The 57,671-nt window shown below is 32.6% G+C and carries 48 protein-coding genes (2 of these 48 only partly in view); 2 read left to right on the plus strand and 46 right to left on the minus strand.

The window, feature by feature from the left end; all coding sequences use genetic code 11:
- The 33 genes from C8E03_RS09445 to C8E03_RS09600 all read right to left on the minus strand — a co-directional run.
- Positions 1 to 592, minus strand: the start of a protein-coding gene (locus C8E03_RS09445; RefSeq protein ID WP_110290906.1) for a flagellin N-terminal helical domain-containing protein. It extends 932 nt beyond the left edge of the window; 592 of the gene's 1,524 nt are visible here — the first part of the coding sequence; its start codon is at positions 590 to 592; its stop codon lies beyond the left edge, outside the window.
- Between the two features lie 93 nt (positions 593 to 685).
- Positions 686 to 3,859: a DUF6240 domain-containing protein gene (locus C8E03_RS09450; RefSeq protein ID WP_110290907.1), complete on the minus strand. Its 3,174-nt coding sequence runs from the start codon at positions 3,857 to 3,859 to the stop codon at positions 686 to 688.
- 57 nt (positions 3,860 to 3,916) lie between these two features.
- Positions 3,917 to 5,596: a motility associated factor glycosyltransferase family protein gene (locus C8E03_RS09455; RefSeq protein ID WP_110290908.1), complete on the minus strand. Its 1,680-nt coding sequence runs from the start codon at positions 5,594 to 5,596 to the stop codon at positions 3,917 to 3,919.
- 62 nt (positions 5,597 to 5,658) lie between these two features.
- Entirely contained in the window at positions 5,659 to 6,546 is an 888-nt protein-coding gene (locus C8E03_RS09460) for a M15 family metallopeptidase (RefSeq protein WP_207657798.1), read from the minus strand.
- Between the two features lie 30 nt (positions 6,547 to 6,576).
- The gene (locus tag C8E03_RS09465; protein ID WP_110290909.1) at positions 6,577 to 9,789 is read right to left on the minus strand and encodes an SNF2 helicase associated domain-containing protein; all 3,213 of its coding nucleotides are present in this window, start codon (positions 9,787 to 9,789) and stop codon (positions 6,577 to 6,579) included.
- Positions 9,790 to 9,936: 147 nt separating this feature from the next.
- Positions 9,937 to 11,013, minus strand: coding sequence for a UDP-2,4-diacetamido-2,4,6-trideoxy-beta-L-altropyranose hydrolase (pseG, locus tag C8E03_RS09470; protein ID WP_170122958.1), 1,077 nt, complete (start codon positions 11,011 to 11,013; stop codon positions 9,937 to 9,939).
- A 67-nt stretch (positions 11,014 to 11,080) separates the two neighbouring features.
- Positions 11,081 to 12,205 (minus strand): UDP-4-amino-4,6-dideoxy-N-acetyl-beta-L-altrosamine transaminase, encoded by a 1,125-nt coding sequence (pseC, locus tag C8E03_RS09475; RefSeq protein WP_110290911.1) that lies wholly within the window; start codon positions 12,203 to 12,205, stop codon positions 11,081 to 11,083.
- A gap of 45 nt (positions 12,206 to 12,250) precedes the next feature.
- Positions 12,251 to 12,712 (minus strand): GNAT family N-acetyltransferase, encoded by a 462-nt coding sequence (locus C8E03_RS09480; RefSeq protein ID WP_110290912.1) that lies wholly within the window; start codon positions 12,710 to 12,712, stop codon positions 12,251 to 12,253.
- A complete protein-coding gene (pseI, locus tag C8E03_RS09485) occupies positions 12,702 to 13,742 on the minus strand; it encodes a pseudaminic acid synthase (protein ID WP_242993468.1) in 1,041 nt (346 codons plus the stop codon). The genes C8E03_RS09480 and pseI overlap by 11 nt, the downstream gene beginning before the upstream one ends.
- Before the next feature lie 17 nt (positions 13,743 to 13,759).
- A complete protein-coding gene (locus tag C8E03_RS09490; RefSeq protein ID WP_170122959.1) occupies positions 13,760 to 14,659 on the minus strand; it encodes an aldo/keto reductase in 900 nt (299 codons plus the stop codon).
- A gap of 19 nt (positions 14,660 to 14,678) precedes the next feature.
- On the minus strand, positions 14,679 to 15,449 hold the full coding sequence (locus tag C8E03_RS09495; protein ID WP_110290915.1) for an SDR family oxidoreductase: 771 nt from the start codon (positions 15,447 to 15,449) through the stop codon (positions 14,679 to 14,681).
- Between the two features lie 3 nt (positions 15,450 to 15,452).
- A complete protein-coding gene (locus C8E03_RS09500; protein WP_094378332.1) occupies positions 15,453 to 16,142 on the minus strand; it encodes an acylneuraminate cytidylyltransferase family protein in 690 nt (229 codons plus the stop codon).
- A complete protein-coding gene (locus C8E03_RS09505) occupies positions 16,135 to 16,851 on the minus strand; it encodes an acylneuraminate cytidylyltransferase family protein (RefSeq protein ID WP_094378331.1) in 717 nt (238 codons plus the stop codon). The genes C8E03_RS09500 and C8E03_RS09505 overlap by 8 nt, the downstream gene beginning before the upstream one ends.
- 92 nt (positions 16,852 to 16,943) lie before the next feature.
- On the minus strand, positions 16,944 to 17,804 hold the full coding sequence (locus tag C8E03_RS09510; RefSeq protein WP_094378330.1) for a class I SAM-dependent methyltransferase: 861 nt from the start codon (positions 17,802 to 17,804) through the stop codon (positions 16,944 to 16,946).
- Positions 17,805 to 17,848: 44 nt separating this feature from the next.
- On the minus strand, positions 17,849 to 19,132 hold the full coding sequence (locus C8E03_RS09515; RefSeq protein WP_201798240.1) for a DUF4910 domain-containing protein: 1,284 nt from the start codon (positions 19,130 to 19,132) through the stop codon (positions 17,849 to 17,851).
- A gap of 18 nt (positions 19,133 to 19,150) precedes the next feature.
- Entirely contained in the window at positions 19,151 to 20,011 is an 861-nt protein-coding gene (locus tag C8E03_RS09520) for a class I SAM-dependent methyltransferase (RefSeq protein WP_094378329.1), read from the minus strand.
- Between the two features lie 42 nt (positions 20,012 to 20,053).
- Positions 20,054 to 21,040 (minus strand): UDP-N-acetylglucosamine 4,6-dehydratase (inverting), encoded by a 987-nt coding sequence (gene pseB / locus C8E03_RS09525; RefSeq protein WP_094378328.1) that lies wholly within the window; start codon positions 21,038 to 21,040, stop codon positions 20,054 to 20,056.
- Positions 21,034 to 22,935: a capsular polysaccharide export protein, LipB/KpsS family gene (locus C8E03_RS09530; protein ID WP_110290916.1), complete on the minus strand. Its 1,902-nt coding sequence runs from the start codon at positions 22,933 to 22,935 to the stop codon at positions 21,034 to 21,036. The genes pseB and C8E03_RS09530 overlap by 7 nt, the downstream gene beginning before the upstream one ends.
- A gap of 149 nt (positions 22,936 to 23,084) precedes the next feature.
- A complete protein-coding gene (locus C8E03_RS09535) occupies positions 23,085 to 24,407 on the minus strand; it encodes a glycosyltransferase family 2 protein (protein ID WP_110290917.1) in 1,323 nt (440 codons plus the stop codon).
- 40 nt (positions 24,408 to 24,447) lie between these two features.
- Positions 24,448 to 25,578: a phosphonoacetaldehyde reductase gene (locus tag C8E03_RS09540; protein ID WP_110290918.1), complete on the minus strand. Its 1,131-nt coding sequence runs from the start codon at positions 25,576 to 25,578 to the stop codon at positions 24,448 to 24,450.
- A 12-nt stretch (positions 25,579 to 25,590) separates the two neighbouring features.
- Positions 25,591 to 26,721 (minus strand): phosphonopyruvate decarboxylase, encoded by a 1,131-nt coding sequence (aepY, locus tag C8E03_RS09545; RefSeq protein WP_110290919.1) that lies wholly within the window; start codon positions 26,719 to 26,721, stop codon positions 25,591 to 25,593.
- Positions 26,722 to 26,741: 20 nt separating this feature from the next.
- Positions 26,742 to 28,043 carry a phosphoenolpyruvate mutase gene (gene aepX / locus C8E03_RS22440; RefSeq protein ID WP_094378334.1) on the minus strand — a complete coding sequence of 434 codons (1,302 nt, stop codon included), beginning with the start codon at positions 28,041 to 28,043 and terminating at the stop codon, positions 26,742 to 26,744.
- 18 nt (positions 28,044 to 28,061) lie between these two features.
- On the minus strand, positions 28,062 to 28,772 hold the full coding sequence (locus C8E03_RS22445; protein ID WP_242993470.1) for a phosphocholine cytidylyltransferase family protein: 711 nt from the start codon (positions 28,770 to 28,772) through the stop codon (positions 28,062 to 28,064).
- Between the two features lie 34 nt (positions 28,773 to 28,806).
- On the minus strand, positions 28,807 to 30,606 hold the full coding sequence (locus C8E03_RS09555; RefSeq protein WP_110290920.1) for a hypothetical protein: 1,800 nt from the start codon (positions 30,604 to 30,606) through the stop codon (positions 28,807 to 28,809).
- Between the two features lie 28 nt (positions 30,607 to 30,634).
- Positions 30,635 to 31,864: a CDP-glycerol glycerophosphotransferase family protein gene (locus tag C8E03_RS09560; protein WP_110290921.1), complete on the minus strand. Its 1,230-nt coding sequence runs from the start codon at positions 31,862 to 31,864 to the stop codon at positions 30,635 to 30,637.
- A 25-nt stretch (positions 31,865 to 31,889) separates the two neighbouring features.
- Positions 31,890 to 32,798 carry a class I SAM-dependent methyltransferase gene (locus C8E03_RS09565; protein WP_110290922.1) on the minus strand — a complete coding sequence of 303 codons (909 nt, stop codon included), beginning with the start codon at positions 32,796 to 32,798 and terminating at the stop codon, positions 31,890 to 31,892.
- Between the two features lie 94 nt (positions 32,799 to 32,892).
- A complete protein-coding gene (locus C8E03_RS09570; protein ID WP_110290923.1) occupies positions 32,893 to 34,383 on the minus strand; it encodes an N-acetylneuraminate synthase family protein in 1,491 nt (496 codons plus the stop codon).
- A 45-nt stretch (positions 34,384 to 34,428) separates the two neighbouring features.
- Positions 34,429 to 35,442 carry an acylneuraminate cytidylyltransferase family protein gene (locus C8E03_RS09575; RefSeq protein ID WP_110290924.1) on the minus strand — a complete coding sequence of 338 codons (1,014 nt, stop codon included), beginning with the start codon at positions 35,440 to 35,442 and terminating at the stop codon, positions 34,429 to 34,431.
- A 290-nt stretch (positions 35,443 to 35,732) separates the two neighbouring features.
- Positions 35,733 to 37,643, minus strand: a complete 1,911-nt coding sequence (gene glgB / locus C8E03_RS09580; protein WP_094378317.1) for a 1,4-alpha-glucan branching protein GlgB — start codon at positions 37,641 to 37,643, stop codon at positions 35,733 to 35,735.
- Between the two features lie 17 nt (positions 37,644 to 37,660).
- Positions 37,661 to 39,019 carry an alpha-amylase family glycosyl hydrolase gene (locus C8E03_RS09585; protein WP_110290925.1) on the minus strand — a complete coding sequence of 453 codons (1,359 nt, stop codon included), beginning with the start codon at positions 39,017 to 39,019 and terminating at the stop codon, positions 37,661 to 37,663.
- A gap of 54 nt (positions 39,020 to 39,073) precedes the next feature.
- Entirely contained in the window at positions 39,074 to 39,652 is a 579-nt protein-coding gene (locus C8E03_RS09590) for a TetR/AcrR family transcriptional regulator (RefSeq protein ID WP_170122960.1), read from the minus strand.
- Positions 39,653 to 39,872: 220 nt separating this feature from the next.
- Complete coding sequence (locus C8E03_RS09595; RefSeq protein ID WP_110290927.1) at positions 39,873 to 42,425, minus strand: hypothetical protein; 2,553 nt, start codon at positions 42,423 to 42,425, stop codon at positions 39,873 to 39,875.
- A 1,084-nt stretch (positions 42,426 to 43,509) separates the two neighbouring features.
- Positions 43,510 to 45,798 (minus strand): hydratase, encoded by a 2,289-nt coding sequence (locus C8E03_RS09600; RefSeq protein ID WP_110290928.1) that lies wholly within the window; start codon positions 45,796 to 45,798, stop codon positions 43,510 to 43,512.
- A gap of 296 nt (positions 45,799 to 46,094) precedes the next feature.
- On the opposite strand from C8E03_RS09600, the gene C8E03_RS09605 reads away from it, so the two are divergent.
- Positions 46,095 to 47,489 (plus strand): hypothetical protein, encoded by a 1,395-nt coding sequence (locus C8E03_RS09605; protein WP_110290929.1) that lies wholly within the window; start codon positions 46,095 to 46,097, stop codon positions 47,487 to 47,489.
- 73 nt (positions 47,490 to 47,562) lie between these two features.
- Here C8E03_RS09605 and C8E03_RS09610 read toward each other — a convergent pair whose 3' ends face one another.
- Positions 47,563 to 48,654: a linear amide C-N hydrolase gene (locus C8E03_RS09610; protein ID WP_110290930.1), complete on the minus strand. Its 1,092-nt coding sequence runs from the start codon at positions 48,652 to 48,654 to the stop codon at positions 47,563 to 47,565.
- Between the two features lie 149 nt (positions 48,655 to 48,803).
- Here C8E03_RS09610 and C8E03_RS09615 point away from each other — a divergent pair, with 149 nt between their 5' ends.
- Positions 48,804 to 49,616 carry a MerR family transcriptional regulator gene (locus C8E03_RS09615; protein ID WP_110290931.1) on the plus strand — a complete coding sequence of 271 codons (813 nt, stop codon included), beginning with the start codon at positions 48,804 to 48,806 and terminating at the stop codon, positions 49,614 to 49,616.
- Between the two features lie 308 nt (positions 49,617 to 49,924).
- Here C8E03_RS09615 and C8E03_RS09620 read toward each other — a convergent pair whose 3' ends face one another.
- The 12 genes from C8E03_RS09620 to C8E03_RS09680 all read right to left on the minus strand — a co-directional run.
- Positions 49,925 to 51,097: an ABC transporter permease gene (locus tag C8E03_RS09620; RefSeq protein ID WP_110290932.1), complete on the minus strand. Its 1,173-nt coding sequence runs from the start codon at positions 51,095 to 51,097 to the stop codon at positions 49,925 to 49,927.
- Positions 51,084 to 51,860, minus strand: a complete 777-nt coding sequence (locus C8E03_RS09625) for an ABC transporter ATP-binding protein (RefSeq protein WP_110290933.1) — start codon at positions 51,858 to 51,860, stop codon at positions 51,084 to 51,086. Before C8E03_RS09625 ends, C8E03_RS09620 begins: the two co-directional genes overlap by 14 nt.
- Before the next feature lie 271 nt (positions 51,861 to 52,131).
- A complete protein-coding gene (locus C8E03_RS22940) occupies positions 52,132 to 52,320 on the minus strand; it encodes an HD domain-containing protein (protein ID WP_110290935.1) in 189 nt (62 codons plus the stop codon).
- 20 nt (positions 52,321 to 52,340) lie between these two features.
- Positions 52,341 to 52,796 carry a hypothetical protein gene (locus tag C8E03_RS09640; RefSeq protein ID WP_110290936.1) on the minus strand — a complete coding sequence of 152 codons (456 nt, stop codon included), beginning with the start codon at positions 52,794 to 52,796 and terminating at the stop codon, positions 52,341 to 52,343.
- Positions 52,797 to 52,959: 163 nt separating this feature from the next.
- Positions 52,960 to 53,616 carry a S8 family serine peptidase gene (locus tag C8E03_RS09645; protein ID WP_110290937.1) on the minus strand — a complete coding sequence of 219 codons (657 nt, stop codon included), beginning with the start codon at positions 53,614 to 53,616 and terminating at the stop codon, positions 52,960 to 52,962.
- Between the two features lie 16 nt (positions 53,617 to 53,632).
- Positions 53,633 to 54,514 carry a hypothetical protein gene (locus C8E03_RS09650; RefSeq protein ID WP_110290938.1) on the minus strand — a complete coding sequence of 294 codons (882 nt, stop codon included), beginning with the start codon at positions 54,512 to 54,514 and terminating at the stop codon, positions 53,633 to 53,635.
- A 591-nt stretch (positions 54,515 to 55,105) separates the two neighbouring features.
- A complete protein-coding gene (gene rpsR / locus C8E03_RS09655; RefSeq protein ID WP_094376175.1) occupies positions 55,106 to 55,366 on the minus strand; it encodes a 30S ribosomal protein S18 in 261 nt (86 codons plus the stop codon).
- A gap of 34 nt (positions 55,367 to 55,400) precedes the next feature.
- The gene (locus tag C8E03_RS09660) at positions 55,401 to 55,835 is read right to left on the minus strand and encodes a single-stranded DNA-binding protein (RefSeq protein ID WP_094376176.1); all 435 of its coding nucleotides are present in this window, start codon (positions 55,833 to 55,835) and stop codon (positions 55,401 to 55,403) included.
- A gap of 85 nt (positions 55,836 to 55,920) precedes the next feature.
- Positions 55,921 to 56,211, minus strand: coding sequence for a 30S ribosomal protein S6 (gene rpsF / locus C8E03_RS09665; RefSeq protein WP_094376177.1), 291 nt, complete (start codon positions 56,209 to 56,211; stop codon positions 55,921 to 55,923).
- Positions 56,212 to 56,314: 103 nt separating this feature from the next.
- Complete coding sequence (locus tag C8E03_RS09670) at positions 56,315 to 56,509, minus strand: DUF951 domain-containing protein (protein WP_094376178.1); 195 nt, start codon at positions 56,507 to 56,509, stop codon at positions 56,315 to 56,317.
- 44 nt (positions 56,510 to 56,553) lie between these two features.
- Positions 56,554 to 57,276, minus strand: a complete 723-nt coding sequence (locus tag C8E03_RS09675) for an NAD-dependent protein deacylase (protein WP_094376179.1) — start codon at positions 57,274 to 57,276, stop codon at positions 56,554 to 56,556.
- A 56-nt stretch (positions 57,277 to 57,332) separates the two neighbouring features.
- Positions 57,333 to 57,671, minus strand: partial view of a hypothetical protein gene (locus tag C8E03_RS09680; protein ID WP_110290939.1) — the 3' end only. Its footprint extends 1,011 nt past the window's final position; the window shows 339 of its 1,350 coding nt (coding positions 1,012-1,350); the start codon falls outside the window, past its right edge; it ends in the stop codon at positions 57,333 to 57,335.

Here is a 57,671-nt window from a genome sequence, read left to right on the forward strand (position 1 = left end):
CTGCCGCTGTGACAGGACTTGTGAGATTAACCTTACCAGTCGTTGAAGACGTATTCATCACAATTGCCTTTTCTGGCGCTTTCGTCACCGTCAGCTTGTAATCCTGAGCTATCACACTCGAAGAATAAGCATCCACTTTAACAGATGGTGAGTCTGTAAATGCCCGGTAAGACAAATTTCCATTTAATAATGTCTGCTCATTAAATTCAGTATCGGACACCAGTCGGTCTATTTCTTTTGTTAAGGAATCTACTTCAACCTGAATATTCTCTCTGTCCTCTTGTGTATAAGTCTCATTTTGAGCTTGAATTGTAAGCTCTCGCATTCTTTGAAGAATTGTATTTATCTCCTCTAATGCTCCATCTGCCGATTCTAAAACAGATACTCCATCTAATGAATTTTGTGAAGCATTGTCCAGTCCTCTGATTTGATCTCTTAGCTTTTGAGATATAGCAAGACCTGCAGGTGCATCAGATGCATTATTAATTTTGTAACCGGATGATAATCTTTCCGTTGATTTTGTTAATTGATTTTCTGTACTTTTTAATTGATTATTTGCAATGATTGCAGATATATTATAAGTTAGCTTCATTTTCCCTCCATCTGTACTAATGTACTCTCCTGTATTTTATCATCTGATAAAGTTATCGGTTAATCTTTTCTAAAACTTTAGGAGCTTTTCCATCTAATTGCTTTGCACCTTCTGCATACTAACCACAAATGCTCTGGCAGTACTATATAAATCCTTTGTACTTGTCTCATTTGTTTGTGCCATTTCACTGTTTTCCTCATTGAACTTGTTAATGTCTATGCCTTTACTCATAATGTAATCCACCTTATTTAGGGTAAGACCTGCCATTTCAAGCTGTGTTTGAAGCTCACTTTGATTTTCTTTTAATACATCCAATCCACTTTTGCTATCTGCTGCAATGTATCCTGATGCAGAATTATCCTTTAGGGTAAACTCAGCCGCTGCCTTTCCCACCAAAGAATTGTCCATTGTTATCGATACCTTGCTTGTGTCTGTTCCACGAATCACAGTCAGATTGATTGACGTTAACTCATCTCCAATTTTTATCGGAATTTCATACTTTTCTTCTTTGCTCAAATTTGTTGTAAGCCTAATTTCATTCCTTAAAAGCTTTAATTGTTTTAAATCGATTGATGTTATATCCTCTTGCTCTGCCTGCTCGTTAATTGCTGCAATTGCAGTGTCTTCAAACTCCTGATAAGCCATATCCATATCCTCTTTCGAGGTAATGGATTTGCTGATATCTTCTATTGCTTTTGTCAAACTGCTGCTTTCATCTTCCTTTGACAATAGCTTTTTAAACATACTTCCGCGATTGGTAAGCAAGGAGTCCGCTGCTAAAATATTCTGTATCGTAACCGGCTGATCAAAGTCAGACAACATTTTAATTACATTGTTTTCTACCTGTGCAGCCTCATTCAAAGTAGATAACTGTTCTGTATAATATTCTTTTGTAAGGCTTGAGTCTTCCTCTGTATTCACAAGCTCATCCACAAACGCCTCCAAAGACATATCTTTAATATTACCATTTTCAAATATTTGTGAAAGCTTATCCGGCGATATTTCTCTTAATGCCTTGTCAACAAGATTATTATAATATGCTGTCGTTTCTGATTCCTGATTGCTATTTTGACTTTGTCCTGAATCATTACTGCCATGAAAAGCCGTTGCCAACTGATCGCTGATAGATGTCGTCTTAAAGGTCAACGCTTCCAACTCTCCAAAGTTATCATCTACTGCCACATTGATACCCTTGTTTTTAATATTCCTGACTCCCGTAAGTAGATTATTTAGTGTAATATCAGCATTTTGATTGACTAATGAGCCAATTACCTGTCCATCTGTTTTTTCTACATTATTAATCAGTCGATACATACCGATGAATGCATCTCGCTCTTCCGAGGTAATCGCATCATTTTTTTCCATTCTCCACAGAAATTCACTATATTTTTCCTGCGTCTTATCCTCGCTAAGCTCAGATTTTATTTCGTTAATTTGACTATTTAGCTCATCGATATTTGTGTCTAAAGGATTCATACCGTCTCGAATCATTTTCAGTACTACATTCGGTGTCAGATTGGAAATTGTATTATTAACAGCTGCATCTGCCGCCTTTACGGCATTGATATTGTCCTCTGTTATTTCCATACTGTTATAGCCTAAAATTCTGACTGCTCTTTGATTTGACTCGGTTGTTTCAAGTCCCATGTCGTTTAATATATCTTCTACATTCTGAAATGCCTTAGAAATGTTATCTCCCATATCACTTCTAGGTTTGGTCATTAATGCCTCATAGCTTTGATTTGCAGAATCATAAGTGTTCTTAAGTGCTGTACCGCTTGCATGTATTGCATTAATGGTATTCGATACTTCTCCCGATGCCACCTTACCTAATACGGTATTTGGCACATACTTAATATCTGTAAGCTTGGTTGTAATTTCTTTAAAGGCACTCAAATTGTCATCTGTATCTTCTACGTTACCGTTTTCCAATAATTGTTTATAATAAGAATCCTCTGCATTTTTTAAATCATCAATCAATGCTTGTAAATCACTTGTTTCAATTGATATTCCCTGCTTAAGAAGCTTATAATTCGCTTCTGTAGTCATCTTGAGTCTGATTTCCTCTAATTGTCTTCTAGCTGTTATTAAGGAAATATTATCCTCAGTTACCTGAATACTTGACGTACCTGTTTGTGTTTGTGCATTGGACTGGTCAACTTGACCTTTTCCTTCTTCTTGTGCTGCTGCACTTTCCTGTATCTTTTTCAAATTATTAATGTTGATTGGCAATTCACTTTCTATCACGCTCTTTATATTTTCATCTGTTGTGTTTTGTACCACCTGATAAGCATCTTCTGCTCTTTGAGTAAGAGAAACATCATCAGAAAGTAGTGCCTGGGCAGGTCTTTTTCCCTCTTGAAGTGCCTGTATAATATTGTCCAGGACTTCCTCCTGACTGGCCGGCAATGAGATATCCTTTAAGTCTTCATATTGCTGCAAAGAATTCTGTGTTAACGGAAGATGGTTTTCAATCAGCCACTTTGCATCCGATAACGTATCGTCATTTACTTCTAAGCCCGCACTTTCAATTACCTTACCCATCTGTTCCTTCAAGCTGTCCCAGTTAAATTCATCTGTCGTCTTACCTACATAACCGCTGCCTTCACTAAAATAACCTGCTCCATATGTACCGCCGCTCACACTGGTTCCACTAAATTCTGCTTTGTAAATATTCTCTATCGTCGGCGTCAGGTCATTATTAATCATATATTTGGCAGCTCCATCCGAAATCGGATTTAACTGACTGGCTAAATCAAGTGCATCTACTGACTCTTCAACATTGTCCTGTGTAATTGGAAGATTACTCTCTTTAAGCTTCTTGGCAACCTCATAGGCAGCCGGAGAGTCTCCCGCCACTTTTTTAATCTCTTCTATACTGATGTCGCCTGTCATTTCATAATCGTCACAATGCGTGGCAAGATAAATTTGAATTTTATCTGTAACAGTAACGATTGTATCTACATCTGTATCCTCCAAATCGTATCCTTCTTCATCAAGCTCTGATAAGTCCTTAGACGTGGTTGTGTTGCCAAGAGCAACCAATGCACCCTTTACGAATTCAGATGGCTCTGCCGCTGCCGCCTCTTGTATGTCCTCTTGGGTATTATCACCCAGATTAAACAATTGATTTTTACTATTTCCTGAATTAACTTGAAAAGCATCCTGCCCAAACATTTTCTGTGTTATATTATCAATTGATTTCTGAGTATTCTTAAACTCCAATTTATTACTGATATTATTTAATTCTACATTATTTACGTTCATATCTGCCTCCCACACACAACACATATTGTGTTCGTCTATGCGGTATATTTCGGCAAGTTAATCTTTATTCTTAATAGAAACTTCACTAATTATTTCGTCAAGCTTACACACTCTTGTTCCTTTCATCCAAGCACCTCCCTCAGTCGCATCGATTATCTCAACCTGACTGACATTCTCTATTCTCTTTTCTATCCACTCCCGATACATTACAAAAAGCTTGCTTGCATAGACTTGTCCTCCATCAATTGCTTTCACAGGTATCAGTCCCTCGGTGCCCTTGTGCTCACGTCTTGAGGTTCCCGCAGCATGTGCTAGATTGTCTGTATAAGCTAAATCAGCCCCTAAAAAAATGACTCTCGAAGCTTTTAACTGTATACTAATATCCAACGCTGTTGTAGTAACAGAACCTCCGGTTTTATATAAATTCCAGTGATTTTTCATTGCATATTCTTGCGCTTCTTTAAAATCCTGTTGACAAATCAAATAATGCTCACCTTCATTACGAAGTGCAAATTCACGATACGCTGTTGATAAAATAAGCATTGGAACCTGATTATTCTTGACATTGCTAATTTGTCCAATCACTCTTCGATTTGCATCTGAAACAATAATAAAATCTGTCTTGATTCCCATATTCTCTAACTTTTTATAAACTGTACCTACTGCCAAAATAATACTGTTAGCAGGCTTTTTTTTAAGTAATTCAATATTTTTATCAAGGGACGGACCCGCTGCAATGATATAAATATCTTTTCCTTCAAATAAAGGCTCTAACTCATCTATATAGCGCTTACAATACTTTACATTGCTTTTGAAATTAGATAGCATTAATTCACCTTGGTTTCGAATTGAACTGTCTACCATAAAGAGCTGCTCAAAACGCCCCCGTATCTTACTGCATCGTATATTCCTGATAGAAGCATGATGCATAATCACCATTTTATTATCCATATCCACCTGGCTGGCTTCTGCAAATTGTGTATACTCAGGATCATAAAAAATATTAAGGTGCCTGGTTGATAAATGATTTAAGTTACCGTATCTACAGGCAAGCTTAATGATATTTAAATCACTTTCATATACATCCACATATTCTGCATCCTTATAGTCTAATAAGGCATTGCTGTTATAAAGTAATTCCATCCCATACAATACATAGTGAGAAATTTGAGGTGTATAATAGGTATCTGCAAAAATTTCTGCGGCATTTTGCGGGTCATGATTACTGACAAGATAAAATTCTTGATCGTTATGTATTACCTTTATCGTTATCGCTCCGCTTGTAGTCGGTTCTGCTTCATATCCGTCTTGCGGTTGAGGATTATCTTGTATCAGTCTTGCAAGTTCACTGTTATATTCCTTAAGAAAATCGATATTTTCCTCGAACCTGTCCTCATAGAAAATAACATCCTCTTTTGATTGTATTACCTCCTGCCACGAAATAATGAGAGGCATAAGTTGAAGTTCTAATAAATCCGGTATCAAAATAAACTCTCTGTTGTCCTGGGCATTAGTCAAGTTACAAAGTACATTCATAATATCTTTCTCATCTACCGTGAAAATATTTTCATTAAAATATGCCTTGCAACTTATTACTTGTGCAATTGTTTCTGTAAATACTTGTATAATATTGGATAATTGCCTAAGACCCATATCAAAGTTTTGCCTACGAAAACCATACACACTTTTCTTGATTGTTGATATCATATATTTATTGTTATTATATATTTCTTTCATTATTAATGCCTCCAATTCAAGCAGTGTTTTTAACGTAAAATCATATCCTTTTATGTTTATTCTTATTCAATATCAAAATCAAAGTAGGTATCTGGATATGGTTCATTTCTTAACTGGAAATGCCACCATTCTGTTCGAATGGAATCAAAACCTGCTTCATCCATAATATTTCTTAAATATTGCCGATTGTTATGCTGACTCTCTGTTATTTGATTTGTATCGTAATTAGATATGGTATCAAGCAAGTCAAAATATCCTCCCATATCAATTTCATTATCATTTTCATCCAAAATTGTCAAATCTATTGTACTGCCTCTGGAATGCCTTGATTTTTTAGAGATATATCCATCCTGAAACAAGATCGATTTTTCCATGGCTGGATAAAATGTCTCCTTTGTACTTGCATCATCTGTCTGCGCCCATCTCACAAAACAATCGACTGCCTTTTGAGGTCGATAAGCATCATAGATTTTGATATGATACCCATCCTCTGCTAAACGATTTGCGGCTGCCTTGAGTGCATTTGCCGCCTCACTGGTCAATATTGCAAGTGGTGCAATATAGCCATCAATTTTTTCTCCTACGAAATTATAGTCCGTATAGTATCGAATCTCTAATTCTGCCGATGGTATCACATCATCCACATATACAAAACCTTCCGGTAGATTATATTTCTTAGCGACCGTTTCTTTTTCACTTTCTTGCGTTTCCTGCTTTATTTGGCTGTCATCGTTTGTTTGATTTTCTAAGCTTGTTGTGTTTTCATGTAAATCATTCGTTTCTTCACTCACTGCCTGTGTCACATCTTCTTGTGTTAAATCTGTTTCTTCACTACCGCTGTCGATTTGAACTTCACTTGAACTGGTTTGCTTTTCATTACTTAAATCTACCTTTCCACAACCGGTCAGCAAAAGCGCACAAAGCATTAAATACGTATATCGCCGAAACATCTTATATCACTCCCTATCTTCATAAACAATCTAACCTAAAAGCTCCAACAAATCTTTCTTATCCAGAGAAGCACTAGATACACCTTCTTCCGATATTACCTTATCGGCTAAGTCCCTTTTTAGTTCTTGCAGGTTTAATATTTTTTCCTCAATGGTATTTTTCGTGATTAATTTAAAAACTGATACCACATTTTTTTGTCCGATTCTATGCGCCCTATCTGTAGCCTGATTTTGCGCAGATATGTTCCACCAAGGATCATAATGAATGACTATATCTGCTCCGGTCAGATTTAATCCTGTTCCCCCGGCTTTTAATGAAATCAGAAATATCTTTGTGTCATCCTGATTAAATTCCTCTACCATTTTATAGCGCTTCGCCTTTGGTGTCTGCCCTGTCAGTTTAAAGTAGGATATTTTTAAATTATCTAGTCTTTTGACAATAATTTCAAACATGGTTGTAAACTGGGAAAACAATAATATCTTATGCCCTCCATTCACACCATTTTCAATTAAATCCATACAAGTTTCTAATTTTGCGGAACCGCCCACATAAGAATCATAATACAAGGCTGGGTCACAGCAAAGTTGGCGTAGTTTTGTCAGCTCAGACAATATCTGCAATTTATTTTTATTGAAATCATCCTCCGACTGCTTACCAATACTTTCTTTTAACAAAGCTACATTGGCTTGGTAAAGCTCTAGCTGTTTGCCTTCCATTTTAGAATAAATTACATTTTCGAGCTTATTTGGTAAGTCTTTCAGCACATCTTTTTTTAGTCTTCTTAAAATAAACGGACTAATTAATCTATGCAAACGCTTTAAGGATACCTCATCGTTTTGCTGAACAATTGGAATTTCAATTTCTTCCCTAAAATGATTATAACTATATAATAAGCCGGGCATTAAATAATCAAAAATACTCCATAACTCACTTAATCGATTCTCAATTGGAGTACCTGTAAGTGCAAATTTTACCTTTGCTGTTATAATTTTAACTGCTTTTGAGGCTTGAGTGGATTGATTTTTAATATATTGCGCTTCATCTATAATCTCTGTTTCAAATAAAATATTATTATACTCATTTACATCTCTTTTTAATAAATCGTAAGAGGTTACCAGGACATCATATTGGTCATATTCTTGAATCAGTTTCTTTCTTTCTCTTGCAGTTCCGGCAACTATACACTTTTTAAGCTCAGGAGAAAACTTTTCTAATTCGCTTTCCCAATTATAAATTAATGAAGCCGGACATACAATCAAGCTTGGCGTCTTTGCTTCCTCCTTTTGCGAAAGTAATAATGCAATAATTTGTAGCGTTTTACCAAGTCCCATATCATCCGCCAATATTCCGCCAAAGCCATAGGCCGTCAAGGTTCTTAACCATCTGAATCCATTCTTTTGATACTCTCTTAAGATTGATTTTAACGATGTTGGGATTTCAAATTCTGCATCTTCAACTGCTTTAATATTTTTAATCAGATTTTTGAAATAAATATCTCGATGGTATTCGACATCCTCATTGCTTTCTCTCAGAATCTTGTCCAAATATAAGGCTCTGTTTTGTGGCAGTGTTATTTTGCTTTGCTTTAAATCCTTAGCAGTTAGTGACAAACCATCAGCCAATTCGGTAATGGTTGAAAAGGAGCTGTCCTCTAAATTAATAAATTGTCCGTTTTTGAGTCTGTGAAATTTTTTACGCCTTTTATAACTGTCGAGTAGGCCTGCCAGTTGGTTTAACGGCATTTCTCCGGTATCTAATGTTAGTTCTAATAATCCACTTTCTAAGGATACTCCAATGGCAACTTTGGGGGAAGGAAGTACTTTTATGTTTTTAAAACTATCTGAAATATAAACGTCTGCTATTTCTTGAAAATCACTCACGCCTGATTCTAAAAAATGAAACAGTAAATTATCATTCTTTTTTATAAAAAAGGCCTGCTCTTGCTCTTTTGCTTCGGTTACTCCCGCAAAATACTTCTGCCCAATAATATATGCACTGCATTCTGTCTTTACATCTCTATATACTTCGATTGGATTGAATTTTTCAAATACATTGTATTTTTCGTTACCATATTTACCATATATGGTACAAGTTACATAATTATTTTCCGGAGCATCTAGATAAACTTCAATTTCCGTAGTTGGAGGCATATATTGACCAAAATCAATCTCCTTATATTCAATTTCACTATAATTGCTTATCACAGGAAGTACCGTTGCGCAAAAAGTATGGTAATCCTCTTCACTCAAATATACTTTCCTTTCTTCTCCACGGTTTGTATATTCCAAAAGCATTTCCATTTCTTTTTTATATTTTTGATCACTTGTATATATAACATTGTCTTGTATTTCATATACGTGCTTCAAGCCCATCATAATTATAGTTGATGTATCTCGATATATTTCTACACCCTTTTCACTTTTTTCAATATAGAATTTTATATTAGGGTTCTTACTAATAATTCTGCACAGGTGTTCTTGCTTGTCTATGACTACAGTTAAAGCTCTTTCTTTATTCATCTCTAAAAATTTATCCAAATCTACAGAAGATAATATAATACTTCTTATGGCTTTAGTCTGATAATGATAGCTGCTCATATAAGCTACGTGATGGTAATTATCCACATACTCTGTTATAAAATCTATTAACTGCTGTGAATCATTTGTAAAAGCCTCTTTGTCATGTACAAATTTAAGATTTTTACCGTATTCAAAATCAATTTCATCTGTAATGTTTTCGACAAATTCATTTAGATTTTTAATAACATATTGCTTCTGATTACCAACTTTAAAATCTACTTTTAGCTCTTTATAATCTACTTTTAAGTACGGTATTACTTGAATATCCCCATTTAGCTTGCTTTTAAATGCTTCTTTCTTACTCTTGTATGCGATATCAAATATTAAATCTTTAATCCGCTTTGATGTAATACGTTTTAAAATACCATTTTTTAATTGATCTACATATTCTAAAAGTAAAGCAGCCTGATGCTCACAAATTCCCCAGTAGTACTGGCCACAGCTACATGCACATTCAGATGCCACTCTATCCTCATCTACTCCCATTTTAACTTTATATAGTCTTTTATTAGCGATAACCTCTCCGGCTATGATAAAATCCGACTCATAGGCTTCCTCTATATGAAGATTTCTTACTGCTTTGCTTTTTTGAAGCTGTAAAGCATTATGATAAGTTCGTGGACTTTGGCAATATTGCTTTATGATTTGATTTGTTATCGGCATGGGCTAACTCCTTATCTTTTATTACATTGAATCAAGTATGTTATAATATTTTTACACTACAATTACATGATATGTTCAAATTTAATTATTTAATTTTTATTATAGCATAATATATTATTTTAGAGTTTGAAAATTTATTTATGTAATTTAATTTATTTTTAACATAAAGGCATCTACTACTTTTACGATACGATGTGTTCCTTTACAGTCTATTACCGATTGGATTTTCTCTACTATATTTTTTTTCAAAGAATAATTTTCTGAAACCATTGTAATATTTTCAATCATCACTTTCTCATCTAATCTATTATAATAACCCATATTAAATAGATAACCCTTTTGTTCTGCTGTTTCTACCAAATTCTTTTGATTATCTGCATATATAAACGCAAATGTAATTACACCACATGCGAATAATTCATATATTGTACTTCCCCCTGCCGTAATCGCCAAATCAGACTGGAGCATTATTTTTGACATTTTAGGAGGATTTTCATATAGAGATACAAAAGGATTTAGCAAAGCTAACTCTTTAATTTGCTTTACTGCATGATCTTTAAAACCCTTTCCAATTACAATATTTATACTATAACTGCTGAACCTATCACTGTTCAAAAGCATATTTAATATTTTGTATGTCATATTATGTGGATCAGACGCACCAGTTGAAATCATAATTGATTTACACTTTTTTGACACTTTACGCCTTGGTATATTACTAAATTCCTGACGGATTAAATTATATTTAAGTCCTAACAACAATTGTTGATTTTCAGATAACTTTTCATATTTTAATAATGCAGCTGATATATTCCCATTTATTATAATATCAACAGGATAACTAAATGATGCTATATCATCAATATATATTAAACATTTTGTAAATGATGCTATCTCAAAAAAGAATTCTGTTGTAACATTATAAGAGTCAACTGCAACTATATCAGGCATTTCCGATAATAATATTTCTGGTATTACACGCAAATCTTGTTCCAATTCATATTTTGAACCATAATAAAACTCGTCTACATTTATTTCTTTTCCATTTATCGGTATTAAATGAAATCCGTTCTCCAATAACACTTTTTGACCTGTTTCATACCTACTAATAAACGTTACTTCATAATTATGAAGTCTAAATTCATGCGCCAAAGACATGGATCTGATGATATGTCCCATTCCAATATTACGCCCACCATGTGCAATAAATATTATCTTATACATTGATTTCCTCCTAATATTATGAAAAGTCATAGGAAAATTCCTATGACTCTACTCACTATATAAATTATTAGCAATCCTTTACTGCTGTGATTACATGTTCAATTACATAATCTTGTTCACTTTGTGTTAGCTTCGCATGGATAGGCAGGCTAATTAAGTTTTCATATAATTTTTCAGCGTTCTGGCAATGTACATTATCATAGCCATGTTTTTGGTAATATGGAAATGAATAAACCGGTATATAATGTACATTAACACCAATTCCGGCAGCTCTTAATTTGTCAAATATCTCTTTTCTTTTTTTAACCTGAATAACATATAGATGCCAACTGCTATTACACTCCTCTTGTTGATAGGGAGTTACAACTTCTTCTACATTAGCAAATGCATCGTTATATCTTCTTACAATCTTTTTCCTGTTCTCAATAAATAAATCAAGTTTATCCAATTGCGAAATTCCAAGTGCACATTGAATATCTGTAATTCGATAATTGTATCCCAATTCTAACTGCTGATAGTACCAATCACCATCATTTACTGTCAATAAATTTTCATCCCTTGTGATGCCATGAGTTCTAAACAAAGATAAACGCTCATACAAAGCATCACTATTTGTCATAATCATTCCACCTTCTCCTGTTGTAATATGCTTAACAGGATGAAAGCTAAAGGTTGTCATATCAGACATACTCCCAACCATTTTTCCTTTGTAGTCTGCGCCAAGAGCATGTGCCGCATCTTCAATAACTAACAAATTATATTCTCTAGCAATTGCATGAATTTCCTCCATTTCACAAGGTTGTCCAGTAAAATGTACTGCAATAATAGCTTTTGTTTTTTTTGTTATTTTACGTCTGATATCATCAGGATCAATATTGTAAGTATCTTTTTTTATATCAGCAAAAACAGGAGTACCACCACAATATAGAACACAATTGGATGATGCTGCAAACGTAATCGGAGTTGTTATTACTTCATCTCCTTTTTTAATTCCTGCAGCAAGACACGCTACGTGAAGTGCCGCTGTCCCATTTGAAACTGCTACTGCGTATTTTGCTCCTACATAATCTGCCACCTTTTTCTCAAATTGAGCAACGGCAGGTCCTGTTGTTAAAAAATTTGAACGTAATACGTCCACAACTGCTTGTATGTCGTCTTCATCTATTGACTGTGTTCCGTATGGTATATACATGATGTTGGCTCCTTTGTTTGTTAATAATTTTATAATGATACTAATCTAATTCATTGATATAATCTTCTTATAAAGAATGTAGTCTTCATTCTCTTCAGGAATATAACCTAATTTCATGAATATCTTGTGAGACGCTTGGTTATCATGTTTAACTTTTCCGACCAGATATTTTATTTCTCCCATTCTTTTTATTTCTTCCTCAAGAATAGATAAAATGTCATATCCATAACCTTTTCCTCTATAGTTTTTATTAATACTATAGCTGACTAATCCTGTATCTCCATCTTTTTCAACTCTAACTTGTCCAATATAGTCATCATTGCTAACTAATAAATACATATTACAGTTTATATCAATCAATTTACTAACAAACCATCTTTTGTGTTCATTATAGTCTATTCTTTCAGAACGAAATGAATTTTTTCTACATTGGCTTTCATTTGCCCATTCAAAAAGTAAATCAATGTCTTCGCTTTCTACTTTTCTTAGATTTAAATTACTTCTCATGCCATTCACTACCTATCATATTATGTTTTAATGGGGTACCTCTTTTAATACTTTGTGTAGAAATCTTTCCTATAATAGAATTATAATACTTAGGTGATATTCCATCTCCTGGTCTTATTACTTTTATATTTTCTTCTGTAAATGGCTCACCAAATTTAATATCTTCTATAACAAATATAGAACGTCTAAATAAAACATTATTTTTTTCTTGATTTGATACTCCATAAAAAACATTCCCAATTGCTTTTTCTACTGTTCTGATGTCATTTACCATTGCAGCGAATTCTATAGGCTCCATTGAAAAAGAAGAATCTGGGCTCTCTATTTCCCTACTCATGCAAAAATGTTTTTCAATAATTTGTGCGCCCATTGCCACTGCTGTTACCGCTCCTAAAGAACCCATAGAATGGTCTGACAAACCTACTGATACATTGAATGTCTCTGCCATATTAACCATTGTCTTCAAATTCATATCATCTGGAATAGCAGGGTAGGCACTTGAACATTTTAATAATGCAATTTGATTATTGCCTTGGCCTCGAATTGCATTTACTGCATCCTCAATTTCTCCTAAAGATCCCATACCAGTAGACATAATTATAGGTTTTCCTTTTGATGCCACATATTCAATTAAAGGAATGTCGACTAATTCAAACGATGCAATTTTATAAAATTCTACACCTATACTTTCTAAGAAATCAACTGAAGTTTTATCAAATGGTGTAGACAAAAAATCGATCCCAACTTTTTCAGCTTCTTCCTTTAATTCTGATTGCCATTCCCATGGCGTATAAGCTTTCTTATACAGTTTATATAAATTTTCACCTTTCCAAGTTCCTTCTGTAATTTGAAAATACTTATTGTTACAATCAATTGTCATTGTATCTGGTGTATAGGTTTGTATTTTAATACAATCTGCGCCTGATTCTTTTGCTGCATGTATTATTTCTTTCGCTCTGATTATACTTCCTGCATGATTTGCTGACATCTCAGCGATGATATAAGTTTTTCCTGAATTTGAGTTATACATTATGAAATCCCCTATTTTTAATTTTTCTTCCATAGACTTGGAATAATAATACTCTTCCCAATATTCTTAAGCTTATCTTCAATTTCAGTCATCAATTCAACTGGCATAGATTTTTTCTTAACCGCTTCAATATCGTATTTTAATTGTTCTTTCGTATCAACTCCAAATACTAAATAATCAATATATTCATTATCATATACAAAATGTATTAAAGTATCAATTGCATTCACATCGTATTTTTGAACTAATTCATTAAAAATAGTAACATATTTCTTTGCATCTATCAAATGCATTGGTATTTCATTTTCGTTCATTAAGATAAGTCCTTGTAAAAATGCACTTCTACAATATATTGTTATATTACTTTGTTTTGCTTTTACAAAAAATTCATCTATCATTCCTCTTTGATCAAACACGCTATAGGGAAGTTGAATATAATCAACAATTCCAGTATTGATTGCTGCATCGCCTTCTTTTATATCATAAATGGAAACTCCTATATTTTTTACTAAACCCTCTTTTTTAATGTTTTGCAATCCTTCCAAAATATCTGAATTATAGATATACTCTGGAGTATGTAATAAATATCCATCTAATAACTCAATATTCATTCGCCTTAAAGAACGAACCGCTTGTGCTCGTATAATTTGCTGGGGTGTTCCACTTTCAACGTCTAAAACATTTGGACGAAGCTTTGAAATGATTTCCAAATCATTGGATTTTCCACGCCTATGAACATATTTACCTATCAGTTCTTCTGCAATTCCATATGCTGCTGCTGTATCAATCTTGTTAATACCAGAATCCAATGCAATATCAAACATTTCAAAACAATCTTCCATAGAAGGTTGTCCATACTTATTATAGATTCCATATTGCATACCAAATTGTACTGTTCCTAAACATAATTTAGCCATTATAACTCCTTTCTTACTATTATAGCAAATTCCATCCTCCATCAATAGATAACAATTGACCTGTGCAATATTTATTATCATTGGATATGAAAAAATCCACTGCTTTATTAAAATCACTAGACTTTGCCATTCTTTTCATTGGTGTGCGTAAACAATACTGCTCTGTAAAAAATGGTGTCTGTCTATCTTTATTTTCTACTCCACCTGCTAAAATGGCATTTACAGTTATATTTCTCTCCGCATAAATTACTGCCATATACTGAGTTATATAATTAAGAGCTGCTTTCGATGACGCATAAATTAATGATGTCGGAATAGTCCCTTTATCATATACCCTATTATCAGGAATATTAATACTATAAAATGATGAAAAATTAACAATCGAGCCATCCTTCATAATTAATTCTTCCGCTACCTTTCCGCTTAAATATGCTGTTGCAAAAACATTAATTCTATAATGTTTATCCCATTCTTCAATATTTAATTCATAAAAATTAGTTACTGGCTCTCTACAAACGGCACAATTAATTAAAGCATAAATTTTTTTGTATTGACTTTTTATTTTTATAATAAAATCACTTATATATTCTTGCTTTTCCAAACTTAACTCAAATGGAAAGCATCGTGATTTGTACTCATCATCAATAGTATTTAAAAATGTATTTGAACAATTTATATTTCTAGTAGTTGGAATTACAAATGCACCTTTTTTTAACAAATACTTAGTTATTTCTCCACCTATCCCACTGCATCCACCAGTAATTATAATAATTTTATTTTCATACTCCAAATTTTACACCTCTTTGTTCAATAATAATTTACATAATTCGTAATCCATTATACCTCTAATATGAATTGATCTTTCTTCTGGCATGTCTATTCTTTTAATGTTTTCTCCGAAAAAACTTCTCGATTTCAACACTGAATTAGTTCGTCCTACTTTAATAGCCCCATTTGGGCGATGGACAATATCTTTTAATTCACTTCTGTCAACAAGCATTTCCTTTCCGAAAAATAATTCTGCCATATCATTGTCTTTATCTTGAAGTGCCCAGTGAAAATAGTGAGGATCTATTATTGTAGTACCCAAAACATATTCACAGATACTGTTATTCTCTATTATCTTGTAAGCATTAACAATATCTTCAACACTTCTCAGCGGAGAAGTTGGTTGCATACACCACAAAAGTTCCACGTCTTTACCTAGTTGATTATAAAAATAAATAACAGGGTCAGTGGATGGTACAGCATCACCTGCCATATATTCTGGTTCTAAAAAAGGAACTTCGGCTCCAAAGTCGCAAGCAATTTCAGCATATTTTTTACTATCAGTCGCAACATAAATATTATTAAAAAGACCAGACATTTTACACGCTTCAATTGTATATGCCAATACAGGTTTACCATTTATATCAAGAATATTCTTATCCTTTAACCCTTTCGATCCACTTCGCGCTGGTATCACACATAACGAACTAATCATTTTTACTTCTCCTCTTTAATAAAAGTTTAGCCCATTCAAAATCTTCTACAGTATCAATATCAACCGAATGTGCATTGTCCATAATTAGAGCTTTAACATTTCCTTGATACCAATCATACTTATTATTAATAAAATGATTCCATTTAGAAATGCGAATTGCCCCAGTTATGCGATAATAAACAGGAAGCTCCTGCCTATTTTTTTTACGAATTTCTTCACTAATAAAGTCTTTCATATCTAAATCTTTGTCTAATGTATTACACCATAATGGCATAATTTCCGACTCCGTTACAGAATTAATCGTATCCAATTGGCTATCTTCCTCAAACATATGAATTGCATTGTCAATATCTTGAGCTGTTATAAGAGGAGAGGTAACTTGTACCATTGCGAATAAATCGAAATCAACTTGTCTATCTTTAAAATAGCTAATCGAATTATCAATTACATCTACTATACAAGTATTATCTTTAGATAGCTTTTTATCTCTTATAAATGGTACTTTAGCTCCTAGGCTTATACCAATATCTGCATAATTCTGAGAATCTGTATTTAACATTACATAACACTTATGGTTTTTATAAGATGAACTTTCTAATATTGCATTAATCGCATAAAACATGAGTGGATGCCCATTTATTTCTTTAATATTTTTATCTTTCAAACCTTTAGATCCACTTCGCGCTGGAAGCATAAACAAGATTTTCATATATAATAGTTCCTTTCTCTCTGTTATAAGATTAGAAATTATAAATACTTTATTATATACCACTTACTTAATCTACTTTACTTGTTTTATTATTAATTTTTTTTAAATACAAGCGTAAGCATATTATTGTAAAACGGAGGTGATTTTTGTTCTATTTTCTCCCCTTTTTCTTGTTTTTGTATCGCATCTGACACTCTTACAATATCTTGCTTCACATCTGCATAGGGAGTCGATTCATAGAAGCAATAATCAGTTAATAATTCTAAACCATTTTCATTCATAAATGTCTCAATTATTTCTCTATTAAACGCATAATAATCGGCTTCTCCAACAGGTAACGAAAATTTATCTTTGAATAATTTAAAGCATAATGAATCTGCATTAGGTGAACTTGTAATAAAAATAATTCCTTTTTCATCTAATAAGCTTACGATTTTTTTAAATGCCTTTCTTGGATCAAGAAAATATTGAATCGTTCCTCTCATTATAATTAAATCAAACTTCTGCTCTATATTCAAATCGCATATATCTTTGGTCCATACTGTATATTTTTTCTTTGCAATAGCTGCCGCTATTTCATCTATTTCAATACCATAGCAAACATTATTGTTATTGTGAAAAAAATCAAGAAACATCCCTCTCGAGCACCCTACATCTAAGATAGAATTATCACTGTCTTTCATGAATTTATTTATAAAATCATATTCTAGTTGGTACATTTTGACTCTATCATCTGCAAGCTTAGTGTCAGCCATATGTAACTTGTTTGTATAATTATTCCAATAATTATTGATACCTTTTTCATTTAAAACTTTAGTTGAATAAACCAATCCACAGTTATTGCATCTTACGACCTTGCAACCATTATCATTACTATATTCTTCTGTATACTTATCTTGACTGCACCAAGGGCAGTTCTTCACATTTTTCAACTCTTCAGGATCAAATTTCATACTTTTTTACCTTTCCAATATAGTTTCATTGTATCTATCTGATTTTATTTTTCTGCAATAAGTCCTTCTTGTAACAGCTTTATAACAATGGGAATTAATTTTTCTATTGAAATATTTGTAATATTACTAATATCAATCAAATCATTTTGTCCATCTGCATAAGCAATAAAATTCGTTATGTTTTGAATCTCTCCATATGTCCCTTTTTTACTGATATCAGGATATAAGCCCCTTTTTCCTAATTGTGGCTCACATAAGCATTGAACCATATAATTCCTATTATATTCCAGAGCAGTAATACATTTTTTATAAACCTCATAAGCTCCTTGTAACCCATTGGGTGATATCAGCTCCAAGTTATCAGCAGAGGTATGGTACTCTGGATAATCACCATATTTTGATCGACAAATTGCACATAATGGCAAATCAATTCCAGGTGCACAATATTGTCTCTCATCGCTTCCCCTATCTAAGAATGTATAACTTTTGTATTGTGGGTAATGAAATCTTAATACATTTACTGCAATTTTATCTGCTAACGTATTTCCATATCGCGACGCTACATAGGAATAGGTTCTGTCATCTCCAACACAGGATAAATTAAATCCGGCCACAACATTTTTTTTCAGCTTATCTATATTTTTACTTAAATAGGTAATCGACCCAATTGTTTCGGGTATAAAAATGATTCGATAGGTATACCGTCTTTTCTCAAAACCCATTAACCACTTGGCTAATTGTACTGCTACACATGGTCCTGATAATTCATTGTTTGCCATAGATGGATGACAAATATAAGTTGACAAAAAAATCTCTTCCTCTGTTTCACCCGAGATAACTAGCTCACCATATGTTAGATATCCCGGTTTTAATTCACTCTTAACAACCATATGATAGATACCATCCCTAAGACCATCTAACCTGTTTTTTTCCATACAAAATCCAAATCTCTTTTTGTAATAGGTGGTCACATAGGGAATCACATCCGGCTGGTCCTCTTGTGTATAAACATATTTCTTTAATTCCTCTAAGTTGACAAATCTATCTACAGGTGAAGAATAACCCATAACGTATAAATTATTGTCCTTAAAATCAATTATCCTTTTACCTGACTCATCCTCGATATAGGCTTCAAACACATTCCACTCGTTTGGAATCGTCCAATCAAACACCTCTGTCCCTGATGCTACATTTTCTATATGAAGCATTGGTAATATTTCTTTTATGATTTCCAGTGTTTCTCTTGTTCCCTTGCCTGTTATACTTCTGCAAATCGGAAATAAGCGAGCCGCCAATTGATACATTTCCAATCCAGTCTGCTCATTCATGGTAAAACCCCTTTTCAATTAATCTTTTTTAAATACAAGAGTAAGCATATTATTGTAAAACGGAGGTGATTTTTGTTCTATTTTTTCCCCTTTTTCCTGCTTTTGTATCGCATCTGCCACTCTTACTATATCCTTTTTTATGTCTGCATAAGGAGTAGTTTCATAAAAGCAATAGTCTGTTAATAAGTTTATTTTATTATCATTCATAAATGCTTCAATTACGTTTCTATTAAACGCATAATAATCAGTCTCTCCAACAGGTACCGAAAATTTTTCTTTGAATAATTTGAAGCATAAGGAATCTGCATTAGGTGAACTTGTAATATAAATAATTCCTTTTTCATTTAATAAGCTTACAATTTTTTCAAATGTCTTTCTTGGATCAAGAAAATATTGAATCGTCCCTCTCATTATAATTAAATCAAACTTCTGCTCTATTTTCAATTTACATATATCTTGGGTCCATACTGTATATTTTTTCTTTGCAATGGCTGCCGCTACTTCATCTATTTCGATACCATAACAAACGTTATCGTTGTTGTGAAAGAAATCAAGAAACATCCCTCTTGAACAGCCAATATCTAAAATAGAATTATCTCTTTTTTTTATGAACTTACTTATAAAATCATATTCTAGTTGGTACATTTTGACTCTATCATCTGCAAGCTTAGTGTCAGCCATATGTAACTTATTTGTATAATTATTCCAATAATTATTGATACCTTTTTCATTTAAAACTTTAGTTGAATAAACCAGTCCACAGTTGTTACATCTTACCACCTTACAACCATTTTCATTACTATATTCTTCAGTATACTGATCGTGACTGCACCAAGGGCAGTTCTCCACATTTTTCAACTCATCATGAGCAAATTTCATAATTTATCACCTTTCTAAATTAATTAATAATATTATAAAATACTAAATATTAATTAATCGTTCTTTCAATTGTTGAATACTAATCCACTCGTGATTATTGCCTGACATATATTCAAATTCTGCTTCTACTCTTTTCCCACCCTCTATTATTTTATTATTATCCCACCAACTATATTGAGGGTAGATGATATAATGCTTTTCATATTCATACGTAGTCATGGAATCTTCTTTTGTAATCATAATTTCATGCAATTTTTCACCTTCTCTTATGCCTACTTCTTTCAATTTACAATCTGGCAGCATAGCTTGTGCTAGATCAGTTATTTTAAAGGAAGGAATCTTCGAGATAAATGTTTCTCCTCCTTTTGCCTCTTTTAAAGCTTTAATGACTAATTCTACTCCTTGATTCAAATCAATCCAAAATCTTGTCATTCTAAAATCTGTAATTGGTAATTCTGTCACTCCATTATCCACAATATTCTTAAAAAATGGTATGACTGAGCCTCTGCTTCCTGCTACATTACCATATCTAACTACAGAAAAACTCAAATCGCGATCTCCAACATAAGCATTTGCTGCTGTGAATAATTTATCCGACACTAACTTAGTACCACCATATAAATTAATAGGATTTACTGCCTTATCAGTTGATAGTGCTACTACTTTTTTTACACTTTGAGTATTTAATACACCGTCAATAATATTCATGGCTCCATTAATATTTGTTTTAACAGCCTCTATTGGATTATATTCACATGTAGGTACCTGCTTCATTGCTGCAGCATGGATGACATAATCAACACCATTTAGCGCTCTTTCAAATCTTTCTTTATCTCTGACATCGCCAATAAAAAATCTTAAAATACTTTTGTAATCTTTAAATTTTTCCGCCATAATAAACTGTTTATATTCGTCTCGAGAATAAATAATTACCTTTTTGGGCTTATAATTTTTTAAAACATATTCAACAAAGTGATTTCCAAATGAACCTGTTCCACCTGTTATGAGGATTGTTTTATTATTTAACATATTTTCTCTCCTAATCTATTGTTTAAAATATCTAATTCCTCTTTTATATTTAAATATACTCCTGATTCTTCTTGTCCTATAATTTGGATTATTTTTTTAACTCCTTTCATATTTAATAAATCGCAAAAATTTAAATTCATCCATACATCATTTGCTTCTGTAAAATTAGTTTCTATTGCATGTTTCATCTGATAATAATATGCTAAATAAGCTTCTTTTTTTATATTTTCATTCATATTTTCATTTTTGTTTAAGTATATATTTATCAATTTAAAATATTCCTGTTTCGTATTGGCATTCATTACAAAATTCATATTTGAATAATAACAATTCGTATGAACAATTACTTTTTTGCCTAGTATCGCCGCTTCTATTCCTATAGTACTAGAATATGGAAGAACAATTTTGCACTTCTCTATCATTTTATATGTATTTACCTCTTCATAGCTATTGCAGTAATACACTCTACTAGTATCGTCACAAATTTCTTTTATTTCTTTTTCCAACCTTATAAAATTATATTCTTTATATACTTCCTGTGCAGGATGCTCTCTAATCATAACACTAGCATTCGTATTGTTAACAATATATTTTACAGTTTCAATAACCCATTCAGTGTAGCTCCTAAATACTCTGTCTAATCCAAGTGCCGCAGCATCCCAAGATATATTTAAAGGTATTATAATATCATAAAATTTCTGGTCTTTTTTTACTTTACTAACAAGTTGATAATTATAGCCTATATTATCTATTGTACTATTCATCCGCCTTTTAAAATTATCTTTAGATAATTCAATTATTTTATTTAGTTCTTCTTTAGTAAATTTATTATTATCAATTAAGTTTTTAACATCATTTGAATGCGCACTAGGAAAATTAGTCTCGTATAATGTATTTTCATCATTACCCGCGTCATAATTTGACACCCTCATATTATACCGAATGCCTTCCCACATATATAACCCCCTACTTTTATGCAATGCTGTTAAAACATTAATTGTGTCAAATTTATTATGTGCAAAAAAATATTTAATTGATTCCATGTTGTCAAGTAAAATTTTTTCGAATACATCGCGTTTTTCTTCTGCGGAACAGTAAACATAATTATCCGTTTTTGAATCTTGCCATAAAACATTTAATTGTGCTAATCTTTTCACTTCATCTATATCTTCTTTTACTAAACTTGCTTTATTATTCGAATCAATATACTTAATTCGCATTTTACCAACCTTTTCTTTCATACGTTCAATTACAAAATCACTATATACCTTTGCTATATCAGATTGTCCATCAAAATGCGTAAAATCATCAAAGCTTCTTAAATTATCAACGATTAAAGTTACTTTATATCCTGAATATTTTAGTATTAAGTATTGTGCCAAAGGATACCATGTCTCTAATAATAAAATTGATGCTTTACATACAATACCAATATTAATATCATGTTTTACTTCAATGTTCTTAAATAAATCATTAGGAATTCGATTAATAAAGTCTAAAAACTTATGCGCAATACAATCAAACTTTTTCACTCTGAAATATTTTATAAATTCATCATAAATATTTAAAAAATCTTTATTTTCCTCTAAATCATAACTAATCAATTGCTGACTAATGTTTATAACATATCTACTAAGAATTAATATTATAAATGTGCCTTTTTCTTTCTCCTTTACTATTTCAGGATTAACAATTTGTATTCCATTTATCTCAGTTCCCCAAAGCTTGCTGTTATTATCTATAAAACATTCAACATCGTAATTAATAAGTAAATTATTTGTTAAAAATATTGCTGCAGTTCCTCCACCAAAACATATAATTTTTTTATTTTTATGTTTTTCAATTATATTTTTAATTTTTTCATAATCAATAAGTGATTCTACATCATATATCATATTTTTCCTCCTTAGCCCAATTCAAATAATTTATCATACCATTTGCTTCTATTCATCTTTAGCTAAAAGAATCTCATCAATTTAATAATTTATACTAGTTCTGACATTTAGATTCTTTTTTAGCATATTAAATATATCAAACTCCTCACCTATATCGTAATGTAATCATTCAAATAATCTTCTAAATTTATCAATGGTATCTGCAGTTGACTTTCTTTTAATAAGTTTATCACTTCTAAACATGCACTCGGATTTACTCCAATTGCACAATCTGTTGCAGCATGCTCATCTATTATCTCAATAAATTGTATTTCAGGAAATTCCTGACTGATATAAAATAAAAAAGCTTCTTTTTTTCCTTTGTTTCCACTCACATAAATCTTATTATTAGGAGCATATTTTTCAAAACATTGTTTTATTTTTTCCCTGTTTTTTTGATAAAAAGGTAAATACCAGGCTCTATTTACCTCGTTGTCTCGATTCATCAGTTTGCAATAAGACTTATCCCATACATATGCTAACTCCGGTGATATTTCGCTGATTCCCATCCGCATTCTGTCTTCACCCACAAACGAATAATAATATTTATTTTCTTTGTAATTAGGATACCAGGCTAAAATATTTTTTTGTGTAGTTTTTATATTATCATAAGGCACCTCATCATACATTGTTAAACACCTGCGTAGATATACCGAATAATATCGTTCTACCACGCACTGGTCAACGGCTTCTTGATATTTCTTATAAAATCCTCTCTCTTTCATACGTTCTAAAAAAATTAAAGCCGTTTTTTGTGCATCTTTATGATGCTCTCCATTTTTAGCGTTCATAACGGAATTCGCCCTTTTTAAGTAATAGTAATGAGAGTCTTCTACATAACAACACATTTTTGCATACATAAAAAAAACAGGTATCGTAGGAGCATCTTCATATTTCAAATGCTGTGGGAATTCTATTTTATTATCTTTCCATATCTTTGTTTTAAAAAGCTTACCCCAAGGAAAAGCCCCCTTATTAATAAGACCACATTTCTTACCATCTGTTATTGTTCCACTAAACTCAACTGGATAAATCAATCTTTCGTTTGCTATATCTCCCTTTTCATTCACTACATAGTAAGAACCATAAGCCAAATCACTATTCGTTCTATTTGCTTCCTGATACATCTTCTCGCAGAAATTCAAATCCAGATAATCATCACTATCCACAAATGTAATGTATTCTCCGCTTGCTTGTTCTACCCCCTTATTTCGTGCACCACCCTGACACAAATTTTCTTTTAAAAATACATTAATAATTTTAGAATATCTTTCAGCATACTTTTTCATTATTACGTCTGAATGATCCGGAGAAGCGTCGTTAACCAGTATGATTTCTATATCCTCTAATGTTTGATTTACCAATGATTGTAAGCACTTTTCAAGGTATTGCTCCACATTATAAATTGGTACAATTATACTAACTTTTACCATAATTGGCCTCCTGTAATTAGTTTAAGCTTTCTATCATCTTTTATTTCACTTTAATTAATATATCTCTAACATCCTCTATGCTTAAATCAACGGGATTATTGTCCATTCTTCCAGTGGTAAATGTATTCTGTACGACATCTTCTATGTCCTTTTTATCCACTCCGAAAGCAGATAGTCTCAATTCTTGAATTCCACTGCACTGCATATCAATCCAATTCTTTATTTCGTCTATATTAGACATCCCAAAGGCTTTTAATAATTCATCATATTCAATTATTTCTTTTTGATTATATTTCATGACTTCTGTTAAAGTAACTGCGCAGGCAAAACCATGTTCTACTCCATGCTTCATCGTAAGGGGATATGAGATTGAATGGCAGGCGGTTGTTCTCGTATTGGCAAATGCCAGACCTGCAAATAACGAGCCATAACACATTTTTTCTCTATATTCATACTGATCAGGTTCTTTTATAACCTTAGGTAGATACTCTTTTATTAATCTTATCGCAGATTTTGACAATTCACGAGAAATCGGATTGCTTTTTTTTGACCAGTAGCTTTCAGTGGCATGGGATAGCGCATCTAATCCACTAGAAAGTGTTAACCTAATTGGCATTTTTACAGTCACTTCGGGGATAATGACTGCACTTGTAGGTGCAAGCCAATCTGCCTCTACCGATAGCTTCTTGGTATGATCGCCTTGCCAAATGGTTCCCCATTTGGTAACTTCAGAACCCGTACCCGCCGTAGTTGGAACAGCAACAAATTCTATAACATTTTTATATTTCAAATACTCTTTATTCACTATACTTTCTAATATAGATTCTTCACTATAATTTTCCCCGATGCAATAAGACAATGCGATTGCTCCTTTTGCTAAATCAATAGCACTTCCACCACCTATTGCAACCACCAAATCAAATTTTACATCCACTGTATCCAGAACGTTTTTTATGTCCTTTTCGGTCGGATTTGGAGAAACTTTCAATATTCTATTGCATTTATTTTCTTTTTCAAATATTTTGATACAATCCGATAACTGAAATCTCTCCTCCATTGTCTTTGATAATATCAGCAATACTTTATGATTTTTTATCATTTCAAGGTATTCTCTAAAGCCGCTAACATTTTCAATTCTAATTTTTGTAGATAAATCAAAGTTAAAGTTCATATTGATCCCTCTTTATTCTTGAATGAATGTCATGATATTTTTCTTATTATCAATCGGCTTAATACTTGGTCTGGTAAGCTCTTTTCTTGATTCTGTATTCACGATTATTTCAATTAAAACCGGTCCTTCTTCGTTTTGTGCTTTTTTAACAGCTTCTTCTATTTCCTGTTCATTGAACGCTTTATAAACCGTCTTATAACCAAATGCCTTAACTGAATTTCCCCAATCTATGTCATAGGAAATAGTCGGCATACCTCCAACTGTCTCATGTGATCCGTTATTTATAAGAATATGAACAAAATTACGTGGCTTTCTGCTTCCAATCAAAGCTGCTGCACCAGTATGCATTATCATGGCGCCATCTCCGTCAATACAAACTACTTTTTTATTCGAATTTTCAGCAATTGCAAGACTTATCATAGATGCATGTCCCATGGATCCAACTGTTAAGAAGTCTTTTTCATGACTTTGATTCGTATTTTCTCTGTACTCAAATAATTCTCTTGAAGCTTTTCCAGTAGTGGAAACGACCAATGTATCTTTTTCAATGGAATCTACAATTACCTTAATCGCAGCTTCTCTGCTCAGCTTATTAAAGTTTTCATTTTTCATCTTGCCACAGGCTTCTAAGGAATCCTTTTCGACAACAAATGCAACACTTTGTCCTTTTGCTAAGACCTCTTTAAATTCATTATTCAAAGCATTTGTAATATCAGCAATCTCTGTTGTCTTCTTTATGATAAAATATTTGATATTTAGAAGTTCCAGTAATTCAAGCGTAATTTTACCTTGTTTCACATGTTGTGGCTCATCCTTTACTCCCGGCTGCCCTCTCCAGCCAATTAAATACATAACAGGAATCCCATATACTTCTGGGTCTGTTAAAGATGTAATCGGATTAACCGCATTTCCAAGCCCTGAATTTTGCATATATACCATTCCTATTTTGCCTGTTGCAATATGGTATCCTGCTGCCAATGCAACCGCATTTCCCTCATTGGGTGCAATCATGTGATTTTTACCAACTCCTAATGTATTTATAATGAAATCGCAGAATGCTTTTAGCTGAGAGTCCGGAACTCCTGTAAAGTAATCTATCTTATGTTCCAGCAATATGTTGTAAAACTCTTCCACACGAACCATTGTAATTCTCCCCCCTATTATTAATTTCCACCAGGTATTAAGGTTAAAATTTCTTTAATCGGCATACATTTTTTATCTGCTTCAAAACATCTTTCATTTTCCAAAATTAGTTTTGCTGTATCCATCATGGCAGGATAAGCACTTCTAATTAACTGATTTGCATAAATGACAATACTGACACCATGTTTTACAAATTCTTTCTCATATACCTGGTTAAAGGACGTAGGCACAACCACTAATGGTATATCATTCCCAAACTCTTGATATTTTTCACAAAATTCAAATATCTCATCTGGTGACTTTTCTCTGCTATGTATCATAATTCCATGAGCACCTGCTTTTATATAAGCCTTTGCTCTTTCGATTGCATCTTCCATTCCTTGTTTTAGGATAAGCGACTCGATTCTTGCAATGATCATAAATTCGGGAGTCTGAAGTGCTTGCCTTCCTGTTCTTATTTTTTCACAAAAATGCTCAATTGTATCTTGCGTCTGCTCAACATCGGTTCCAAATAACGAATTCTTCTTTAAGCCTATTTTATCTTCAATAATAATTGCAGATACGCCCATTCTTTCTAACGTCTTTATATTATAAGCAAAGTGTTCAATCAATCCACCTGTATCTCCGTCAAGAATAATTGGCTTAGTCGTAACCTCCATAATCTCATTTATCGTATTAATTCGAGAGGTCATATCCACTAGCTCTATATCCGGCTTTCCTTTCGCCGTACTATCTGTTAAGCTTGAAAGCCACATAGCATCAAAGCTTTCTATGCTTTCATCCTTTCCTACCTTTGCATTCTCTACAACCAGTGCACTAATGCCGTTATGTGCTTCCATAACTCTGACTATAGGTTTTAATTTTAAAATATTTCTTAATCTGGCTCTTCTAAGCTCCGGCATTGTTCCATCCTGGCTGATAATGGTGCTTAATTTGTCTACACTAATGCCTTTAGTATAGGGAATTTCAATAAGTTCTCCTCCCCATTGCTTTAAAGTCTTTATTACTCTTTCTCTTACCTTGCTTTGAATACTGTCAATCCAATCATCCCCATGTACAACATAATCCGGTTTTAATTGTAATAAATTTTCTACATAATCCACATTTTCTTGTGGTACAACATTTTCAACCCCTTTTATACTTGCTACAATTTTCTTTCTTGCTTCAAAATCAATAATTGGGTATCTTTTATAGCTTGCAACTGCTTCGTCTGTCAAAACACCAACCGTAAGTTTCCCTAATTCAGCTGCTTTATTAATTAAATTAATATGCCCTTGATGTAATATATCGGCGCTTATTGCAATATAAACTTTTTTATCCATGCTCTTCTCCTCTTGCACTTACAGCCTCTTAAGTCTGTCTTTTATTTTTATTAAATCTTCCTCATTATCTATCTCATTACATAATCTTCCATTTATATCTAATCCATTTATTTTTAATTGATCTGTAATCTCATTTAATGCAAACTCAGCATAAACATTTGTTATTTTGTTATTGCAAAATTTGGATATTTCTTGCTTCCACAATTTCCATTCTTCTTTGGTAAATTTATAAAGCGGCTGACTTGCGTAAGTATTCTCACCAAAAAACTCAATTCCTATTGACTCTACTAAATTTTTATTGAGCTTTGCTTTGAAGTCCTTTTCTGGCAATGGCAATGACTGATCGATTACTACTGCGCTACAAGGAGAGTGAATCATATCTATTAAGACCGATTGCTCAAAAACTAAATCACCATGCATTAATATCACTTCATCCTCTATATCTTCTATATAGTTAAGAGAGACAATATAATTGGTTGTTCTAAACTCTGGATTCATAACAAATTTAATATCACACTTATTACTGTATTTTTCTAAATGTTGCTTTAATAATTCCTCCATATATCCCGTAGAAATTATTATATCTGTAATTCCATTACGAATCAGCATATCAATTTGATATTCAATAATAGTTTGATTGTCTCTAATCTCAACCATGCATTTAGGATTATGTTCTGTATATTTTCCTAATCTGCTTCCAATTCCCGAATTTAATATTACTGCTTTCATCTGCTACTATCCTTTCCATTCAAAATGTACATCTTCACATAAACGTTGGAAAACTTAAGTCATATTTTTCTCTGACTATTTTTCTAAAAGCCTGTCCCTCTTTTGTATCGATTATATTTATTTTATGATTTTCCAGTCTATACACTTCTTCTACATCGGTTGCAGTGATGATATATATATAGTCTTTTGAGGTAAAACAATTAATTCCATCTATATAATCGGTATAACCCTTTTCCTGTGCAACTTCTCTTAATTTTTTGTAATGAATACGATAATATTGATATCTGACAATGTCATTATCTGTTATAACTAATTTTCCTGTTTTTAGCAGATTAATAAATATGGTATTAAAATCATATAAACTGACCAATTGTTCATTCCATTGTTTATCAATTCCCCATCCTTTAATAAAAAATGTAACTCCCACACTTCTTGCAATATTATTATAATACATAAAATAAGGCTTCTTTTCTTCCGAGTCATAAACTACTTGCGAGTGATCAGAAAATAATGACATTAAAATATCTTCACTGAAAAAAGTTCTGAAATATTCAAATTGATTATCAACATATCTTTTACATTCTTCCAATTGCCGTTCCACAAACTCACTTGTATCTTCAACTCCTACATCTACGAAACCACTTATCTTAGGTTCCTTTTCATGCATACCGCAAATCAAAGGAAAATGAAGCTCATATGGAAAATAAATAAAATTAAAGGTCTTATTCTTACTTTCTGCCATATGACAAGCTAAGGACCATAATTTTTCCGAAACATACACTTGTTTTATAAAATTAATCTCATCCGTGGGTCTTGCGATTGGATAGCCTTCTGAAATAAAGAAATTTATATCGTATCCTTGCTCTTTTGCAACTGATAGCAATCTGAATTCATCAAATTCACATAAGATATTATTGTCATATACATTACGCTCATATGGAAGTTTTTCCTGTACGACAGAAATCATACTTTCATAAGTAGTAACCCCTGTAGAACGTACTTTAGTAAATATGGCAGCGTTATCTAAATAACCTTTCAGCATTTTAGCCTGATACGAATTTTGAGTTTTTTCGAATACATCCATTGCTCTTAAAGAATCAACAAAATAAATGACTACATCATCTTTTTTATTTTGATTTTTTAATTTTATTTCTCTTACCAGCTCTTCCACGTCTTCTATCATTTTTTTTATCTTTAAGTAATCACTATACTGATTGCTCACATATTCTTTTGAAAATTTTAAACCATAATATAAATCCTTAATATTGAAATAGGCTGAGATTAATTCTTTTAATCTTTGTTCTTTTACATTTTTATCATTACTAAGCAGATAATCTTGCCTAATTCTATAGATACTTGTATAGGCACTGCTTTCTTCGTAAAATTTATGATAAACGGTAATACCTTTTTTTCTAAGTTCATCATAGATATCTACCACTTCACAATTTGGTGCATATTTTTTAATATCTTTTTTTATCGAATCTGCTTGAACCTTTGAGGATACAACAATTACCTCAATATCATTATTAACTATTTCATTAGGTGAGATAATAGGATAACCCATAAATTCTTTTCCCCATAAATCAGGTATAGAATCGATTAATGTAGATAATCCTTGCATATAGGTTGTGTATTTTTTAATGATTACAAATGCATGACTATTTTCTGAATTATTTCTACCTGCCCCCCATAATGCTGTTTTTCTATCCCCGCATTTCGTTTTGAATATATCCATTAACACATTATGTATTTTTACGCTATCGCTGCTTAATTGTATATTTAGTCCACAGGCATCTAATATATCTAGTAATCTTTTATCATATAGCTTTTGCATTTGTCATTCCCCCAACTAATTCTTTATACTAAATATTGTCTAATATTTTTTTTATTGCTCTATATAATCTCTCGCTTGAATTGCCATCAATATCTTCGAAATGATAGTTTCTTCTTATATGACGTTTATCTTTATATGTATCATTTTCAAATACCTGCTTGATACCACTCATCAACTCTGACATCGTTTTGACTTTAAGTTCCGGCATATATTCTTCATACTCAAAATAGCATTCTCTGGAATTACTTAAATATTCTTCATAATCAAACGGAAATGCCACTACCGGTCTATCAAGCATCATGTAATCCAGATAAATGGATGAATAGTCCACAATTAGCATATCTGCGAATTCTAAAATAGTTGCAGGGTCAACATTTGCATCAATATATCTAATATTAGAATACTTAATATCTGCAAACTCTTGTTTTAACTTAGACTTTATATGGAGCTTAGAAAATAACATGTAATTGTTTTCCATTAAAAATCGGTTGAATTGTTCCATATTCATAATCTTCAAAAATATATCTTCACTATCTCTAAAGGTTGGTGTATAGAAGATACATTTTTTATCTGCTTCTCGATAATGTTGCAGCTCACTTCGTATTTGCAATTCTGCCTCTGTATATAAATCCTTAAGTCCTTTGTTAAATAAAATATCATTTCTCGGATGCCCTACTACCAGCATATGAGAGGAATACGTTTTAAAGGCTGATTCCAGAATTTTAGCCATATTCTTAGAAGTAGCCAGTACATAGTGACTAGGCTTTTCGTCTGATATTCTTCTTAACGCAGTATGAAATCTCTCCCACTTATTTCTTGGATGCCTGTAATAATCAAACTTGTTATCCTGATTGATTTTCTTCGTAGCTGTTCCGTGCCAAAGATTTACTTTTGTAGCTCCTCCCGATAACCAAAATGAAATGTCTTTTGAATAATTATCGAATATATAAACTTTGCCTATGAGACAATAAAATATTCCTTTAAACGAATGATAATAATAAGCCTCCAATTTATTATCATTTAATAATTTCACTACATCTTTGTTATGCGTAATCCAAATTGGTCTTATCTCTTCCTTTTTATATTGATTCATATATAAATATGCATATTTAGGATTGTCTGCAAATCTTCTTCCAAAAGTGCTCCCAAACAACCATATTTTTTTACTTCTAGGTGTTATAAAAGATAACCAATAAATTGGTAGTAATATAATTTGTCCCCAATATTTAATTTTATCTATGATTTTTTTATATTGCATATTTATTATCCTTATCTTATTTATACTACGCTGATATGATAGCAAACAATGTATCCGTTTGCTTTGCTTTCTTTAAAGCGTTAACATAAGCTTCGTTTACTTCATCACCTAAGACTTTTTCATATAGCCCTTTTCCACCCGGTTTGCCGTGTTGTAACCATTGAAAATGATTAGAAATATCATATCTGTGAATAAAGTTAATCTCATATGAAATCAATCCACTATGATCAAAGATATATTTTAGCCCCTTTTCATTATAATTAAATATATGCGCCTTTTTATAATAAAAATCCATGAACTCTTTACACTCAAACGTTTTTACCAGTATGTCATCCACATTAGGCACTTCAATATAAATTTTTCCATTCTCCCTTAATAATTTCTTTAATCGCTTTAAAAAAATAATCGGATTCTCTATATGTTCTAATACATGAAATAAAAAAATCTTATCAAACTTTTTTTCAAAATCTTCAGGGTTCTTAGCTACTTTGATCTTTGGATTATCAATGACACGTTCTATATAGCTTCTGGCTTTGCTATCCCATTCTGTTCCATATACACCATTTACTTTTTCAGAAACTGCTGATAAAAAATATCCTACCGAACATCCAATTTCCAATATTTCATCTTTACAGTCTAGATCCTCTTCCACTCTTTTTACTCTGGTCTTGGCTTCCACTAAAAATCGATTAAATACTTTTGTTAATCTTTCATCTTCATAATAAGCCTCTGTGTGAACCTCTTCGCGAAATGAACCATCATAATACTCTTCAAGTTCTTCACTATTGGGAAGTGGGTACATAAAATGTGTATCGCAATTTCTACATCGATACATTTTACACCCTGAAATTTCGTCTGCATTTCTAATCTTTGTGTCTATATACTCTGTATTTTCTGCTCCACATAATGTACATCTTATAATAGCTTCGCTCATATAGCTTTAGCCTCCGTGCATTTTTATATTTTCATTTGTATTTAAAATAGAGTTCTTGAATGTATACGTATTAACACGTATTCTCAACATTGACCTACCATTTTTTCAGTATTGTCTTTCGCTCCATTGGATCCATCGAACTAATTCTAACGTCATCATAATAGGAATCACTCTTCACATGCGTAGTGGATACTTCTTCAAAAATTGCACCCGTTGTGGAAGTAAACGAATGCTTCTCCCCTCTTAAGACCGTTTGAATATCTCCCGGCTTCATATCAATTTCCTGTCCTTCAATTACTACATGCAAATCCCCATACAATAGCTGGAATGTTTCTTCTTTTACCTTATGTGCATGTGTAGGATGCTTTTGACCCGGCAATACAATAAGTAATTTCTTACAATATTCTCGATTAATAATACTGATAATAATTGCTCCTGTCTGCCTGAAATGCTGCATTCCATAATGATGTGACAATTCTACCTCGAAATCATTTCCAAGAGCAATTCCTGCCTCATACAGCATACCCTTTGCATCATGAACCACACTTCTTGCAAGCTTTGTTGGAGTTATTTTTCTTGTTTCATGAAGCTCAGAATTCATGGCATAATCTTTTCTTGCTACTACGCCTTCATAGAATTCACCGCTGTTCATCTGTTTATTATTGCAAGGCATGGCAAAGAATACATCATCTCTCGTTATTATTTCGCCTACGTTAATGTCTCTCTTACAATAAACACCTCTCATTAATGAGTTGAGAGAATCAATTTCTGCCTGACTAACATATTTGTCATTTTGCTTTTTTGTGGTACAAATAACCTTTGCTTTCAAAGCTGCTTCTACCCACTTTTCTGCCTGAGATGGATTCATTGAGTAAGCATTTAACTTAATTGTTTGCGTTGGAAGTCCCACATGACGCTCTAATATTTTCGCTCCTTTTGCAATAGCAAGCATCGTCACGGTATTGTCATCGGGATCTTCATGACCAGAATAACCAATTGTAACATCCCGAAATCTTTTGTTCATTCGGTCAATAAAATCTAGCTGCAAATGCTCAAGCGGCGCAGGATACTCGGCAATACAATGTAAGAATGCAAATTCGCATTTTCTATGTGTAAAATAATTATAGATTTTGTCAATATCTGATAAGGATTTTCCTCCTGTTGAAATAATTAATGGCTTTCCTGTTGTTGCCGCCTTCTCAAGCAGCGGCCAGTCAAGTGAACTGCAACTTGCTATTTTTATAATATCAATACCCTGATCCATACACCAGTCAATTCCATCCTCATCAAATGGTGTACTCATAGTAACCATACCTTCTTCTCTGACCGCCTCTACAAGCTGTGTAAATTGCTCGTAATTTAACCTGGTACTCATAAATCTCGGTATATGATTTACATCTGTTCTATCCTTATAATCAGGATGTATAAAAGTCTCCAGATTTCTGTACTGAAGCTTTACTGCTGCCCTAATATTATTTTTTCTGGAAATCTTACCCATTTCCTTAATAATATCAATTCCATGCTCTACGCTTCCTTGATGGCTGTTAGCCATCTCGAATATAAATAAATCATCAAAAATACTCATCACTAATCCTCCGTATGCCCTTTTATACTTTTTCTTATTCTATATTTATTTTACAAACATTTGGTATAAGCTTTCCATACTAAGCATTTTGTCGTCCACATAATAATCAGCATTTGGCTTTCCAAATTTAAGCTCATGATACTGAACGCCCCAGCGCTTCATCTGCTCTTTTGTAATTTCACTCCAGTCCTTACCTGTTACATATCCTCTTGCTGTAAACAGTACAATTTTATTTCCATAATCATATAATTGATTCATAATTTCAATCATTGGCTCATTTGGCTCTGACAAGGCATAATCCAAGTTCTTTTGAAGTTTCGCAACGACGCCGTCAATATCAAAAACAAACGTTTTATTTCCTGATGTGATTTTTAAATATTCCTCTGCCTTTCGAAATTCTTCTTCCGTGTCAATATCAAAATTTTCTTCCATTTCATAACCTACAATTTTGTCCCCAGACATTGAATGATTCTTTGTAATGACATCCGTACGAATTACATCAATGCAGGCATTTTGATAAAAAACATCAGGCAACTGCTGCCGTGGCATATTATAACACTCTTTGATCTCTTTCATAATTGGGCTTAAGCTGCCATCCTTAAGCTTATGCCACATCTTATAGGAAATTTCCTTTGCAGGCGCAATACATCGCATAGAATCAATCGTTTTGTCTCCCAACATCCTCGTAATCATATTATCAATGTCTTGTACCTTCCGAATTGGATAGGTTGGTCTTAGCTGCACAACCAAATCCGGAATATATCCTTCTTTCTCTTCTAAAAAAGAAAGAGCATGTTCAAACACTTCCAAATCTAGGGAGGTATCCAATGCATACTCTGCTGGTCTGATAAACGGCGTTTCTGCTCCATATTCTCTGGCAATCTTTGCATATACTTCACTATCTGTGCTGACAATGACTCTATCAATCAGTTTGGATGCTTTTGCATGCTCTATGGAATAGGCAATCATAGGTTTTCCGTTTATTTCTCTTATATTTTTATTTTTAACGCTTTTTGAACCACTTCTGGCAGGTATTATAGCAAGTACTTTACTCATCATTGCCCCTCACTTCTTGTTTACTATGCTTCTCTTCCATAAGGATTAAAATTACATCATTTAAGTTTTTATTGTTTTCTTACGCTACAAACTTAATCAAATTATACTACACTTCGTCATAATGTTATATGTCTTTTATGTATTTCGGCATGTTTTTATAATAATTTAATATTTACGACAATATTCTTCTATGCGAATTTTTATATGATAAAAAACATCACAAAAAAAATGGTTTGTATACTCAAAACCATTTTTAGAGTGGCAAAATTCTATTGCTTGTATTTTTACATTATTTACAATAAAAAAATAACTGCACTGTACGGTTTCATCGAAAATGTCACCGAATATTCTCTTCCATCACATTCTTTTTTCTCTGCCTTATATGTTTTTGTCACTTTCTCCTGTGAGCCGCCAAAGCGCTTTTCATCACTGTTTAACAGAAGCTTTGGATTTTTCTTAAATGGTAATCCGACTCTGTAATCTTTCCATTCAACCGGAGTAAAATTACATACAAACAATAAATGATTCTTACTTGTTTCGGACCATCTGATAAAGCTGAATATGCTTCTATCACAATCATTTGCATTAACCCATTCAAAGCCGCCAGGCTGTGTATCTCTTTCATACATAGCCGGATATTTTAAATATAGCTTTTGAAGCTCCGAAACAAATAGCTTTAACTGCTGATGAGGCTCCTCTTTTAACAATTGCCAGTCCAGTGCTCTCTTTTCACTCCACTCCTGCACTTGACCAAATTCCTGGCCCATAAATAAAAGCTTCTTACCCGGATGTCCCATCATATAGGTATATGCAGTTCTTACATTCGCAAACTTTTCATAATATTCCCCAGGCATCTTACTGAGTACAGAACACTTTAGATGAACTACTTCATCATGAGACAGCACCAGTATGTAATTTTCACAATATGCATAGGTCATTGCAAATGTCATTAAGCCGTGTGCCCCCTTTTTAAAAAGGGGATCAAGCTTTACATATTCTAAAAAGTCGTTCATCCACCCCATATTCCATTTAAAGGTAAAGCCAAGACCATCCTCTTGCGTTCCCCCTGTTACCTTAGGCCATGCGGTCGATTCTTCTGCAATCATCATCGTTCCATGATTTCTCCCAAGTACAACAGAATTCAAATGTTTAAAGAACTCAATCGCTTCCAGATTCTTATTTCCACCAAGCTTGTTTGGAATCCATTCCCCTGCGTTTTTACCATAGTCCAAGTAGAGCATGGAGGCTACTGCATCAACTCGAAGTCCATCAATATGATACTGCTCAATCCAAAAAAGCGCATTGGCAATCAGAAAATTACTCACTTCATGCTTTCCAAAATCAAATATCTTTGTTCCCCAGTCGGGATGTTCTCCTTTTCTTGCATCTGCATATTCAAAAAGAGCCTCTCCGTCAAAATTGGCCAAACCATGTGCATCCTTTGGAAAATGAGCGGGAACCCAATCAAGAATAACGCCAATTTTATTTTTATGAAAATAGTTAATCATATACATAAAATCAGCCGGCGTTCCATATCTGGAAGTAGGTGCATAGTAACCTGTTACCTGATAGCCCCATGAACCATCGTATGGATGCTCTGCGATACCCATAAGCTCCACATGAGTATATCCCATTTCCTTAATGTAATCGGTCAGCTCATGAGCCAGCTCCTTATAATTATAAAAGCCATCCTCATCCTCTTTCCTTTGATGCTTTTTCCATGAGCCAAGATGAACCTCATAGATAACCAATGGTTCCTTTTTCATATCCTTTTCTTCGCGCTTTTTTATCCATTCCTTATCCTGCCAGCTAAAACAATTTATATTTGCAATAATTGAAGCATTATCAGGACGAAGCTGCGCATAATTTGCAAAAGGATCTGCCTTATACAGTTGTTCACCGGCATTTGTTGTAATTAAGAATTTATACATTTGTCCTTCCTGAGCTTCTTTTACAAAAGTCTCAAAAAATCCAATAGGTTCTAGTCTTTGCATTTCATTTAATGATTCATCCCATCCATTAAATTCTCCCACCACACTAACACTCTTAGCATGTGGTGCCCACACAGCAAAATAAACCCCTTTTATTCCATTTATCACCGCCTCGTGAGCTCCAAGCTTTTTGTAAATTTCGTAATGTGTACCTTCGCCAAAATAATATTGATCTAATTCGCCCAATCGAATATCTGTATTTTCTTCTCCCATAATATCGCTCCTTTTGGCTAATTTATTTTTATTATAATTGCACTATTTCCCTTTATACTAATTCGCAACTGATTATTTTGAATCTCCACAGTCTCCATCGTAATGACATTCTTGGCAGCCAACTTCTCAAAATCAAACGAAAGCGGTACGTAAACGGTACTTTCATTATCATCATTGTTTACTATTGTAATCATCGCAGCCTCATTTGTATATCTTGCAAAAGCGTACTGTCTGTTTGTCAGCACAAGTTCCTTATATCTGCCATTTAAAATTGTCTGATTCTCTCTCTTTATCTTACCCAAAATACAAATAAATTCTGTAAGCTTTGGATTATTATTTGTAACCAACAAATCCTCTATCTTTATAGCAGGACGTAAACGATCATCACTGTTATTTTCCTTCCTGCCCTCAATTCCCCACTCCGAGCCATAATAAATGGATGGGATTCCCAAAAGCGTATAAAGTAAAGCATAGATCGGAATTAAATGTGCTTTATTACTCACCTTACTTGCAATACGATCCACATCATGATTATCCACAAAGGAATACAAAATAGCATTTTTACACAAGCCATCCTTTTCATCAAATAATCTTCGAATCGTATGTGCGATTTCAAAATAATTATGGTCATTATGTCCTGAGTATAATCCCTTATGAAGCTCATAATTTGTAACCGAATGAAGCTGCTCCTCATTAACCCATCTGCTGTAATCCCCATGAATCACCTCACCCATCAGCCAGAAATCTTCCTTTTCCAACTGAGTTATCTCTCTCATCTGCTTCATAAAATCATAAGTAAGACAATCCGCACAATCAAGTCTGATACCATCAATATCAAATTCCCGAATCCAAAAGCGAATCACTTCCAGCAAATAATTTGTTACCTCCGTATTATAAAGATTCAAATTAGCTAATTCATAGCATCCTCTCCATGCTGAATAAGAAAAACTATCTCCATAAGGAGAAGAAGCATTAAAGTTAACATCTCTATACCAGTCCTTATATTTTGATGCCTCTTTTCTTTCTCTTAAATCCCTGAAGGCAAAAAAATCACGGCCTGTATGATTGAAAACACCATCCACTACTACCTTAATCCCCACAGCATGACACTGTCTCACATACTCTTTAAAATCCTGATTATCCCCAATCCTTTTGTCTACAAGCTTATAATCCCTTGTATCATAGCCATGTGTGTTAGATTCAAACAATGGTCCAATATAGATTGCACTGACACTTAATTCCTGCAAATGAGGAAGCCATTTTAATAGCTCCTCAACTCTATGTTCTGCTATCATTTCTTTATTTTCCTTATCAACACCCAAAAGACCAAATGGGTAAATATGATAAAAAATCGCCTCGTTATACCATTTATTCATTTTAAGCTCCTATTCGTATACCTTTCGGTATAGTTCAACATTGATTATCTGAATTCAGGAATAAATTCCATGCATAAATTGATGCACCATTGTAAATATCTGATCATTCGTTACAATAATCTCTTCACCCTGACTTGTTTCAGATAAAAATAAGATATAATAGTTAATCGTTCCAATAAATCCCATAGCAAATTTTTGCTGTCTTCCGTTCATATTTCCAAGCTCATTAGCAGCATTTTCAAATATAGAAAGAATCATTTGATATAAATCACTCATATAAGGCTCCATCTCCTTATGAGCTTCATTCTCCTTTGCATAATAAGACAACGCAAGCATTAAAAAATAAAATTTTCGATGTTTGATTGCAAATTCTGTAAATGCAGCAGCTGTTTTATATAAGGTCATTGGAAGATCCTTATCATAATAGCTTGCATCCTTTAATAAATCAATCATCTCCGTCCCATATCGCTTTAGCACTTCCTTCAATAGACCTATTTTACTCCCAAAATAATAATACAGCGTAGGCTTGGTAATTCCTGCAACATCTGCAATCTCCTGTACACCCACGCTGTCATATCCTTTTGTATAAAATAACTCCAATGCATTCTGTAGTATGGTTTCTCTCGTATCCAAACACTCACCACCCATGAATTCGTTATATCTATTATTTTACCAATCGGTATATAAAAAGTCAATCAAAACGTAATATGCCCACACTATTTGCTTATCAAACAGTGTGAGCACATCTTCTTCTATTTAAATATAATTGCTTCTATCATTATTATATGCTTAATACATCACTTGGTCGAACGCATCTGTTGATTCCTTTATTTTATTCCTATTTATACTAATTTTAACCAATACTTTCAAAATCACACTCCTGTAAAATAACCCTCTTGTCTTCATCATATCTTCGTTTCATTACTATGTCTTTTAACTTTTTCACCGTTTTCTTATTCGAATGTGCAATCGCAGTATCAATAATACCTTTTACCTGCTCAATTGTAATAGGTTTATCATCTGTTTGAATATTTCCAAGACATGTATATAAAGCTAGTATTGCCATATCATCAATAGAGTACATTAACATTTTGGCGTAATCTTTTCCAAATTCAACCAATTCATCGTTATTATAATCAGGAAGCTCAATTTTAGCACTAAACTGATTTTCGAAATCTTTGTCTTTGTTTAATACAGCCTCAATTCCTGCTTTTGCATCCTCTAATATCAACAGAATCTCTTCATTACATTCTCTAAGAGTTTCCATTAAATTTTTAATAGTCTTTTCTGTTAAGCTTCCTGCTTTTTCAATTATTAATACGCCGCCTTCCATTTTTTCAGACAACATTTTAATGTCCTTTGTATTTAGGGAGTTGGCTGAAATTTTGGCAACTTTCGCACTTTTTTTATGCTGTGCCATCTGAACCGCTTTTGCAATCGCCATTGCTAGGGTTGTTTTTCCTGTCTGTTCCTCTCCTATGACAGCAATATAACCAACGTCAAATGGTTGTTTGCTGCTGCTTGCTTTATTAATCGGATTAAAAATATTGCATAAGGCCTTTTCCACACCACGAACGGATAAAAACGCTGCAAAAATCCCCTGCTGTTCCTTTGTCAGCCCCTCTTTATTCTCAGGCTCCTTATGTTCGCTTCTCTCTTCTTTGTATTCCTCTGGTGTACTATCTAGTTCATCTGCAATGATAGCCTCTATATCAGTTTGTAAATTTGCTGTTATTTTGTCTTCAGTTGATTCAACTACACGATCCTCTTCTTGCACTTCCTGAATCATAAGCTCAGGATCTGTTGGTTCAGATTTTTCTATCTCATTTGAATTTTCCTCTTCTATATCATGATTGGCTTCAATTGTATGAATAGCAGCTTCACTGACTTTCTCTAATTCAAGATCAGTAAACTTATCTTCTGTATCTTCTTCACCTGCAATGATATTCTCCAACGCCTCAAGCTCGTTTGAAATGTCAACTGAAACTTCCTTTTTATCTTCAAAATTCTCTGCATTCTCATTTATTTGATTTAAAGCATCTCCCTCTAAGGATGCAGCTATCTGTGAAAAAGCCTCATCATCTTCAAGAAAACTTGCCTTTAAAGCGTCTGCAATTTCCTGTCCATTGGCTTTCATTTCATCCTCTGATATAATCAAGGACAGCTTTGACATAATGTGCTCAGCTTTTTGAAGTGCATTACCTTTTATATCATTTAATCTTTTTAATTCTGCTTCCTTAATTGCTACTTCGGCTGCCGATTTCATCTTTTCCCACTCATTCAAGACATCCTCAATTCTCATCTGACCGGTAATTTGCTTTTCTAAAATATTAGCTTCGGGCATATATAAACTTATTTGACCGTCATTCTCTTCGGCAAGAACCTTTTCATAATTAATCTTATCTTGTATAGACTCACTAACCATTTCCATCTGAGCTGGAACTTCTACTTGAATTGACCCCGATATAATTTCGTTTTTATCAAGCTCCTCATCAAAGTTGATATCAAGTATTTGACTATCCTCAACCATCCTTCTTATGTTTTCCATTGTCGAATCAACAGCTTCTTTTTCTGTTGCACTCATAATTTGTTCCATACTTTTAGCCAATTCAGCCTGCAGATTAATGGTATCATATTTTCCCAAGTTAACTGGTTTAATCTGAATATCATTTGCATCTACCGCATCCGAAAACATATCCTCTGTTATAAGCTCTACCTTAGACGAATCTGCTATACCTCTTAATTCTTCCTCCTCGCCATCTTCATCTAAATATTCATGAATTTCTTCCTTAGCATCATATCGATGGTCATACTTTTCCTGTTGCTCAAGTGATAGTGGTTTGTATAACATTTTAAGTTCCATTGCTTTTTCTACAAACTTACCTTCACTAAACCATAAGATAATTTCATCGCATTCTTCAACACATTTGGATCCCATGCCAGCCTCATGATACAGATGAGCCAGCTCATATGCCCATTCTTCATGATATTCTCTCTCTTTAAATGTCTCCATGATAGGAATTAATTCCTCAGGCTTGGTTCCTTTCGCCTTATATATTTTATACTTTAGTATATCAGCAGCGATATCTTCGGGAGACAAATGTACAAATTCTCTATAATAGTCAATGGCTTCGTCATAGTCTTCCATTTTAATTGCCAGTTCGGCAAGCTTATATACCATCATCCTGCCAATTGGCGAGCGATCATACGCCATTAACAATAATTCATGGCTTTCTTCATATTTTCCATTCTTTTCATAAATATCACTTACCGTACATAACATAGAAACATTTTTAACTCTTCTCCAATCAATTGTATCTGCCAGCTTCATAGCAGCAGCAAAATTTTCCTCATTTACAAGTTTTCTAATTTGATCGGCCTTTATTCTATATTCATACTTGTCCATTGCTAATTCACCTCTGTCATTGCCTGCACAATGTAGTTTACAATCTCGTTTATAACTATTAATTAGTGTATCATATGGGTTTTATCTTGTCAAAATAAAGCCTAAAATATCCACAAATCTTAAGATATAAATACAAAATTAACTATATTCTGGGAATTATTTGCATATTTGGACTTTGGTCATCAATTTTACCTATTGAAGGACCCATTACAATGTAAAAAAAAGAGAGTATATGTGTTTTACATATTCTCTCTTTTTCATTATTTAATTATAATTTTATTAATTGTATATTGTATAAATCGGAGGCTTCTTATGTGATATTTATCTGTGTACTCAACTATTTATCGATTTCCCTTTTCATCTATATAACGATAGCAACCAATCTAATATTTCGAATCTACTTCTCAACCTGTTCTCAATACTTTCACAAATATATTTTCTATCAATATTATATAAATACTTTCTATGAATATATTTGTTACTGATACTTTTATAAAATATTTCTTTACATATCTTATAAAACTATTAGACCTTTTTTGTGACTTTCTTCAATATGTGGACTTTTATCACTTCTTATTCTATCTGGTTATAACATCTCCGATAATTTTTCATTTCAAATGTCCAGAATATAATATTTCACTTACACAGATTCTTTTTTTAGTCCCGCCACTTCATATTGAACTTTTGACTCGCCTACTATTTCCATTGGAATCATCCTCCTTTTAAATAATACTTATAACCATTTTTCATTTAATTATCTAAGTATTATCTTGTAAGTTTTGTTTTTTGATAGGTTTATATTATCATAAGGCTTTATATTTGTCAATACACTTTTAATTATTTTTTATTATTAATTGTTATTTTTATTTTATATATTAATTATTGTATTAATTTTCAATATTTTATATTAAATTCTGAATATTATAACAGTAAATACAATAATTAAAATCTGTAATTTCAGAGTTCTTATTTATTTTGTAATTAAAAATACCTTATTTTTTTCATTAAATATAGACCAAAGAGTGGGCTGCTTTTAAGCTTCACTAACTTTGGTCTATAAGTTTATTACGGATAAGGCATTTCTTTATCCTTTATAAAAATTAATCAGGCATCCTTTTAATATAATTGTTCTCTCATCATCTGTCAATTCACCAAGCTTCAATGTAAATTCTTTTAAAGAATTACCAACTACATAAGCTTTCATTTCTGACTGCTTTTCTTCTACTGCTTTCTTAATTTCTGGAATAAACAAATAATCTCCATTCTGAAATGGCAGCTCCTCTTTAGCAATAATAAATGGCAGCATACCCCAATTAATTAGATTGGAACGGTATCTCTTTGTTGCATACTCATTCGCTATATTTGCCCATCCACCAAGCACTCTTTGACATGAAGCAGCTTGTTCACGGGCAGATCCATCGCCTGGTTTAACAGCAAAAATAACACTTCCAATTCCGGTATTTATATTATTTACATCAGAATAATTATCTTTAATCTTATTTATAATCACATCGATTTCCGGAAGCGCCTCCTTCAAAGACTTATTCTCTCTTCTAGCCATCTCTGCTGCCTGCACTGCTTTTGCCTTTCCAACATATTCCGGATCTTTTCTAGATAATGTAAACTCTGCAAGCCCGATTGGATTGGAACGATATGAAGAAGTCTCCCCAGACGGAATTAGCTCATCGGTTGTTGTAACCGGATCATGAATCTCCGATACTACTTTAATTAGCAAATTATCCGTAAGTCCTGGCATTTCAGGCCAGTCCTTAATATTAGGTCCAAATTTAATCTCTACGCTAGAATCCGCAACTCCTTTACTATCAAACACTCTATTTTCATAAATCGTTTGATCAAAGAAATATTTGGGATTAGTAAATTCAACATCAATATCAGTTGCCGCTGTTAAATATCCTTTATTAGCTGCTGTAGCCGCAATTGATCTTGCATCCATAAGTGCTACAGAAGAAATTTGCCCATTTTGAAGCTTCGAACCCTCTCTGTTAGGGAAATTTCTAGTTGAATGTCTTATACTAAAAGCATTATGAGAAGGAGTATCTCCCGCTCCAAAACAAGGTCCACAGAATGCTGTTTTTACAATAGCACCCGCTCCCATTAATTTAGCTACACAACCATTTTTTACAAGCTCCATATAGATAGGAGTACTAGCAGGATATACACTTAGCGTAAATTCGTCGGAGCCTATACTTGCTCCATTTAAAATATCAGAAGCTTCGCAAATATTTTCAAAACCGCCACCCGCACAGCCTGCAATGATTCCCTGTTCAACATATAATTTGCCATTTCTTACTTTATCTCTTAATTTAAAATCAACCGCTCCGCCAAGACTTACCAATGCTTTCTTCTCACAATCAGCCAAGATATCCATCAGATTTGCATTAAGCTCCTCTATTGTATAAGTGTTACTTGGATGAAACGGCATTGCAATCATTGGCTTAATTTTACTTAAATCTACATAAATCATACCGTCATAGTAAGTGATATGAGCTGGATTTAACTCTTTATATTCTTCTTTTCTTCCATGAATTTCATAAAATTCCTTAATTGTATCATCCGTCTTCCAAATAGAAGAGAGGCAGGTTGTCTCAGTTGTCATTACGTCAATCCCAATTCTGAAATCAGCACTTAAATTAGCTACACCGTCACCGACAAATTCCATAACCTTATTATTAACATAACCATTCGCAAATACTTCTCCAATAATGGCAAGAGCAACGTCTTGAGGACCAACACCTTTTTGCGGCTTTCCTGTTAGATAAACTCCAACTACTTTCGGCATATTAATATCGTATGTCTTGGATAAAAGCTGCTTCACAAGCTCCGGACCACCCTCACCCATTGCCATCGTACCAAGCGCTCCGTATCTGGTATGACTGTCAGAGCCAAGAATCATTTTACCACCACCTGCAAGCATTTCTCTTGCATATTGATGAATAACCGCCTGATGAGGAGGAACATAAATTCCACCGTATTTTTTAGCACTGGTTAATCCAAACATATGGTCATCTTCATTAATTGTACCGCCTACTGCACATAAGCTATTATGACAATTAGTCAATACATAGGGAACAGGAAACTTCTCAAGCCCTGATGCTCTGGCAGTTTGTATAATGCCAACAAAGGTAATGTCATGGGAAGTCAGTTTATCAAATTTAATCTTTAGCTTGTCCATATTGCCTGATGTATTATGTTTTTCCAATATACCATACGCAATTGTGCCCGTTGCCGCTTCATCCTTAGAAATTACATTTGCTCCTAATTTGGTGGCAAGTTTTGCATTTGCTTCGCTATTATCTTCAATGATTTCAGTGCCATTTAATAAATATGCACCATTATTGTATAACTGTACCATTAATATATGTCCTCCTATTTCTAAATTACAATAAAAATATTATAAATGCATCTCAATGCAAAGTAAAGCAAATATCCGCATATACTTATTTTTAAATTACTATATCTTCGTATTTAAAATAATGTAAGTTTATGAATATTCCTATCTTATTATAACATAAACGTGTGCTTTTTTGTTTTACCATTCAACAGGTAATATTTCACATACATATTTTTATGTTGATTTTTAAAAATAATATGGTATTATTTTACAATGTATTATGATTAATTATTATACTTTAAGGGGATGTATGAATTTTGATTAAGAATTTAAAGAAAATAAACAATAAAAAACTCTATGAATATTTATTCTATATTGCATTATTTTGTACGTTTTTTATCTGGAGCCTACTGCTTCGTTTTAATGATGCTCCAGATGAGCTTGGGCGCTATAGTATCTGTCAATACATATTTAATCATGGCAAGCTGCCTCATGGTGGCGATATCGAAATCAGATTGCCTGCCTGGGGTTTTTCCTATGCCTTTCAGCCAATACTTCCTTATATAATAGGTGGTATTTTGATGAGAATAACAGCACTTTTTACCTCAAATACATATTTTTACTTGATTGCAGCAAGATTTGTTAGTGTACTGTGTGGCGTTATTATGGCCATTTTTGTTAGAAAAATTGCAAATAGAATATTTACCGATGCTGTATGGCAATGGGTATTTACTTTTCTAATCATGCTGCTTCCTCAATGTATGTTCATGTTTGTTTATGTAAATACAGATTCGATGGCATTAATGTCCTGTGCAATCATAGCATATGCATGGCTTTTAGGACTTGATACAGCGTGGAACTCAAAATCCTGCATTCTACTTTCTATCGGTCTTATTTTCTGTGCTATGTCTTATTATAACGCCTATGCATTTATTTTTTGCAGCATAATTATTTTTACTGTATTTCACATTTCATATGACAAAGCTGCCAGAAAAATAAAAATAGATTGGAGTAATCTTCTTAAAAAGGGGTTTTTTATTTCTTTATTTGTGTTGATCGGAATCGGTTGGTGGTTTATTAGATGCTACCTATTATATGATGGTGATTTTTTGGGACTGCATATACGTAGTGTTTATGCCGAAAAATATGCAACCCCCAGCTACCTTAAGCCTTCACAGGCCAAAACCTATTACAATGCAGGTCTATCTATTATTAGAATGTTAATGGACACCGATTACGTTTGTGATGTTTGTCTAAGCTTTGTCGGGCTCTTTGGTAATATGAGTATTGCCCTTCATAGTTGGATTTATGTTGGATACACAGTCATAATCAGCTTAGGTTTGCTTGGTTTATTCTTTAAAAAAAGACAGGCTATAACACAGCTTCATTATAATAGTAAGAATATCTTAACTTTTCACATTTGCCTGATAATATGTTTTATTGTACCCATTTATTTATGTACTTACAGCTCCTATACAAGAGACTATCAGCCTCAGGGACGTTACATATTAACCATGATTATTCCATTCATGTATTTTATAACAATAGGACTTAAGAAATTATTTGATACTCTATTTCAAAATCAGTTATTATATCGTTTTTTTACGATTCTGTTAAGGGCATGGTTTTTTGTCGTAGTTTATTTCTTTATGAAAGATATGGTTTTTGCTTTCTATTGGAATACCTTTATTAATTTTATTAAAACTTTGTAATTCAAAGTTAGGAGCATTGTGATGAATTATAAATCACAATGCTTTTCTTGTTACTTATTCAAAAACTTTGAAGTTATTTATTTGTTCTAACTGTGTATTCTTCTGGATTTAATAGACTAAAAGTATATACCGTATTATAATCCAGTTTATAGCAGACATCATAAGTTAAATCATTGGTATTATATACAACACTCCATAGTGTTGAGCATTCATAGCCAAACCAATTTTGTTTATCTACGCCTACACTTTGTAGTACATCCATAGCTTGATCTTTACTTAAAATACCATTCGCTTTCATTAAGGCATTTGTAGCTGTTGCTACTCTTTCTTGCCCAAAACCATTTGTATCTTTTATCCCTTTTGTAAGATAATAATTTGCAACAACTTGATAATTCACATTATCCTGAGGATCAATACGATTTATTTCTCCATTCACGTACTCAATAACAATAGAATCACCGTTTGCATCTGTTACATGATAATGATAAGCACACTTAACATCTAAATCATCATGCATATCATAAGATTCAAATATTTTTATTGCTTCCTCAACATTGGCTGCTCTATCAAGCACAGCACGAATTATGGTTGTTGTAGTAAGATCAGGATTATCTGTGCTTTGATAAGTAGCATCCGTTTCTAACTCCAATACAGCAATACAAAGACCTTTTTCATTCATTCCATCAACACATGCAAACGGTGCATATAATGTATATAGGCTTGAGAAATAATTATCTGGTTCTCCACCTTGACTTATTAAATCCAAATCCACAGTTGAAACACTTGTATAACCATTATCTGGGTGCGTCCATAAAAGCATTACAAAACCGTCAGTATAATCAAAATTGCGACCAAATAAATGCTCTTTGTTTTCATTGACCGTATTAAACGTGGTGCACCCAATACCCGATAAATTGATATCAGCATCCGCAAATAACAGCTGACTTGCTCCATATTCATATACTGCTCCCTCATCAGTAATTCCTTCCATCATTTTGTCTACATCATAATGAACCAGATAGTCCATCATATAAAAGCCGTCAGTAAGCTTTGTAATCGTATTTAATGTTGGTATAATCCTAACACCTACATATCCTATAAAACCTAATAGGATGACCAGCAAAGTGACAACACTTGTTAATACCATGCGTTTTCTCTTACTCATTCAATTTCCTCCTGTATATTCATTTTATGATTTGAGAATTCTTTTACTACTAGAAGTTTTGTAGCTTTACTCTATTTATTCTATATAATATAATAGATACAGTAACTGTATAGGCAAGCACTATTTAAAGAAATTTTGAGAGGTTTTAAATGGATAAAAGCTCACTTTTAACCACCGGACAAATGGCTAAGATACATGGCATTAACAAAAGAACTTTAATGTATTATGACGATATTGGTTTATTTTCACCTGTAATAAAAGATGAAAAAGGATTTAGATACTATACATATGAACAGTGTTTAACTTTAGAAAGCATACTTGCTTGGCGTGAATTGGATTTGTCCATTGAGAGCATTAAGAATTATAATAAAAATCACTCTCCAGAAGCTTATTTAGAGCTAGTGGAAAAAAAAGAAAAAGAAACATTGCAAAAGATTAATCATTTAAAACAGATACGTTCACTTCTGATCAGTAAGGCGAGCGCTATACGAAATTCGTTAGGTTTACAATTGAATACTATAAATATTGAAATGTATGAAGAAGAATATCTTTTGTCATCGCCTGTATTAAATAACGATTCCTATATCAGTATTTTTTCTTCTGTTGCAGACACCCTGAAAAACTTAACGGATAAATCTATTTACTTTCATTCCTATGGCAGTATCATTTCGGTTGACAAACTTGCCAATGGTAGTAAGCATTATGAAAGATATTATGTTAAACTTCCCAGAAAAATAAAGCATGACAATTTATATGTAAAGCCGGCCGGAACATATCTGCAGATATATTGGACAGGAAATTGGAGTACTCTTCCAGACGCTTATAATAAAATATTTTTATATGCGAAAGATAATAAATTGAAATTTGCTGATTACTCCTATGAAGAAAGTATTATTGACCACACTACAGCTAATAGTGCTAATGAGTATGTTACCAAAATATTGATTCGTCTGAAAACATGAAGTCCTAATGTTCATCATATGACGAGCATAATATTGGTATGAGATCCAGTATACATGAAATATCCTTTGTTTATTATATTTCTCCCAAGTAAGACACTACACTTGTCGGTAAATTCCCGTGGCTAGACTTTCACTAGCAAGTCTAGTGCCATGCCTGGCACACACAAAAAGACCAACAAACTCAAATAAGTCTATTGGTCTGAATTTTATAAAAAGCAACTGCTCAAGCCCTTACTATTACAGGGTTTAGTCCATAACGTAAGGCATTAAATAACTAATTTCTGTTATTATATCTCACTATTTTTTCATTATCCAAAGATAATTTTTTCATTATTAAACATACGTGACAAAATAAATATGCATATAAAAACATATACAGAATTACTAACAAACATAACTGTAAAGTTTATATAATTTATTTCAGATATTAAAATTCCATATAATTCTTGTACTCCGTTATAAAGAGGAATTAAATACATCCACCAATGAGATGCTGGCTTTGTCTGAATCATACATGTTAATCCTATTAGCATCATTAATGCCGCAAAAGGAGATAAACTAGTAGTGGCTTCTTTAATTGTATTAGAATACGCTGATACAATGGACATTATCGAAATAATAACTAATATAATTGAAAACACTGTAAAAAATAAAAGTATGTATTCTTCTATATTATATATCATTAAAATGTTTAAAGATTCAAGATTTAACAATGAGGGCAAAGATAGTACAATACCTATGTAACTGGATATTCCGCTAATTAATGCAACAATACTTAAACTTGTGACTTTTGCCATAGCAATATTAACTCTACTAACTGGCGTAACGAGTAAAGTAGCCATAGTTCCTCGTTCTTTCTCACCTGCAATTGATTCTGCCGCAATGGATAGGCAACATGAATAAATTAACCCCATAAGCAACATTGGCAATATAGCTGACAAATTTCTTCCTACACTTTCCTTATTTGAAGCAAGATCATACTGTTCATTACTATTATTTATATCAAACAGATTAAAAATACTAGACTCATATTCGTTTATCAAAGTTGTTACTTTGGAATACATATAACTAGATAATTTAGATGAAGAATTATAATAAACTTCAATATTCTGAATAGAATTTAAATCACTACTATCTTGTCCAGTTACACTAAATTCATCCGGGAACAAAACTAAAAGAACTTCAGTTTTATTTTTAATTAATTCTTTCATTTCATCTTGCCTTGTATAACCTACATTTTGAAATTCAAGATTAGATGCCTCAAAATACTTTTTAATTTCTTCTGGTAAATTTATTGTAATGATATAACTTGAATTCAAATCTTCAATATTCTGTTGATTAGCCATAGTCTTTCCCATTAGTGAATATAAAACAAAAATAACTAGACCTGGCATAATAGCTGTAGTGAATAGTATTCTCTTATTTCCAAAAGATTTAAAAAGTTCTTTTTTTGCTATTGTTATTATCTCATTCCAACTCATTTTCTTTAACTCCTTTTACACCATAATATAATTTAAAGAACTTTTCTTCTGTATTCATTCCTCGAATAAATTCCTCATAGGCTTCACAGCATATCATTTTGCCCTCTACCATAACTCCAACTCTATCAGCTAATTTATCAACAACATCAAATATATGAGTGGAAAGAATAATACTTTTTCCTTCTTCTTTCAACATTTTAATAAACTTAATGACTTCTCTTGTTGTTACAATATCCAAACCATTTGTTGGTTCATCTAATATTATAATATCCGGATTATGTACTAATGAGACAGCTATGGAAACTTTTTGCTTCATACCAGTTGACAAATTTTTTAATTTAACTTCTGCAAACTTATCTATTTCTAATAATTCAAATAATATTTTTCTTCGCTGTAATAATTCATTACTGTCAATATGATATAACTTACCAAAAAAATCAAATAAATAGTTTGGAGTAAAAAATCCATCTAATTTTAATTCAGTTGTTAAAAAACCAATATTCTTTACATCTTTTTCAATATTTTCTTTTATATTTATCTTTCCTTGATCCGGTTTAATTAAAGAAGCAATCATCCGAAGCATAGTTGTTTTTCCTGCCCCATTAGTCCCTAGTAAGCAAAATACTTCTCCCTTATAAATATCTACCGAAACATCATTTACCGCAACTACCTTCGCTGTAGGTATATTTAAAATTTTCTGCTGCTTTTTAGATATCTTAAAAGTTTTATATACATTTTTAATTTCCAAAAGTTTTTCTTTCATTATTTCTTTCTCCCAAAAAAATATTACGATATATTTTCTCTAATTTATTACTTTGAGGTTCAATTCTTATAATTTTTCCAGATTTTAAAAAAAACTGTTTTATCAGAAATAGAGCTCACAAAATCAAGGCTGTGACTAGAAAGAATCGCTATACTTCCTCGTTGCTTTGCAACTTTTAAATCCCTTTTTAGATTGATTATACCTATTGTGTCCAACCCATTTGTGGGTTCATCTAAAATTATTAGTTCTAGGCATCCCATAAAAGCACTAATCATGGATATCTTCTTTCTCCCTCCCATAGACAATAATTTTCCATACACGATACAAACTTTTTTTGTCGTGGTGTCCGAGACATATCATCGATATCACTGATTTTTTTCCATATATTTTTTAATGCATATTCTGTAATATGACTAAATGGAGGATGCCCAACATCATGTAATAGTCCACTTAATCTCACTGCTTGAAATTAGAATTATCTTAGAAAAACTTAGTCATCAATTCTTTGTATATACTTTCTTCAATTTCACAAATGCTTTCATGTGTTAAAGTGTAGCAGAATATTATATTATCCTTAATAAAAGCGGGATCTTCCAATGTAATACCAGTAATCTTATCACATTCAGAATAATCAAAAATATTTTTACGCGCTTTGAAGAATTCTATAGTTTTATAATCTTTCTTTAAATAGACTAAAAAGCTACTTTCACCTGGGTTATCTGTTGCTGCTTGTGCATATTCTGTAGTTATAATGCTATCCGCTAATTCTCCCCACATTGACTCTTCAAACTCTGCAATACTATCTAAACTTGGTTTAATTGTAACACATATTTCATCCGCTTTTCGCAAAATTAAATCAATAAATACATTATACTCTTTTTTACTTTTAGGAATAAAACCTTCATAGTTTTTTCCTATTAATAATTCTCTACTCATTAATAACTCCTAATTATAGAATCATAATTTTTTACTAGTTGTCAACTGGTCTTATTTTCTTTCTTACTTCTAGGAGCCTAGCGCCTCCTTTTTATCTTCTGCTTCTTGTCTTTAATTCAGACACTATTTGCATCAGAGAGACACTAATTATAACTCTTATTAATTAATTGTTTATGTTGTCTCTTACCATACAGTATGGAGCCAAATATGAATTCCCACTATAAAACCTAAATGGAGTACTCCATACTATAAGTTTTGAATTTCTAAAAATAACATCACTCTCCTTGACCTCAATTTTCGCAGAAGAACCAACTCCAATTACGTTATTATAACTTGCAGGATAATCTAATGAATTAACTGTATTACTGTAGCTTGCATACACTTTTATATCATTTGAATTTTCATTCATCCAGTCAGCAACTTCTTCTGAATAAAATTTGCTACTTAAACTAATACTTACACACTCAACGTTATTATCTAGCATCCATTGTAAACCGACTAATAATTTATCTGTTGATATTGTATTATCATCTTCTGCATCATAATAATAAAATGAAGAATCAAAAACATATTCACTCATAAAATTAAGAATTTTATCACCGTGCGTAAGCTTTTTTTCTTCGTAGTTTGCATTAGTATCAACCACATTACTGTGTTCCCCAGATAAACCACCATCAATAATACCAAAGCTTACTGTATTTTGACCAATGTTAGTATCTGGCTTTATAAATATTACATTACAATATATGTATATAATCCCTATTCCAATTAAAACAATAAATAATATTATAACCGCCAAACATTTATGTCTAAACTGCACCAAACTTTCCTCCAATTTAGTAAGATATTGGTGCACCGTATAATGAGTGTGCCGAACCAGATTTTTTCAAAACCCCAGAAGAGCTTGTTTTTCCTTTATGCCAATGATAGAAAACAAGTTTACCTTTGATTTTATGAACTTCTCCAGTAGAACCATTACTTGAATAAGGTGCATACCCACTATAATTTATAGCTTTCTTCGCCATTGCTGAAGTAAATGAATATACATTTCCATTTGCCTTTAACAACTTTGCTGCACTAGTTAAACTAATTTTTGAAGGACAGATGTATACAATATTTTTAGATGTATTATCATATGCTGGATAGTACCAATTCTTTGCAGCTTTTTTGACAGCCTCCTTTGCAGCCGTAACAGATTTGTAAAATTGAGAAGCCATAATATACATAACATCAGATTCGTATGTTATATACGCAGTTGCACATACGGCAGTAATTATTAAAGCTGCTGTAATAACTAACGTCCATGTAATTGCTTCCTGCTCTTCATATACATCTTCTATTATATCATTATAATCATCATATGATTCAACCAAATCACCACCATCATATACATCAACATCAATATTGTTCTTATCTAAATCATGAATTTCTAAATTATATTCTTCATCTTCCTGCCCTACATTATTAATGGATATCTCTGCAGTACCATCTGTCTCCAAAAGCATTTCGGCAGAACTTCCATCAGTCTCTCCCTGAACAATTACATTTCCTGTCTCAACATCATAGTCAAAGTCAAATTCTACCCCATTTACATATACTGTATCATGATCTTGCAGATTTTCTGTTTCCGAACTAACTTCCTCTGCATTAGCTACTGTAGTATTTATCATCAGTGCACTAATCAACATAAAACAAAGTATTTTCTTTAAAGATTTCATATTTTTCTCCTTATTCCCTTTTTTTCCAATTCAGGTCATTATACTATAAGCTAGTTATCATCCAACATTTTCCTATGATTCATAGTCAATTTAATAAAATTATTCTTCAGATAATGAGTCTAACTCATATAAATTTAAACTCGCTCTCTTCCTGTTTCGTAGTTTTTCGCCGAAAATGTAAATGTTTTTATATTTTATCAAAAAAATATTATAAAAATCAATACAAATAGCACGAGTAGACTTTTGATAACACGAATAGACTACTTAAATACTAATACCCCTGAAATGGCTGAAATGCAAAACCACCTTCCCATTTTGTAAGCGAAATTCACATTTTGAAAACGACCTTCAAATTTTGTAAGCATACTTCTACTTTTCTACTTTTTAAAGTCGTAAAAAAGGTGTTTTTAAATTGTATTTCTAAGTAGTTTAATAATTAACACAAAACTCTTTTTTCCGTCATTATCCCCTTAAAATCAAAAAAGACCAACAAACTCACATGAGTCTATTGGTCTAAATCTTATAAAAATATGAGTCAAAGTTGAGTCAAATCACTCTCCCCGACTGCTAAAACCCTTGCTATTGCAGGGTTTAGTCCATAACGTAAGGCATTAAAGCAATATGTCTTGCTCTCTTAATAGCAACAGTAAGAGCTCTCTGATGCTTAGCACAGTTGCCTGTGATTCTTCTAGGAAGAATTTTACCTCTTTCAGATACATATCTTTTTAATTTATTTACATCTTTATAATCAATTGAGCTATCTTTTCCGCAGAATACACAAACTTTCTTTCTTCTACGCATTGGTCTTCTTTTAAATTGACCTTCAGATCTTTCAGTCTTTTGGTAAGCCATAATGAAACCTCCTTATTCAAAGTTTATATCATAATTAGTTAAATGGTAATTCTTCATCAATACCATCAGGTATATTCATAAATCCATCTCCTACTGCAGTAGTTGGTGATGGTTTAGCAGCCGCTTGATAGCCACCCTCGTTAGCAGCACCTTTGCTTTCAGCAAATTCATGCTCTTCCACAATTACATCTGTCGTATATACTTTCTGACCATCTTTATTTGTATAGCTTCCAGTTTGGATACGACCTGTTACAGCAATCTTCATACCCTGATGCAGGTATTTCTCAGCAAATTCTCCGGTTTTTCCGAATGCCACACAGTTGATGAAATCTGCACTAGGTTCACCATCTCTTTTAAATCTACGGTCAACTGCTAAGCTATATCTGGCAACTGCTGTAGCGTTATCGCCTTGAGAATATCTTACTTCTGGGTCTCTTGTTAAACGTCCCATTAAAATTACTTTATTCATAATTTACCTCCATCGATACGCGTCTTGCAGTTTGGCAAATGTGAAATCCACATCTCGATATCAGACGCTTAAGTTATTTATAGTTTTATTTTACATCCTGTCTAACACATAAATATCTAATAACAGTTTCCATAATACGAACGTTCTTTTCAACTTCGTTTGGACAATCTGAATTAGATTCAAATTGAATGAAGTAGTAGTATCCTTCTTTCATTTTCTGAATTTCATAAGCTAATCTCTTCTTACCCCATTCATCAATGTTAGTAACAGTTCCGCCAAAACGTGTAATGTATTCTTTTACTTTTTCAACAGAAGCTATTCTTACTTCATCTTCAACTTTAGCATTAACAACAAGTGCTAATTCATATTTGTTCATGTTAAGTACCTCCTTTTGGTCTCTGGCCCCTTATCAAGTAAGGAACAAGGAATAATTAATAATATATCACAAATAAAGATTTTAACATATATTGTCCATACTTTCAAGCTTTTTTTCTCAATTCCTTAGTATTCTTTTCTACCAACTTTCTGGCTATCATAACCTGATGTCCACAACCACAACATTTCAGACGAAAATCAGCACCTACTCTTAGTATTTCCCATTCAAAGCTACCGCAAGGGTGTTTTTTCTTTAGTCTTACAATATCTCCTATTTCATAATTATACTTAATTTCCATCTACGCTACTCCTATCACCATTAAATTTGGTTTACAATTCCTAACTATTCTACTTCCAATTTAGAAAAAATTTCTCCTATACTGCCGCTTATCAGTAAATCAGCTCTTTTATCCATTGGAGTTGCCGTCTTATTAATTAAAATCAGCTTGTCTTTTCTGTAATAATCAATTAATCCAGCAGCTGGATATACAGCTAACGAAGTTCCTCCAATTATCAATACCTCTGCATTCCTTATATAGTTTACAGCAGACTCTAAGGTGTGATTATTAAGTCCCTCCTCGTACAAAACTACATCTGGTTTGATAACTCCTTGACATTCACAAATAGGTATTTCTTCAGAATTCATAATAAAATGAGCATCATAGCATTTGCTGCATCTTTGGCAGTAATTTCTATGTACAGAGCCATGAAGCTCTAAGACTTCTTTACTTCCTGCCATTTGATGAAGTCCATCAATATTTTGAGTAATAATCGCTTTTAACTTACCTACCTTTTCTAATTCAGCAAGTTTTTTATGTGCTGCATTTGGTTTCGCACTAAAACATATCATCTTATTTCTATAAAACCGATAAAACTCCTTCGTATTCTTCTTGTAGAAGCTATGACTTAGAATTGTTTCAGGAGGAAAATCATATTCTTGATTGTATAAACCTTCTACACTTCTAAAATCAGGTATACCACTCTCAGTAGAAACCCCTGCTCCACCAAAAAACACTATATTATTGCTGTTGCTTATCATTTCCTGAAGCTTAACTATATCCTTCACTTTCTACTCCTTCTATTAAAACCAACATGTCTGTTGATTTCAATAATGATACATATTTATAGATACATTGGAAAAATAAACATTCTAAGACATACCAGACATACTACCAAAATCCATGCTGCTATGCAAAATAAAACTAATTGACGAGTCTTATCTTTTTTAATTATTATATTTATAAGCTTATAAATTCCAATTGAAACAAAGTACATAAGTGCAACAAGCATTGGTAAACTATATCTACCCTGAGGTTGATAATCGTATGAGTACGCTGCCCAGACATTTAATACATTAGGAATAATCATGCATATCAGCATATTCACATTAATTAATTTGACACTTCTATCACTAATACCAGTTAAATATATTCTTTCCTTTTGAGGTATCAACATTCCTAT

It is taken from the genome of Lachnotalea glycerini, assembly GCF_003201285.1.
Classification (GTDB): domain Bacteria; phylum Bacillota; class Clostridia; order Lachnospirales; family Lachnospiraceae; genus Lachnotalea; species Lachnotalea glycerini.

Bases quoted from the DNA above. Each gene is read 5' to 3' on its own strand.
- C8E03_RS09565 (WP_110290922.1), bottom strand. From the start codon at position 32,798: ATGAGCGAAGCTATTATAAGATGTACATTATGTGGAGCAGAAAATACA.
- pseG (WP_170122958.1), bottom strand. From the start codon at position 11,013: ATGTATAAGATAATATTTATTGCACATGGTGGGCGTAATATTGGAATG.
- C8E03_RS09585 (WP_110290925.1), bottom strand. From the start codon at position 39,019: ATGAATAAATGGTATAACGAGGCGATTTTTTATCATATTTACCCATTT.
- C8E03_RS09535 (WP_110290917.1), bottom strand. From the start codon at position 24,407: ATGGTAAAAGTTAGTATAATTGTACCAATTTATAATGTGGAGCAATAC.
- C8E03_RS09670 (WP_094376178.1), bottom strand. From the start codon at position 56,509: ATGGAAATTAAGTATAATTATGAAATAGGAGATATTGTAAGACTAAAG.
- C8E03_RS09520 (WP_094378329.1), bottom strand. From the start codon at position 20,011: ATGAAATTTGCTCATGATGAGTTGAAAAATGTGGAGAACTGCCCTTGG.
- C8E03_RS09610 (WP_110290930.1), bottom strand. From the start codon at position 48,654: ATGAGTAAGAGAAAACGCATGGTATTAACAAGTGTTGTCACTTTGCTG.
- pseB (WP_094378328.1), bottom strand. From the start codon at position 21,040: ATGTTAAATAATAAAACAATCCTCATAACAGGTGGAACAGGTTCATTT.
- C8E03_RS09490 (WP_170122959.1), bottom strand. From the start codon at position 14,659: ATGGCTAAATTATGTTTAGGAACAGTACAATTTGGTATGCAATATGGA.
- C8E03_RS09570 (WP_110290923.1), bottom strand. From the start codon at position 34,383: ATGAGTATTTTTGATGATTTATTTATATTCGAGATGGCTAACAGCCAT.
- pseI (WP_242993468.1), bottom strand. From the start codon at position 13,742: ATGTATAACTCAAATTCAGGAAAAACTTATATCATCGCTGAGATGTCA.
- glgB (WP_094378317.1), bottom strand. From the start codon at position 37,643: ATGGGAGAAGAAAATACAGATATTCGATTGGGCGAATTAGATCAATAT.
- C8E03_RS09600 (WP_110290928.1), bottom strand. From the start codon at position 45,798: ATGGTACAGTTATACAATAATGGTGCATATTTATTAAATGGCACTGAA.
- C8E03_RS09460 (WP_207657798.1), bottom strand. From the start codon at position 6,546: ATGTTTCGGCGATATACGTATTTAATGCTTTGTGCGCTTTTGCTGACC.
- C8E03_RS09575 (WP_110290924.1), bottom strand. From the start codon at position 35,442: ATGATGAGTAAAGTACTTGCTATAATACCTGCCAGAAGTGGTTCAAAA.
- C8E03_RS09510 (WP_094378330.1), bottom strand. From the start codon at position 17,804: ATGAAATTTGATCCTGAAGAGTTGAAAAATGTGAAGAACTGCCCTTGG.
- C8E03_RS09625 (WP_110290933.1), bottom strand. From the start codon at position 51,860: ATGAAAGAAAAACTTTTGGAAATTAAAAATGTATATAAAACTTTTAAG.
- C8E03_RS09540 (WP_110290918.1), bottom strand. From the start codon at position 25,578: ATGAACTTTAACTTTGATTTATCTACAAAAATTAGAATTGAAAATGTT.
- C8E03_RS09465 (WP_110290909.1), bottom strand. From the start codon at position 9,789: ATGCCGATAACAAATCAAATCATAAAGCAATATTGCCAAAGTCCACGA.
- C8E03_RS09640 (WP_110290936.1), bottom strand. From the start codon at position 52,796: ATGAGTAGAGAATTATTAATAGGAAAAAACTATGAAGGTTTTATTCCT.
- rpsR (WP_094376175.1), bottom strand. From the start codon at position 55,366: ATGGCTTACCAAAAGACTGAAAGATCTGAAGGTCAATTTAAAAGAAGA.
- C8E03_RS09500 (WP_094378332.1), bottom strand. From the start codon at position 16,142: ATGATTAGTTCGTTATGTGTGATACCAGCGCGAAGTGGATCGAAAGGG.
- aepY (WP_110290919.1), bottom strand. From the start codon at position 26,721: ATGGTTCGTGTGGAAGAGTTTTACAACATATTGCTGGAACATAAGATA.
- pseC (WP_110290911.1), bottom strand. From the start codon at position 12,205: ATGTATATACCATACGGAACACAGTCAATAGATGAAGACGACATACAA.
- C8E03_RS09505 (WP_094378331.1), bottom strand. From the start codon at position 16,851: ATGAAAATCTTGTTTATGCTTCCAGCGCGAAGTGGATCTAAAGGTTTG.
- rpsF (WP_094376177.1), bottom strand. From the start codon at position 56,211: ATGAACAAATATGAATTAGCACTTGTTGTTAATGCTAAAGTTGAAGAT.
- C8E03_RS09450 (WP_110290907.1), bottom strand. From the start codon at position 3,859: ATGAACGTAAATAATGTAGAATTAAATAATATCAGTAATAAATTGGAG.
- C8E03_RS09515 (WP_201798240.1), bottom strand. From the start codon at position 19,132: ATGAATGAGCAGACTGGATTGGAAATGTATCAATTGGCGGCTCGCTTA.
- C8E03_RS09620 (WP_110290932.1), bottom strand. From the start codon at position 51,097: ATGAGTTGGAATGAGATAATAACAATAGCAAAAAAAGAACTTTTTAAA.
- C8E03_RS09455 (WP_110290908.1), bottom strand. From the start codon at position 5,596: ATGAAAGAAATATATAATAACAATAAATATATGATATCAACAATCAAG.
- C8E03_RS09530 (WP_110290916.1), bottom strand. From the start codon at position 22,935: ATGATATATGATGTAGAATCACTTATTGATTATGAAAAAATTAAAAAT.
- aepX (WP_094378334.1), bottom strand. From the start codon at position 28,043: ATGGATAAAAAAGTTTATATTGCAATAAGCGCCGATATATTACATCAA.
- C8E03_RS09650 (WP_110290938.1), bottom strand. From the start codon at position 54,514: ATGAAATCTTTAAAGAAAATACTTTGTTTTATGTTGATTAGTGCACTG.
- C8E03_RS09660 (WP_094376176.1), bottom strand. From the start codon at position 55,835: ATGAATAAAGTAATTTTAATGGGACGTTTAACAAGAGACCCAGAAGTA.
- C8E03_RS09595 (WP_110290927.1), bottom strand. From the start codon at position 42,425: ATGGACAAGTATGAATATAGAATAAAGGCCGATCAAATTAGAAAACTT.
- C8E03_RS09560 (WP_110290921.1), bottom strand. From the start codon at position 31,864: ATGCAATATAAAAAAATCATAGATAAAATTAAATATTGGGGACAAATT.
- C8E03_RS09615 (WP_110290931.1), top strand. From the start codon at position 48,804: ATGGATAAAAGCTCACTTTTAACCACCGGACAAATGGCTAAGATACAT.
- C8E03_RS22445 (WP_242993470.1), bottom strand. From the start codon at position 28,772: ATGAAAGCAGTAATATTAAATTCGGGAATTGGAAGCAGATTAGGAAAA.
- C8E03_RS09555 (WP_110290920.1), bottom strand. From the start codon at position 30,606: ATGCAAAAGCTATATGATAAAAGATTACTAGATATATTAGATGCCTGT.
- C8E03_RS09480 (WP_110290912.1), bottom strand. From the start codon at position 12,712: ATGAGAAGTAATTTAAATCTAAGAAAAGTAGAAAGCGAAGACATTGAT.